The organism is Pseudomonas sp. JE3303, assembly GCF_056312565.1.
Genome location: NZ_JBWGIF010000018.1, coordinates 1 through 57,671 on the forward strand (window position 1 = coordinate 1; position 57,671 = coordinate 57,671).

General features: G+C 54.7%; 51 protein-coding genes and 4 pseudogenes (1 of these 55 running past the window's edge). 23 read left to right on the forward strand and 32 right to left on the reverse strand.

Features of this window, described 5'->3' with window-relative positions; genetic code table 11:
- Positions 1-158 precede the first annotated feature (158 nt).
- The 4 genes and pseudogenes from cdhC to AC0ZZU_RS22370 all read left to right on the forward strand — a co-directional run.
- Complete coding sequence (gene cdhC, locus AC0ZZU_RS22355; protein WP_476343453.1) at positions 159-1,043, forward strand: 3-dehydrocarnitine:acetyl-CoA trimethylamine transferase CdhC; 885 nt, start codon at positions 159-161, stop codon at positions 1,041-1,043.
- Positions 1,044-1,061: 18 nt separating this feature from the next.
- Entirely contained in the window at positions 1,062-2,027 is a 966-nt protein-coding gene (locus AC0ZZU_RS22360; RefSeq protein ID WP_476343454.1) for an L-carnitine dehydrogenase, read from the forward strand.
- Between the two features lie 11 nt (positions 2,028-2,038).
- Positions 2,039-2,512, forward strand: coding sequence for a thioesterase family protein (locus tag AC0ZZU_RS22365; protein ID WP_476343455.1), 474 nt, complete (start codon positions 2,039-2,041; stop codon positions 2,510-2,512).
- Positions 2,513-3,112: 600 nt separating this feature from the next.
- Positions 3,113-3,586, forward strand: a pseudogene (locus AC0ZZU_RS22370) (TonB-dependent receptor domain-containing protein); the annotation flags it as partial.
- Between the two features lie 76 nt (positions 3,587-3,662).
- Here the strand turns inward: AC0ZZU_RS22370 and AC0ZZU_RS22375 are convergent.
- Together AC0ZZU_RS22375 and AC0ZZU_RS22380 are read right to left on the reverse strand one after the other, a co-directional pair.
- Complete coding sequence (locus tag AC0ZZU_RS22375) at positions 3,663-5,024, reverse strand: purine-cytosine permease family protein (protein WP_476343456.1); 1,362 nt, start codon at positions 5,022-5,024, stop codon at positions 3,663-3,665.
- A 15-nt stretch (positions 5,025-5,039) separates the two neighbouring features.
- Entirely contained in the window at positions 5,040-5,714 is a 675-nt protein-coding gene (locus AC0ZZU_RS22380; protein ID WP_476343457.1) for a cysteine hydrolase family protein, read from the reverse strand.
- A gap of 765 nt (positions 5,715-6,479) precedes the next feature.
- On the opposite strand from AC0ZZU_RS22380, the pseudogene AC0ZZU_RS22385 reads away from it, so the two are divergent.
- Positions 6,480-6,743: pseudogene (locus tag AC0ZZU_RS22385) on the forward strand (DUF2846 domain-containing protein); the annotation flags it as partial.
- Between the two features lie 171 nt (positions 6,744-6,914).
- Here the strand turns inward: AC0ZZU_RS22385 and AC0ZZU_RS22390 are convergent.
- A complete protein-coding gene (locus tag AC0ZZU_RS22390) occupies positions 6,915-7,922 on the reverse strand; it encodes a helix-turn-helix transcriptional regulator (protein WP_476343458.1) in 1,008 nt (335 codons plus the stop codon).
- A 120-nt stretch (positions 7,923-8,042) separates the two neighbouring features.
- On the opposite strand from AC0ZZU_RS22390, the gene AC0ZZU_RS22395 reads away from it, so the two are divergent.
- From AC0ZZU_RS22395 to AC0ZZU_RS22405, 3 genes are all read left to right on the forward strand, one after another.
- Positions 8,043-8,993 (forward strand): hypothetical protein, encoded by a 951-nt coding sequence (locus AC0ZZU_RS22395; protein ID WP_476343459.1) that lies wholly within the window; start codon positions 8,043-8,045, stop codon positions 8,991-8,993.
- A gap of 37 nt (positions 8,994-9,030) precedes the next feature.
- Positions 9,031-9,399 carry a hypothetical protein gene (locus AC0ZZU_RS22400; RefSeq protein ID WP_476343460.1) on the forward strand — a complete coding sequence of 123 codons (369 nt, stop codon included), beginning with the start codon at positions 9,031-9,033 and terminating at the stop codon, positions 9,397-9,399.
- 481 nt (positions 9,400-9,880) lie between these two features.
- Complete coding sequence (locus tag AC0ZZU_RS22405) at positions 9,881-10,603, forward strand: hypothetical protein (RefSeq protein WP_476343461.1); 723 nt, start codon at positions 9,881-9,883, stop codon at positions 10,601-10,603.
- 102 nt (positions 10,604-10,705) lie between these two features.
- On the opposite strand, the gene AC0ZZU_RS22410 is transcribed toward AC0ZZU_RS22405, so the two are convergent.
- Positions 10,706-11,206, reverse strand: a complete 501-nt coding sequence (locus AC0ZZU_RS22410) for an HIT family protein (protein WP_476343462.1) — start codon at positions 11,204-11,206, stop codon at positions 10,706-10,708.
- A gap of 262 nt (positions 11,207-11,468) precedes the next feature.
- Here AC0ZZU_RS22410 and AC0ZZU_RS22415 point away from each other — a divergent pair, with 262 nt between their 5' ends.
- Entirely contained in the window at positions 11,469-11,810 is a 342-nt protein-coding gene (locus tag AC0ZZU_RS22415; RefSeq protein WP_476343463.1) for a ComEA family DNA-binding protein, read from the forward strand.
- Positions 11,811-11,966: 156 nt separating this feature from the next.
- Here the strand turns inward: AC0ZZU_RS22415 and arfB are convergent, their stop codons facing one another.
- Positions 11,967-12,380, reverse strand: coding sequence for an alternative ribosome rescue aminoacyl-tRNA hydrolase ArfB (gene arfB, locus AC0ZZU_RS22420; protein WP_476343464.1), 414 nt, complete (start codon positions 12,378-12,380; stop codon positions 11,967-11,969).
- A 321-nt stretch (positions 12,381-12,701) separates the two neighbouring features.
- Between arfB and AC0ZZU_RS22425 the strand changes: the two genes are divergently transcribed.
- Positions 12,702-13,820 carry a DUF3616 domain-containing protein gene (locus AC0ZZU_RS22425; protein WP_476343465.1) on the forward strand — a complete coding sequence of 373 codons (1,119 nt, stop codon included), beginning with the start codon at positions 12,702-12,704 and terminating at the stop codon, positions 13,818-13,820.
- A 97-nt stretch (positions 13,821-13,917) separates the two neighbouring features.
- On the opposite strand, the gene AC0ZZU_RS22430 is transcribed toward AC0ZZU_RS22425, so the two are convergent.
- Complete coding sequence (locus AC0ZZU_RS22430; protein WP_476343466.1) at positions 13,918-14,262, reverse strand: hypothetical protein; 345 nt, start codon at positions 14,260-14,262, stop codon at positions 13,918-13,920.
- Positions 14,263-14,357: 95 nt separating this feature from the next.
- On the opposite strand from AC0ZZU_RS22430, the gene AC0ZZU_RS22435 reads away from it, so the two are divergent.
- On the forward strand, positions 14,358-14,657 hold the full coding sequence (locus tag AC0ZZU_RS22435; RefSeq protein WP_476343467.1) for an erythromycin esterase family protein: 300 nt from the start codon (positions 14,358-14,360) through the stop codon (positions 14,655-14,657).
- Here AC0ZZU_RS22435 and AC0ZZU_RS22440 read toward each other — a convergent pair.
- Complete coding sequence (locus tag AC0ZZU_RS22440; RefSeq protein WP_476343468.1) at positions 14,625-15,269, reverse strand: LysE family translocator; 645 nt, start codon at positions 15,267-15,269, stop codon at positions 14,625-14,627. The genes AC0ZZU_RS22435 and AC0ZZU_RS22440 overlap by 33 nt on opposite strands.
- 497 nt (positions 15,270-15,766) lie before the next feature.
- On the opposite strand from AC0ZZU_RS22440, the gene AC0ZZU_RS22445 reads away from it, so the two are divergent.
- Both AC0ZZU_RS22445 and AC0ZZU_RS22450 read left to right on the forward strand, forming a co-directional pair.
- Positions 15,767-17,065: an erythromycin esterase family protein gene (locus AC0ZZU_RS22445; RefSeq protein WP_476343469.1), complete on the forward strand. Its 1,299-nt coding sequence runs from the start codon at positions 15,767-15,769 to the stop codon at positions 17,063-17,065.
- A gap of 109 nt (positions 17,066-17,174) precedes the next feature.
- Complete coding sequence (locus AC0ZZU_RS22450) at positions 17,175-17,486, forward strand: hypothetical protein (protein WP_476343470.1); 312 nt, start codon at positions 17,175-17,177, stop codon at positions 17,484-17,486.
- Between the two features lie 254 nt (positions 17,487-17,740).
- Here AC0ZZU_RS22450 and AC0ZZU_RS22455 read toward each other — a convergent pair whose 3' ends face one another.
- On the reverse strand, positions 17,741-18,361 hold the full coding sequence (locus tag AC0ZZU_RS22455) for a hypothetical protein (protein WP_476343471.1): 621 nt from the start codon (positions 18,359-18,361) through the stop codon (positions 17,741-17,743).
- A 267-nt stretch (positions 18,362-18,628) separates the two neighbouring features.
- Here AC0ZZU_RS22455 and AC0ZZU_RS22460 point away from each other — a divergent pair, with 267 nt between their 5' ends.
- The 6 genes from AC0ZZU_RS22460 (at position 18,629) to AC0ZZU_RS22485 (ending at position 23,809) form a co-directional block, all read left to right on the forward strand.
- Positions 18,629-18,751, forward strand: coding sequence for a hypothetical protein (locus AC0ZZU_RS22460; RefSeq protein WP_476343472.1), 123 nt, complete (start codon positions 18,629-18,631; stop codon positions 18,749-18,751).
- Between the two features lie 158 nt (positions 18,752-18,909).
- On the forward strand, positions 18,910-19,947 hold the full coding sequence (locus tag AC0ZZU_RS22465; protein WP_476343473.1) for a helix-turn-helix transcriptional regulator: 1,038 nt from the start codon (positions 18,910-18,912) through the stop codon (positions 19,945-19,947).
- A 28-nt stretch (positions 19,948-19,975) separates the two neighbouring features.
- Positions 19,976-21,076: a hypothetical protein gene (locus tag AC0ZZU_RS22470; protein ID WP_476343474.1), complete on the forward strand. Its 1,101-nt coding sequence runs from the start codon at positions 19,976-19,978 to the stop codon at positions 21,074-21,076.
- A gap of 66 nt (positions 21,077-21,142) precedes the next feature.
- Complete coding sequence (locus AC0ZZU_RS22475; RefSeq protein WP_476343475.1) at positions 21,143-22,765, forward strand: hypothetical protein; 1,623 nt, start codon at positions 21,143-21,145, stop codon at positions 22,763-22,765.
- On the forward strand, positions 22,762-23,034 hold the full coding sequence (locus AC0ZZU_RS22480; RefSeq protein WP_476343476.1) for a YkgJ family cysteine cluster protein: 273 nt from the start codon (positions 22,762-22,764) through the stop codon (positions 23,032-23,034). Before AC0ZZU_RS22475 ends, AC0ZZU_RS22480 begins: the two co-directional genes overlap by 4 nt.
- 100 nt (positions 23,035-23,134) lie before the next feature.
- Positions 23,135-23,809, forward strand: a complete 675-nt coding sequence (locus AC0ZZU_RS22485) for a hypothetical protein (RefSeq protein WP_476343477.1) — start codon at positions 23,135-23,137, stop codon at positions 23,807-23,809.
- Between the two features lie 42 nt (positions 23,810-23,851).
- On the opposite strand, the gene AC0ZZU_RS22490 is transcribed toward AC0ZZU_RS22485, so the two are convergent.
- The 4 genes from AC0ZZU_RS22490 to AC0ZZU_RS22505 all read right to left on the reverse strand — a co-directional run bounded on the left by AC0ZZU_RS22490 (position 23,852) and on the right by AC0ZZU_RS22505 (position 27,211).
- The gene (locus AC0ZZU_RS22490) at positions 23,852-24,823 is read right to left on the reverse strand and encodes a hypothetical protein (protein WP_476343478.1); all 972 of its coding nucleotides are present in this window, start codon (positions 24,821-24,823) and stop codon (positions 23,852-23,854) included.
- A 152-nt stretch (positions 24,824-24,975) separates the two neighbouring features.
- Entirely contained in the window at positions 24,976-25,206 is a 231-nt protein-coding gene (locus AC0ZZU_RS22495) for a DUF3077 domain-containing protein (protein ID WP_476343479.1), read from the reverse strand.
- Positions 25,207-25,282: 76 nt separating this feature from the next.
- Complete coding sequence (locus tag AC0ZZU_RS22500) at positions 25,283-25,513, reverse strand: hypothetical protein (RefSeq protein WP_476343480.1); 231 nt, start codon at positions 25,511-25,513, stop codon at positions 25,283-25,285.
- Between the two features lie 636 nt (positions 25,514-26,149).
- On the reverse strand, positions 26,150-27,211 hold the full coding sequence (locus tag AC0ZZU_RS22505; RefSeq protein WP_476343481.1) for a hypothetical protein: 1,062 nt from the start codon (positions 27,209-27,211) through the stop codon (positions 26,150-26,152).
- A 226-nt stretch (positions 27,212-27,437) separates the two neighbouring features.
- Here AC0ZZU_RS22505 and AC0ZZU_RS22510 point away from each other — a divergent pair.
- Positions 27,438-27,699, forward strand: a pseudogene (locus AC0ZZU_RS22510) (transposase); the annotation flags it as partial.
- 612 nt (positions 27,700-28,311) lie between these two features.
- Positions 28,312-28,593, forward strand: coding sequence for a hypothetical protein (locus AC0ZZU_RS22515; RefSeq protein WP_476343482.1), 282 nt, complete (start codon positions 28,312-28,314; stop codon positions 28,591-28,593).
- Between the two features lie 592 nt (positions 28,594-29,185).
- Here AC0ZZU_RS22515 and AC0ZZU_RS22520 read toward each other — a convergent pair.
- The 3 genes and pseudogenes from AC0ZZU_RS22520 to pyrF form a co-directional block, all read right to left on the reverse strand.
- Positions 29,186-30,213: pseudogene (locus AC0ZZU_RS22520) on the reverse strand (IS110 family RNA-guided transposase).
- A gap of 156 nt (positions 30,214-30,369) precedes the next feature.
- Positions 30,370-31,476, reverse strand: a complete 1,107-nt coding sequence (locus tag AC0ZZU_RS22525; RefSeq protein WP_476343483.1) for an acyltransferase family protein — start codon at positions 31,474-31,476, stop codon at positions 30,370-30,372.
- Positions 31,477-32,035: 559 nt separating this feature from the next.
- Positions 32,036-32,737, reverse strand: coding sequence for an orotidine-5'-phosphate decarboxylase (gene pyrF / locus AC0ZZU_RS22530; RefSeq protein WP_476343484.1), 702 nt, complete (start codon positions 32,735-32,737; stop codon positions 32,036-32,038).
- A 179-nt stretch (positions 32,738-32,916) separates the two neighbouring features.
- Here pyrF and AC0ZZU_RS22535 point away from each other — a divergent pair, with 179 nt between their 5' ends.
- Complete coding sequence (locus tag AC0ZZU_RS22535; protein WP_476343485.1) at positions 32,917-33,084, forward strand: DUF2897 family protein; 168 nt, start codon at positions 32,917-32,919, stop codon at positions 33,082-33,084.
- A 137-nt stretch (positions 33,085-33,221) separates the two neighbouring features.
- Here AC0ZZU_RS22535 and AC0ZZU_RS22540 read toward each other — a convergent pair whose 3' ends face one another.
- The 3 genes from AC0ZZU_RS22540 to AC0ZZU_RS22550 are packed head-to-tail and all read right to left on the reverse strand — an operon-like array spanning position 33,222 to position 37,673.
- On the reverse strand, positions 33,222-34,607 hold the full coding sequence (locus AC0ZZU_RS22540; protein WP_476343486.1) for a TolC family protein: 1,386 nt from the start codon (positions 34,605-34,607) through the stop codon (positions 33,222-33,224).
- A 2-nt stretch (positions 34,608-34,609) separates the two neighbouring features.
- Entirely contained in the window at positions 34,610-35,932 is a 1,323-nt protein-coding gene (locus AC0ZZU_RS22545) for an HlyD family type I secretion periplasmic adaptor subunit (RefSeq protein ID WP_476343487.1), read from the reverse strand.
- Between the two features lie 13 nt (positions 35,933-35,945).
- Positions 35,946-37,673, reverse strand: coding sequence for a type I secretion system permease/ATPase (locus AC0ZZU_RS22550; RefSeq protein WP_476343509.1), 1,728 nt, complete (start codon positions 37,671-37,673; stop codon positions 35,946-35,948).
- Between the two features lie 1,191 nt (positions 37,674-38,864).
- On the opposite strand from AC0ZZU_RS22550, the gene AC0ZZU_RS22555 reads away from it, so the two are divergent.
- Positions 38,865-40,634, forward strand: coding sequence for a calcium-binding protein (locus AC0ZZU_RS22555; RefSeq protein WP_476343488.1), 1,770 nt, complete (start codon positions 38,865-38,867; stop codon positions 40,632-40,634).
- Between the two features lie 53 nt (positions 40,635-40,687).
- Here AC0ZZU_RS22555 and AC0ZZU_RS22560 read toward each other — a convergent pair whose 3' ends face one another.
- The 14 genes from AC0ZZU_RS22560 to AC0ZZU_RS22625 all read right to left on the reverse strand — a co-directional run.
- Positions 40,688-40,864: a hypothetical protein gene (locus tag AC0ZZU_RS22560; protein ID WP_476343489.1), complete on the reverse strand. Its 177-nt coding sequence runs from the start codon at positions 40,862-40,864 to the stop codon at positions 40,688-40,690.
- A 102-nt stretch (positions 40,865-40,966) separates the two neighbouring features.
- Positions 40,967-42,964, reverse strand: coding sequence for a polysaccharide biosynthesis protein (locus AC0ZZU_RS22565; RefSeq protein ID WP_476343490.1), 1,998 nt, complete (start codon positions 42,962-42,964; stop codon positions 40,967-40,969).
- Between the two features lie 45 nt (positions 42,965-43,009).
- The gene (locus AC0ZZU_RS22570) at positions 43,010-44,035 is read right to left on the reverse strand and encodes an MraY family glycosyltransferase (RefSeq protein ID WP_476343491.1); all 1,026 of its coding nucleotides are present in this window, start codon (positions 44,033-44,035) and stop codon (positions 43,010-43,012) included.
- A complete protein-coding gene (locus AC0ZZU_RS22575) occupies positions 44,032-45,000 on the reverse strand; it encodes a UDP-glucose 4-epimerase family protein (protein ID WP_476343510.1) in 969 nt (322 codons plus the stop codon). The genes AC0ZZU_RS22570 and AC0ZZU_RS22575 overlap by 4 nt, the downstream gene beginning before the upstream one ends.
- Positions 45,001-45,009: 9 nt before the next feature.
- Positions 45,010-46,137 (reverse strand): non-hydrolyzing UDP-N-acetylglucosamine 2-epimerase, encoded by a 1,128-nt coding sequence (gene wecB / locus AC0ZZU_RS22580; protein ID WP_476343492.1) that lies wholly within the window; start codon positions 46,135-46,137, stop codon positions 45,010-45,012.
- A complete protein-coding gene (locus AC0ZZU_RS22585) occupies positions 46,130-47,140 on the reverse strand; it encodes a polysaccharide biosynthesis protein (RefSeq protein ID WP_476343493.1) in 1,011 nt (336 codons plus the stop codon). The genes wecB and AC0ZZU_RS22585 overlap by 8 nt, the downstream gene beginning before the upstream one ends.
- Positions 47,141-47,229: 89 nt before the next feature.
- Positions 47,230-48,087: a dTDP-4-dehydrorhamnose reductase family protein gene (locus AC0ZZU_RS22590; RefSeq protein ID WP_476343494.1), complete on the reverse strand. Its 858-nt coding sequence runs from the start codon at positions 48,085-48,087 to the stop codon at positions 47,230-47,232.
- Positions 48,088-48,089: 2 nt separating this feature from the next.
- A complete protein-coding gene (locus AC0ZZU_RS22595; protein WP_476343495.1) occupies positions 48,090-49,343 on the reverse strand; it encodes a glycosyltransferase family 4 protein in 1,254 nt (417 codons plus the stop codon).
- Positions 49,333-50,460 (reverse strand): glycosyltransferase family 4 protein, encoded by a 1,128-nt coding sequence (locus tag AC0ZZU_RS22600; RefSeq protein WP_476343496.1) that lies wholly within the window; start codon positions 50,458-50,460, stop codon positions 49,333-49,335. The genes AC0ZZU_RS22595 and AC0ZZU_RS22600 overlap by 11 nt, the downstream gene beginning before the upstream one ends.
- Positions 50,457-52,427, reverse strand: coding sequence for an asparagine synthase (glutamine-hydrolyzing) (gene asnB / locus AC0ZZU_RS22605; protein ID WP_476343497.1), 1,971 nt, complete (start codon positions 52,425-52,427; stop codon positions 50,457-50,459). The genes AC0ZZU_RS22600 and asnB overlap by 4 nt, the downstream gene beginning before the upstream one ends.
- 312 nt (positions 52,428-52,739) lie before the next feature.
- Entirely contained in the window at positions 52,740-53,768 is a 1,029-nt protein-coding gene (locus tag AC0ZZU_RS22610; RefSeq protein WP_476343498.1) for an NAD-dependent epimerase/dehydratase family protein, read from the reverse strand.
- Positions 53,769-53,825: 57 nt separating this feature from the next.
- Positions 53,826-55,103 (reverse strand): Vi polysaccharide biosynthesis UDP-N-acetylglucosamine C-6 dehydrogenase TviB, encoded by a 1,278-nt coding sequence (gene tviB, locus AC0ZZU_RS22615; protein WP_476343499.1) that lies wholly within the window; start codon positions 55,101-55,103, stop codon positions 53,826-53,828.
- A 736-nt stretch (positions 55,104-55,839) separates the two neighbouring features.
- Positions 55,840-57,105 (reverse strand): hypothetical protein, encoded by a 1,266-nt coding sequence (locus AC0ZZU_RS22620; protein WP_476343500.1) that lies wholly within the window; start codon positions 57,103-57,105, stop codon positions 55,840-55,842.
- Positions 57,106-57,152: 47 nt separating this feature from the next.
- On the reverse strand, positions 57,153-57,671 hold the 3' end of the coding sequence (locus AC0ZZU_RS22625; protein WP_476343501.1) for a hypothetical protein. The gene runs 708 nt beyond the window's last position; only the last 519 of its 1,227 coding nucleotides appear in the window; its start codon lies beyond the right edge, outside the window; it ends in the stop codon at positions 57,153-57,155.

The following is a 57,671-nucleotide window of genomic DNA, read 5'->3' on the forward strand; positions in this document are numbered from 1 at the left end:
AAGGGCCGCAAAGCGGCCCCAAACCAGGCGACCCCCATCTACCTGAAAAAACCGGGTCGCCTGGGATAGGGGCCGCTTTGCGGCCCTTTCGCGCGGTCCGGCGTCCCGACACAAGGCCGCTCCTACAAAGGCACCGCATTCCATCTCAGGAACACACCATGAACCACGACATCATCATCACCTGCGCCCTCACCGGCGCTGGCGACACCGCCAGCAAGAGCCACCTGGTCCCCGTCACCCCCCAACAGATCGCCGCCGCCGCCGTCGAGGCCGCCAAGGCCGGCGCCACCGTGGTCCACTGCCACGTCCGCGACCCGCATACCGGCCGTTTCAGCCGTGACGTCGCCCTCTACCGCGAGGTCATGGGACGCATCCGCGAAGCGGACGTGGACATCATCGTCAACCTCACCGCCGGCATGGGCGGCGACCTCGAGATCGGCCCGGGCGAAACGCCGATGGAATTCGGTCCCGGCACCGACCTGATCGGCCCGCTGGAACGCCTCGCCCACGTCGAGCAACTGCTGCCCGAGATCTGCACCCTCGACTGCGGCACCCTCAACTTCGGCGATGGAAACAGCATCTACGTGTCGACCCCGAGCCAGCTCCGGGCCGGCGCCAAGCGCATCACCGAACTGGGCGTGAAGGCCGAACTGGAAATCTTCGACACCGGGCACCTGTGGTTCGCCAAGCAGATGATCAAGGAAGGCCTGCTCCACGATCCATTGTTCCAGCTCTGCCTGGGCATTCCGTGGGGCGCACCGGCCGACACCGCCACCATGAAAGCCATGGTCGACAACCTGCCTGCCGGGGCCACCTGGGCCGGCTTCGGCATCGGCCGCATGCAGATGCCGATGGCCGCGCAGGCCGTACTGCTCGGCGGCAACGTGCGCGTAGGCCTTGAAGACAACCTCTACCTGGATCGCGGCGTGCTGGCCAGCAACGGCCAGCTGGTCGAGCGCGCGGTGGAGATCATGTCCCGCCTCGGCGCCCGCGTGCTGACCCCGGCCGAAGGCCGCGCAAAGATGAACCTCACCCGCCGCTGATACCCCCAGGAGACGCACATGCCTTTCATCACCGACATCAACACCTTCGCAGCCCTGGGCAGCGGCGTAATCGGCAGCGGCTGGGTAGCCCGCGCCCTCGCCCACGGCCTCGACGTCGTCGCCTGGGACCCGGCCCCCGGCGCCGAGCAAGCCTTGCGCCAGCGCATCGCCAACGCCTGGCCCGCCCTTGAAAAACAGGGCCTGGCGCCGGGCGCATCACAACAACGGCTGCGCTTCGTCGACACCATCGAAGACTGCGTGAGCAACGCCGACTTCATCCAGGAAAGCGCACCGGAAAGGCTGGAGCTGAAACTCGACCTGCACGCCCGCATCAGCGCCGCCGCCAAGCCCGAGGCGATCATCGCCTCCAGCACCTCCGGCCTGTTGCCAAGCGAATTCTACGAGTCGGCAAGCCACCCGGAACGCTGCGTGGTCGGCCACCCCTTCAACCCCGTCTACCTGCTGCCGCTGGTGGAGATCGTCGGAGGCAAGCGCACCGCCCCCGAGGCCATCGAAGCGGCCAAGCACATCTACACCCGACTGGGCATGCACCCCCTGCATGTGCGCAAGGAAGTCCCCGGCTTCATCGCCGACCGCCTGCTCGAAGCCCTCTGGCGCGAGGCCCTGCACCTGGTGAACGACGGCGTGGCAACGACCGGCGAGATCGACGACGCCATCCGCTTTGGTGCCGGGTTGCGCTGGTCGTTCATGGGCAGTTTCCTGACCTACACCCTCGCAGGCGGCGACGCTGGCATGCGTCACTTCATGGCCCAGTTCGGCCCCGCCTTGCAACTGCCCTGGACCTACCTGCCCGCCCCGCCGCTGACCGACAAACTGATCGACGACGTCGTCGAAGGCACCACCGAGCAACTCGGCACCCACAGCATCGCCGCGCTGGAGCGCTACCGCGATGACTGCCTGCTCGCCGTGCAGGCCGCGATCGCCGCCACCAAGGCCCGCCACGGCCTCGCCTTCGGCGACTGAGGAGCGAGACGATGCCCGCACTGATCACCTACCGCACCCCGGTCTTGCCCGACTGGGTCGACTACAACGGACACCTGCGCGATGCCTATTACCTGCTGCTCTTCAGCTACGCCACCGACGCCCTGATGGAACGCATCGGCCTCGACGCCGACGCGCGTGGGCAGAGCGGGCATTCGTTGTTCACCCTGGAGGCCCACATCAACTACCTGCACGAAGTGAAGCTCGGTACCGAAGTGTGGGTGCAGACCCAGATCATGGGCTTTGATCGCAAACGGCTGCATGTGCACCACAGCTTGCACAGGGAAGGTTTCGGGGAAGCATTGGCGGCGAGCGAGCAGATGCTGTTGCATGTGGACCTGGCAGGACCCAAGGCCGCGCCGTTTGGCGAGCGGAGTGTTGCGTGCCTGGAGGGGTTGGTGGATGAACAGCGGGATCTGCCGCCTGCCGTGTATGTTGGCCGGAGGATCGGGCTTACCCGCGACTGATCACTGAGCCCCTCCAGCCCGGCGCGCGCCCCTACCCATCGCCCGACGCGCGCCCCCCACGCCCCGCCCGACGCGTGACCCTGTAGGAGCGGCGTCGTGCCGGGACTCCGGACCGCGCGAAAGGGCCGCAAAGCGGCCCCAAAATCGCACAGACCCTGCAAGACCCAACTGAATGCATTCCGGTGACCCTGCCAGGATTGCAGAGCCTTATGGTAATGCGCCCCGGCGAGGGCTCTGCCCCCGTTTCGCGACACAAGGCCGCTCCTACAAAAAGGGGGCGCCACAGCTGCTCCATCCTCACTGTGGGTTCCCCCGCGAACACCGGCAAAGCCCCGTCCGACGCGCGTCCCCCCCTACGCCCCGCTCGAGCCGCTCGACCCGCCGCCCGACGCGCAACCCCTGTAGGAGCGGCCTCGTGTCGCGAAAGGGCCGCAAAGCGGCCCCAAGATCGCATGGACGCTACAAGACCCAACTGAATGCATTCCAGTGTCCCCTGCCAGCATTGCAGAGCTGATGGTCCGGCGTCCCGGCACAACGCCGCTCCTACAGAAGGGTGCCCAACCCGACCCACTCCTCAACCCCGTTGATGAATGCATTTGGGACCGCCAGTACGTTCGTGAGGGCGAGCAGATCAACAAAGGTCTCGAACTGAGCGTCTTCGGCGAGCCAATCGAAGGCCTGCGCCTGATGGCAGGCGGCACCCGCATGACCTCCGAGCTCAAGAACACCTCAGGCGGCACCGCCGATGGCAACCACGCGATTGGCGTGCCGACGTTCCAGCTCAATGCGAGTGTCGATTGGGATGTGCCGGGTGTGGACGCACTGGCGCTGAATGCCAGGATGCTGCGCACGGGCGGCCAGTTTGTCGACCAGGCGAACAACCTGAGCCTGCCGACGTGGAATCGATTCGATGCAGGCGCCCGGTACAAGCTCAAGGTTTCGGAGAAAGACGTCACGCTGCGGATGAATGTGGAAAACATCAGCAACAAGAACTACTGGGCCTCGGCCAACGGCGGCTATCTGACCCAGGGTGATCCGCGGCTGGTGAAGTTCTCGGGGACGATTGATTTCTAATCCCTCGAAGCCATGAGGCGCACAATCCGAAACATAAGCCGCACCGGTTCAAGGAACCGGTGCGGCAGGGAGTTACTCAGGTAATCGCGGAATCCGGGATAACGCGACGGTTCCGGCTCATCAACCAGAAGTAGGCGACCGCTGGCACAAGCAGCCCCACGATCCATGCCAGGTCAATACCATGAAGACTCGAAGCGACGGGCCCCACGTACATCGAGGTACTCATGAATGGTATTTCGATAACGATAGTTGCCAGGAAAACACCGATTGCGACCCAGTTTACCCTCCCATAAATCCCGGTCGGTTCGAAGATATCCGCAATCTGATACTCCCCCTTCCTCAGCGCGTAGTAGTCCACGAGATTGATCGCAGTCCAGGGGATCAGGAAGTAACTCATGAAGAAGATGAAATTCAGGAAAAACTGAAGGAAGTCGTCCTGAGCCAGCGTGCACAGGCCCGTGGCAGCGGCACAGATAATCAGCATGAATCCGGCGCGTACACGGGGCGTAACCTTGAGAGCTGAATAGGGTTCTACCACAGTCACTGTCGACATGAACGCCCCATACAGATTGAACACGTTGATGGCTATCTGTCCGTAAAGCACGAAGGCAAACGTCAAGAGCGTTCCGCCCCCAAGTATTCCGACCAGGCTCAAACCTACGTTGTCGGTAAAACCGGCCACGCCTTTGGCCAGAACGGCCCCGAGCATCATCATCCAGCTCCCGCCAATTACCGTCCCGAGGTAGCTATACCAGAACACCTGGCGGGTAGAGGTACTGGTTGGCAGATACCGCGAGTAGTCGGCCACGTATGGCGCATAGGAGAGCTGCCAAGTAACAGAAATGCTCACCGACGCGAGGAAGGCCACTAAATCGAATCCCTGGGGCGTCCACTCTCCTGGTGCGACAGGCAAGGCAAAGGCGAGCATGGTGGCAAATCCGAACACTGCAATGGAAACCAGAGAGAGCACTTTCTGGAAGCGGTGGATGAACTGGTAGCCGAACAAGGCCACCAGAAAACACACCATCCCGATCAGGACGATGTTCGCTCCATGGCTCAATGGACTCGCTCCAGCGACGGCCTGGGCTGCCAGGAGCGTATTGCTGACGAAGAAGCCCAGGTAAATGAGCATGACAAACAGCAGTGGAACAATCGCTCCGTACACTCCGAATTGCGCACGACTTTGAATCATCTGAGGGATGCCCAACCTCGGCCCCTGTGCCGAGTGAGAGGCCATGAAGATTGCCCCAATGATCGAACCGATCATGATCGAGAGCACGCTCCACATCAGGTTCAGGCCCAGGCTGATGGGCAGTACGCCTGCAGCGATCGTTGTTATGTTGGCGTTGGCGCCAAACCACACGAAAAACAGTGAGCGTGGTTCGCCATAACGCTCGTCCTCTGGAATGAAATCGATGCTTCTGTTTTCTACTTTCATGGTCATTCTCCCCGGTCAACGTTCATCAACAAGGCGGCCTTCGAGGCGTTGAATGGCCTCCAGGAACGCTTCAGGTCGAAATGCGAGATGGTCAGGTGCAGCGGTGTGCAACGAAGTAGCTGGCTCATTGCGCCACCGTCGTAGCAACTGCTCCGTGGAGAAAATTTCCAGCCCGTAAATCCAGTTGGAGAGAATGAACAGGGAGGAATAATGGGCTGCCATTGTGGTCGCTGTGCAGGCATCAGCAACGAGGGTGAGCTTGAAGTCGTGCTGGTAGGCATCGAACATACTGGTCATTACGCACACGTCAGTCAGCACGCCAATCACTATCAGATGCTTGATGCCCCGCCTGACGAGCTTCTGATAGAGAGTGGTCCCGTGGAACGCACTGTAGCGGCCCTTGTCGATGACCACGTCACTACAGTGTGGAGCGATCACGTCCAGGATCTCGATGGCCTCGCTAGCCTCGCGGTAGGTTGCAGGCCTGCCGCGATCATCCAGGGGTTCACCCAACATCAAATCACGGCCTTGTGCATCGTTGACGTGCCGCGTGTAGAACAAGGGAATGCCGAGTCCTCGGGCAGCTTCAATCAGCAAGGCGGCGTTTTCGACGACCTGGTCAAATCGTTCAAGGGAGAATCCATCTTCCTTCTGCAGGTCGATGACCAATAATGCGGTTTCGTTGTTCATCAGGTTCTTCCGGGTGCAGTGTTCCCGGCGAGCGCAGCTCGCCAAGGGAATTAGCGGGTCAAGACGAGCAGCGGACGGCAGTGATTACCGCTGCGCAGGTCAAGGCTCAAGATGGGAAGGAATTACCTGACTATCTGCCAGAAGCCGTTCTGTTTGGCGGCAACACAGGCGGGCAGTTGCTGAAGTGTGACGCGGGAGGATGCGACCGCTCTGCGGAGAAATCCGTACATTGCACCAGCCGGCAAGACATGAACCGAGCCACTTGTATGGAACAAGGGCCAGGTGAGTGGGTAGCCAGTGCGTTGAGTGGGAGGGAGCATCCTAATGAACTCTTGCAGGAATCCTCAGAGCTCCAGCAATAAGCAGGCCACATTGTGGAGAGTCATGGAACCACTGATTTAGAGCACCCTCGCTAAGTCAAAAATACATGGAATATGGAATACCATAATATCGTGATACCGAACGTTACACTCTGGCGCACTCACGCTTCCTTTTGAGGCACCTCTTTACTGAAGGAAGAGCGCCTGACAGGCCGTCGCTGTCTGCCACTGATGCACGGGCCGCCGGGACGTGTTTCAGCGCCAACCTCACCCACAAGTCATTTCTGCATACCTGATAACGTGGGTATTATCCCCGCCGCCAAGGAGGGTCCGGGTCGTGTAATCCGCTGCATCCGTCTATGCGCACCTCCTGGCGTACTCACCTATCGCCCGGTTCAGCAAGCAAGGAAGCCCCCAGATGTGCAAGACCTTCCGAAAGACCGCAGCCGAGTCCGAGATGGGCTCCAACCGTGTCAACCAACACATCTATTTCCATATGACCCCGGGTAGCCACGTGATCAGCTCCAAAGCTGAAAACTGGGCGGAGATGCCAGTGACAGTCAAGGCCGGCGAAGTGGTTTATCTCAAGCAGGAAGTCGGATACGGCATGATTACCGTGCGCAACAGCCTGAAGCTGCTGAACGGTGTAGAAGGCCGCTACCTGGTAAAGGCTACAGCGCTTGGAACCATCGCCAAGGAAAGCAAATAACTCGCTAAAAAGCCGTTCACGGCCCCGTGTAGGAGCGGCCTTGTGTCGCGAAAGGGCCGCGTAGCGGCCCCAAATTCATCAAAACCCTGCAAACAACGCAGAATTAGCCCGGGCCGGACGCTCGCAGTGTCAGCGATGGCCTAATCATTGCTCGGTTCATCCCGGCGGCCTTCAACTCTCGCGATCATAGAGTTCAAGCGCTTTACCCAAAGTCCGACGCACATGCACACGCAATTCAGAGGGCGCCAGCACCTCAATATCCGCAGCATTGCTAAGCAAGAACAGGCGAAGCCCTTGGGTATCCTCCAGCTGACACTCCAACACCCACCCATATGGGTCTTGGGTCATGCGTTGGTTATCACACAATGGATTCTCTGTAAGCCGATTATGAAGATTGGGGCTCAACCTCAGTCTCAAACCAACAGTCCCAGCACTGTGAATCGTCACAAGATCGCGCTGCGTTTCAAGTGACGCAGGGTCGTACCCAGCTGGCTCAGCCACTGTGACTACGGTATTTCTAACGCTGACCATACGGTGCAGCATGAGCGCGCAGAGTGTACCCGGACCATTGCTGCTGTACTTGCCGCGGACGGTGCCCGGCTCAGGCTCTTTACCTGCTGGCCACTCTTCACGGCCAACAAAAGCAGACAGGTAGATGTTCGAATCCTGGTAAGAGAGCGCCAATGGCTTCAGAAAGTAAGTGCATTGAACGTCGTCTACTTCCCGGGGACGGTAAAGCACCTCCAGGCTGGCATCTTGCCTCATGGCATTCTGTATCGTTTCGAGATGATCCGGGTTGTAGTCACCTGGGTTGAGCACCGTAAAGCGAGTCCCGGTCCTGATACGTCCCTCTGCCAATAGGTTGCGCTCAGCGCCGGCGACCGCAGACTCGGTGACATAGTCCCTTAACGTAGCCAGCTCGCCTCTTTCAACGCGGAACCCGAAGCGTTCTGCGTGCTGGAAAACTGCAAACATCGTCATGGACTCTGCAGGCGAAAGAACAAGGTCAACGCTGGTACGGTTGAGTTTCCAGTAACGCGCCCGACCATCTTCGCCCCCCTCCTTGAGTTCCGTTACCACGTTGCTCTTCAACAGGGCTTGCAGGTCATTACGGGTTGTCCGGATGGAGTACGAACCGAACCGCTTTACCACGCCCGCATGGATTTCATCGGTGGCCATGTCGCGCCCCGCTCGGCGAAGAACGTCTCTCATAGCCTTGCGCCGTGCCTCGCGATCAGGCGCTGTATATCGGGCTCCACTCAAAAAAATTTCCTCAGAGAAGTAACTACGGAAAAAAACATGTCGCACCAGCTTGTAGCATTCTCATCGCTGGCACGCAATTCCGCGCTTGGCGCCAGCCCACAGGAAGCATCGATGAAAACCAAACACGCTTACGCCTCTCTTCCTCACGTCCCTGAGTTCATCGGCTGGCTTGCTACCGAACTGGATTCCAAAACCCTGTTCAAGCATGAGTATGTTGATCGCCGCACGAATGCCAAATGGTCCTGCAATACCCTCCATGAAGCGTACCAGCTCTATTCGTGGAACCACCCTGGCAACGGCCGTCTTTCCTTTAATCCAGGAACTAGCGCGTCCAGTAACGCGAATGCGCTCGGCGCCTTGGGCCGTGATCTCCTTGCGGCCGGCAGCGATGATGACATGGTGCTGCGAGGCGCAATCGATGTGATGGCGTGGGGTGGAGTCACCGCGCACAACAAAGAGTGGCTTGAGGCAAACAAGGTTGGATTGGGGAAAATGATGCACGAGGTGAAAACCGCACTGATGGCGAAGGACCCCGATGCCCCGATCCTTCGTTCCAACACGCTGCGTTTCAACTCTGGGATGACCAAGATCTATTCGCTTGTCTGTCCGGATTTTGTGATCTATGACAGCCGCGTGGCCGCTGGCCTGGGCATGCTTGTGGTTCAGTATTGCAACGCCAAAGGGCTGACCAAGGTTCCGGCAGGACTGAACTTCCCTTGGGCGGTCGCGAAAGAAGGTGAAAACGCGTTGGCACCGAAGAACCGTAACCCAAGCACCGGAACGCTTCGGTTCAAACGTCTTCGTTCGGGCGCCCACCATGCGCGGTGGAACATGAACGCCAGTTGGGTGCTGAGCCAAGTCGCCTCTCACCCGCTAAGCGCTGAAAGTCCGTTCCGCTCCGGCGTGACGCCTGCGCAGACATTGCGCGCTCTCGAGCAAGCGCTGTTCATGGTCGGTTATGACCTGGGGCTGGTTGCAACTGCTTGATGCGCGTTTCAGCAGAGTTCGAGAGAAGAGGTGCCCGATGACTCCGTTGACCCCACTGCAGGACTTGATCCTGCACTTCGCACAAGGCGGTATTGCCAGTGAAACGCTTCGCACCTTGGCAATGCGTTCTCACCCAGCACTCACCGACGGCGAATATCTGTCAGCACTGCTCGCCCTGCAAAATGAGCAGCGCCTCATGGGAGCAGAGATAGACGGATCCTGGATCTTTCACTCGCGTTCTGAAGAGGAAATCGAAGCCGATATACCCGAGTACAGCCCGGAGTTTGCAGAGATGATCACTGCGGCAGAGTGTGGTGAATGGACCGAAATTTGCCCTGATGAACTGATCGCTATGTTGGACGAAATGTTAGCGCAGGCGCGCGCCCAGCCAAAGCGTGGGGCCTAGACGCAATACGTCCAGGCGCATGGAGACGGCTCGAGAAACAAGCTGCGATTCTCGCGCCGTCGTACTTGCGACGCGGTCAGCCCTTCTGTCTCGCGCAGAGCAGGCCGTCACCGCGGAGCGACACTCTGAGATCATCGACTGTAAGCGAGGTGAGGCAATGCCCCCTCTCCCCTCCACGCATACGATCGTGTGCGTGGCATGCGGCTGGAAAGACACACCGTTGCCTGATAACCCAACCACTCTATTCAACCAGTGCTGGAGGTGTGGAAGCCAGGATCTGCTGCGCCGCCCGGCCACCCGGAAAGAAGTATTCAAGGCGCGGCTGGAGGAATTTCTGATCGAACCAAGACAGGACGACTGCGCATGAGGCGCGTGTAGCGCGAGTTAAGGTTCGCGTACGGGTCTCCCTCTCGAACCCGGTATTCCCGGCTAAGCTGCACGCCGTGGATCATTTCTGGATGGCAAAGGGAGTCTGATACGGATGTTCAAAGATCGAGTGATAGACCGTTTCAAACAGGAAGTCGGCGATCCAGTTCGCCTCACCTATGAAAATCAAAAGATTCTAGTGGGGCCAGTGTTCGAGACAGTCCGCGGCTTACCTCCTCTGGACGGCAAACGCATCATCGAACCAGGCTCGGCGAGCGTGGTATTGGAGGGCGACACATCCGCTTCGGTGTACAGACTTTCCAGAGATAACGCCACGCACGATTTTGCAGCAAGGGCGAAGCTACTTGGTCTCCCTGGCGTGGTGCGGTTACTGGATAACTATGGTCCCATCGCATTATATGAAAATGACGGATTTGATCCTGACTACCTCTGGTTGGCGCATTTTGAGCGGTTGGAAAGCCTCGACAGATACCCCACTCAGCTTGCGGCAGTCGAGGCTCTCTTGCTACACCTGACAGAAAGCGCGGATGGCGAACTGATCGACGACGTGGAAAATCAAGAGGCGGTGCTGGCATTGCTTGAAAACATGCCAGTCGAGGCCTCCACGCGGCAGGTGGTAGAAGCGATGCGCCGGCTACTTCCCCATTATGCCGCCGAACCAGGTGTCGATCTGGACCTGAACCAGAGCAATTTCATGGTCCGCGCCAGTACTGGCGAAGTGGTACTGAGCGATCCGGTCCATGGACTCTCCAATGTCCCGGACAATCGGCGCGAGCGTCTAATGGACGGCGAGGTCATTCTAGAAATTATTCCGTGAAGCAGCCCAAGGTGAGGCTGGGAATACGCCTGGGATGCGCTCGGCGCTCACTTACTTGCTCGCTGCTTTGGAAATCAACCGTCTGTTCATGAGTGCCGCTACCTAGACAGGGCCACCTGCCATAGAGCTACATGCCCGCAACGCCGCAATGACTTGCTCAACAGACGGCCCTTCGATTTCCGGAGGGTCAGGACGTTCGCAAAACTCCCGCCACACAAATAGCATCAGTTCTGCGCCATCAGTCTTAGCCATGGCACCTCCGATCGAGCCGAAAGTTTGCAGCAACCTATACCGCTCATCTTTCCAGAACAGCGCTTCTACCCAGCCATAAACCGGTACGAAATGAAAATGAACAGAGTGACCAGCATCATGCCCAAACCGGCCGATATACAGCCGTTCGGGTTGTAAGTGATCTTCAATGGCTTGCTGGATGTGCGCCTGCAATACACCCAATTCAGCCAGCGCCTCGGTGGGTAGCGCTGCCAGTGTATTCGTCATCTCCTTCGCGCTCAGCATCAAGTAGCCCGGCAACGCACAGTCCACTCGGTGGTTGATAATCCAGTACCTGGATTCATGGATGATGAAGCGAGGCGGTATGTCCATATGGCGACCTTGAGTGAAGTCCGGCGCAGAGTATCAAGCCAGCGTGGCGATGTCCGCTTCGACCGGAAGCTGCGACGCAGCGCTGGTCCAGGCTACTTTTCCGCCCCCCCGTCTGCGAGTTGAGCCTCAAGCGTCCCAGTCCAATTTGGTAACGATTCCCGTCCCGCTTCACCTTCCCTATTACTCCCCAAGCAGCTAGTTTCTATCTCGGCATCTACGGAAGACTGCCTCGACTGACCAACCTCACAGGAGTGACAACCGCATGCGCAAAACCCTTTTGACCTCCCTCGTTCTCCCCCTGATCGCCAGCCTCTCGTTTTCCCTGAGCGCCGCCCCTTCCACTCCTCCATCACCCGCAGCCATGGCTCAGACGGTGACAGTCGACAGTCACACGTCCACGCAAGCGGCCAAGCTCAACCTCAACCAGGCCGACGCCCCGACACTGCAAATGCACCTGAGCGGGATCGGCAAGGCAAAGGCCGAGGCCATCGTCGCCTACCGCGATGCCAATGGGCCGTTTGCTTCGGTGGATGAGCTGTTGGAGATCAAGGGGATCGGGAGTGCCTTGCTGGATCGTAATCGGGATAAGTTAATGGTGGAGTAAGCCACGCAGTCGATTGCCGACCTGCAGTTGCAGGTCGGCTTTTTTTTGGTCCAGCTCCAAAGCGCTCCGGCATATCTCGCCACGCAGCACCCGAGCTCTACAAAAACCCAGCGTTGGAGGCGCGACGATTGGGTTTCTCGGGACTTCGTACAGAGCCTAGAACTCCACCTTGCCCCGCCCGGCCTTGACCGTGCCGCGCTTGGCCTTTCCTTCGAGGCGGCGGGTCTTCGAGCCGAGGGTCGGCTTGGTAGGACGGCGTTTCTTCTCGGTCTTGCCGGCAGTGATGATCAACTCGGCAAGACGCGCCAGTGCGTCAGTGCGGTTCTGCTCCTGGGTGCGGTACTGCTGGGCCTTGATGATCAACACGCCGTCGCCGGTGATGCGACTGTCACGCAGCGCCAGCAGCCGCTCCTTGTAAAACTCGGGCAGCGACGAGGCGCGAATGTCGAAGCGCAGGTGCACGGCGCTGGACACCTTGTTGACATTCTGCCCACCTGCGCCTTGCGCGCGGATGTAGGTCAGTTCGATTTCCGCATCGGGCAGATGCACGTTATTAGAGATGGTCAGCATGGCATGGCCCTTGTGATTGCCCTCTATTATCACAGCGTTCGCCGCTCGCCCACAGAACAAAACGCGTTTGACCTCATCCCCACTGATCGAGACGCCCCAGTCCGTCACTGCCAATCACGATGTATATGCACTGCAAGGGGCCAGCGTGGAACCAAGCCAGTTACCGACCTGCCCTTCGGGGGCCAGCCCCACCACTCCCCCGCCACTGTGAGCCGGGACTCAGGGAGATGGCCATGCGTGGACGGTTCTGTCACGGCACTATCTGGAGCTACAGTCAGTCAAGGTAAAGATGTCAGAGCTGACTAAACAAGGACTTTCATCATGAGCACCAAACATGTCGCACTCCTGGAATTCGATCCCGATTTAAATGAACTAGGCAACGAAAAGGCGATTCGGGATGGGCTGTCCGCCGTCTTGCAGTGCGGCAACAGTCTCTGGTTGGCAAACGATGAAACGCTTAGCCTGGAGAGGCTCACTCGCCTACCGGAAGATGGCCTCGGCACCTATCGCTACGGCCAACACAAACAATTCCTCCTCAGCGACTACCTTGCGCTGCCGGTTCCGCTCTCCGACGCTCAAGCCAAGTTGGAAGAGGTGGACATTGAAGGCCTGGCCTGCGATGGCGGCTATCTCTGGGTAGTGGGCTCGCATAGCCTGAAGCGCAAGAAACCGAAGCTCAAGGGTGGTTATGAAAAAGCCAGTAAGCAGTTGGCCAAGGTCAGCCGCGATGGCAACCGCTATCTGCTCGCCCGCATTCCAGTGCTGGACAGCGACGGGGCCTGCGCGCTGGCAAAACAGGCTACCCAGAACGGCAAAGAACTGAATGCCGCCAGGTTGCGGGGCAATCACCTCGGTAACGAGCTAACCGATGCGTTGCAGGAAGACGAGCACATTGGGCCGTTCCTCGCCATCCCGGGCAAGGACAACGGCTTCGACATTGAAGGCCTCGCCGTAGCGGGCGGCCGCATCTTTCTCGGCCTGCGCGGGCCAGTCTTGCGTGGCTGGGCAGTTGTATTGGAGCTAGAGGTAACGGAGGACGACAATCCTTCCACATTGAAGCTCAACGCCATCGGGCCGAACGGACGCCTGTACCGCAAACACTTCCTGCAGCTCGGCGGCCTGGGTGTTCGCGACCTGTGTGTGCAGGGGCGCGATCTACTGGTTCTTGCTGGGCCGACCATGGATCTCGACGGCCCCGTGACCGTCTTCCGCTGGGTGGGTGGTAGCGCACCCGCCAATGAAGTATTAGTGCCGGCCAGCGAGTTGCAGCGTGTCTTGGACGTGCCTTACGGCGAGGACACGGATCATGCCGAAGGCATAACGCTGTTCGCGCCAGACGGCGGGCAGGCGCGCTCGCTGCTGGTGGTTTACGACGCCGTAAGTGAGCATCGCAAGTCGGAGCGAAGCACGGTGACGGCGGATATTCTCGAGCTGCCTTGAGCGGCGATGAGCCGCATGCCCGATGCGCTCTTCGAACATCACCCGCCCCGCCAGTTCATGCGTGCTATGCACCACTTGCCCCGCTATCGCCGACAGCTCAGCGCAAGGCGTTGACCAAGGCCATGTCGCAGGAACCGGCTGTCATGAACAGGATGATCATCGAAACCGCACGGCCGGTGTAGATGTAGCTCCAGGGAGTCACGTGCCTGAGCTGTTCGTCGGTGAGGGACTTCAGGTAGCGGCGACGAACAATGAAAAAAATGATACTGATCAGTGGAAAGATGGGGATGCACAGCGGGAGCAGCTGGCTCCCTCCCAGAGTGCCTAGGAGCAGCGGCGTGAGGATATAGGCACTGAACACCCAGAAATCCATGTCTTTAAGGGTTGTGCTTATGGCGTGGCCTGGGTCTTCCTTGGCCTTCCTGGGTTTTTTCGTTGTCATCCTGATATCCATTGCTACCCCGCATCCTGTGTCTGAGCAATTCATCCCTCTACACCACAGCTTCGGCACCCTCCCTATGCTTGGCGAGGGTCGCCGTGGAAGCAGACTGGCCAGATGCCCGACAGATCGACCGCTTCGTTCGCGGTACGGACACCGGCGCCACGAACGAGCAAGCCTTTGACCGTTTTCCGTCCTGGATGTGGCGCAACACGGATATGGTCGATTTCAACCAATGGCTGCAACGTCACAACCAGCCGCGTGCCGATGAGGACAAGGTCGAGTTTCGAGGGCTGGATATCTACAGCCCGAGGAGTTCGAACAGCGAAGTGCTTGCCTACCTTGACCGCACCGATCCAGCAGCGTCAGGAACGAATCAGCGCAAGCCTGATGCCTAAAGCGATAAACACACCCCCCACCACACGATCCATCATTTTTTGCATCCGTCTGTTGCGAGAGATGCTACCAGCAGCACTCCCAGCCAGAATTGCGAATGTCGCGTCGGTTAAAAACGCTACCAGAGCGTAAGTTAAACCTAGCACGATGAAAGACGCAGTGTGGTGGTCGCCCCCCGGCACTACGAATTGCGGAAAAAACGAGATGAAGAACAGGAGAACCTTTGGATTCATCAGGGTAGTTATGAATCCTTTGGACAAAAGGTCAGAGAGACCTGCATCTTTTTTGATGCCAGCACTTTCACTCACCACTGCCCGCTCCGCACCAAATGTCTTTATCAATAACGTTCCACCTAAATATATCAGATATATTGCACCGACATATTTAACGAAGGTAAACATCACAGGCGACGCAGCAATCAGAGCGGTAAGCCCTACAACACTGGCTAAAGCGTGAGCGCAACTTCCCAATGCAACACCAGCAGCTGAAATAACTCCCGCGCGCCGACCGTTTGCAACACTTTGCCCGACAACGTAGGCCATGTCAGGGCCTGGCGTAACGGAAAGCAGAAGAACAGAAATAATGAACAGTGAAAGGTTATTAATATCGAACATAATAAGTCCTGATTTGGAGCATGCAACCGCGCAGAGAGCCATGGAGTTTAGCACTCAGGGGAAAGCCTTGCGCTATCGTCAGCCATTTCCACGTGCCACTTGCCCGATGAGTGTCGACCGCCGCATCCACATATAGCGGGACGTCAGGTGGACTGAATGTCGCTTCTTCTTCCCCGACCCATGCCTCCTCCCCGAGGCACGCGCTCCTCTCCGACGCATGCGTTCTTGTGTAGGAGCGGCCTGGGGCCGCTTCGCGACACAAGGCCGCTCCTACACCCACACCCACACACCCTCATTTACCAACCCTGCGAAACGAACATCACCCGCCCCGCCAGGTTAGGCGCCCTCTGCGACCCCAAGGCACCGCCAGCTGCCATCCCAGCGCCCCCCCCTACCGCCAGTCCGACCGCACCGCTTACCTCACTATTTCGATTGCCCCACCCCATCACAGCGTTATGGTTGAACATCAGTCATGGACAAGACGATGGGAGCATCAAATGAAAATCCAATCGTTGCTCAGACAGTACGCCGAGCCACTTCCGCCCTTGGACTCACCGTCATTCGCATCGCTGTTCGACCGCTATGGCGATGCCAAGGTCGTGCTGATCGGCGAGGCAAGCCATGGCACCAGTGATTTCTACAGCACCCGCGCCGCGATAACCCAGCGCCTGATCGAAGAACACGGGTTCACCATCGTCGCCGTGGAAGCAGACTGGCCAGATGCCGGACAGATCGACCGCTTCGTTCGCGGCATGGGCGCGGGCGCCCCGAACGAGCAAGCCTTTGCCCGTTTTCCGTCCTGGATGTGGCGCAACACCGATGTGGCCGATTTCAACCGATGGCTGCAGCGCCACAACCAGAACCTTGCCGATGAAGACAAGGTCGAGTTTCGAGGGCTGGATATCTACAGCCTGAGGAGTTCGATCAGCGAAGTGCTTGCCTACCTGGACCGGACCGATCCAGACCTCGCCCACGAGGCACGCAAGCGCTACGGTTGCCTGACGCCCTGGCAGGACGATCCGGCGCTGTACGGACATTTTGTCGAACGTGACGGCGTGGCACCGTGTGAAGAACAAGTCGTCGAGCAACTGCAGCGCCTGCTGACCGAGCGCCTGACCCGGTTCGCCAGCAACGAGGAAGCCTTCTTCGATGCGCTGCAGAATGCCAAGGTGATCCGCGCCGCCGAGCAGTACTACCGCGCCATGTACAAAGGCTCGGTCCAGTCCTGGAACCTGCGCGACACCCACATGTTCGAGACCCTGCAGGCCCTGATCGCGCATCGTGCGAACGATGCAAAAGCCGTGGTCTGGGCGCACAATTCGCACATCGGCGATGCCGCCGCCACGGCCATGGGCCGGCGCGGCGAGGTCAACCTGGGGCGGCTGTGCCGTGCGGCCTATGGCCGAGACGCCGTGTTGATCGGCATGAGCACCGACCGCGGCCAAGTCATGGCCGCCAGCAACTGGGACGGCGAAGGCGAAGTCATGCAGGTGCGCCCGTCACTGGCACACAGCTGGGAGCAGCAGTTTTTCCTGGCTGGGGTGCCCGCCTCGCTCACCGACTGGCGCGCCGAAGCGCGTGACGATCTGCGCGAGGCCTTGGCAACCCCGCTACTGGAACGTGCGATCGGCGTGATCTACCGGCCTGCCACAGAACGGCAAAGCCATTATTTCGAGGCCGTGCTCAGCGAGCAATTCGATGCGCTGGTATGGATCGAAGAAACCCGCGCCGTCACCCCGTTGCCGGTCTCGGGGACGCCCAGTCATGAAGCGGATACATTTCCCTTTGGCGTGTGATGCGATGAGCAAGCAGCGGTTTCGTGGGTGGCTTTCATAGGCCTGACGGCTTGACCAAGTGAGCGGGGTCCAGCCCTTATCGTGCGACGAACGCTCGAGGATTCTCAAGATGAACATCAAGACTCTGCCCGGTGCCGTGCTGGCTCTACTGCTCTGCGCCACCTGCCCCGCTATCGCCGACAGCCAAGGGCCCGAAAACACGGACATCGACCGAGCCCCGGCGGTTGAAATCGACAGCCGCACCGGCGACAAGCTTGCGCCGCTGGAAGAAGCCCAGCCGCCTGAACCTGGGAACTCACGCCCCGGCAGCATCGATGGTGCCATCGATCTGCGTGGGACGGGGAAAGCACCAGTAACCCCACCGGACAAGCCGGAGGGTGCGAGCGCGCTGCCTGGGGATAATAACGGCGGTGAACCCTAAACTGACCAAGCCAGGCTTTGAGTGAACGGCCGTTCTCGCTTGATCAGCCGCCGACAGGTGCTACAGGGCACAGCCCTCGCCTTGCCAGCTTAGCCAGCTGACTCGTTCGCGCGGCAACGCGAAGGATGAACCAGTGGAATGTGCCAGCAAGCCCTCCACCGAATATTTCAACGACAGTCCAATCACCCGCCAAAGCCTATGGTTAAGCCACTTGTCCGCCGCCGGTTACAGAAATGAATTGCTATTCGAAGAATTCAAAATTTGCTTAGTAAGCGAATGGCAACCACAGCACCTTTTCCAAGTGAAACATCTACTGCGCGCATCAAAGCCGTGACTGCCTCTGACGAAAAACCTGCGGAAATTGTGATTGATGCCAGCACCCCCATAAAATAAAGCACCCAATCTTTGCGGCTTAGGCGTTTAGTTGCCTCAGTGGCCTCGTCAAACTGCTCCTTTAAAGCTGCAAATTGCGCTGTGTTGACAAGCGCACTATCACGGACCTCAGCAAGCACCAAATCCAATCCCAGCTTAATAGCCTCGCTGTCCGCAGATGTAAACGGTGTCTGATTTTCTAGGGGTTCGAATGCGCCAAATAGGCGGGAGCCCGGCTTTACTTTCTCAACTCGAACGCTGACGCTCGAGTAGCCACCACGTGTCAGCCGCACCAGAAGGCTGCCATTGATCCCAGTCTCAATCAAAACAGATTTTCCAATGCCGAGGGTCTCTTCCCGGTCCAGCATGGAATTGCTCCCGATCACCAGGTCCGCTCTCTGCGACGTGCAATCAACTAACGTGATGATGATATCGAAGGGTTTGATCTCCTCGGCCTGTCGTAGGGGCAGGTCGTGATCGACGGGAAGGTCTGCAGCAGTCATGAGCGTCCTTGTTAATGCAGTGCTTAGCGTAGGGGACTCGTATCATAGGACGAAGAGAGGCAAATATTCAAAAAGGTCTCACCGTGTTCTTAATTCCAATCACACGCTTCAATACCCTATCCCACGACGTGATCTGTCGCCTCCCGATCGCACACTGACATCACCTCCTCCACTCCAGGTGACGTGATGCCCACTCCCGCCCCAATCCATACCTTGGTCTGCGCGACCTGCGGCTGGAAGAAAGCACAACTCCCAGATCACCCGCCCATGACCTCCACCAAATGCCTGAGCTGTGGCGGCGCGACCCTGCACCACCGCCCGGCCACGCAAAAAGAAGTCTTCAAAGCCCGACTGGAAGCCTTCATCACCGAGCTGGACCAGGAAATCTGAGCAACAAAAAAAACACCCTGAAGCCAGCCTAAAGTTCCCCGCAACCCGGCCGAAAAGATGAATTGTCACCCGCAAGATACTGGCAGAGAGCCATAAGCCCAGAGAGCCCCGGCACAAGGCCATCACTGGTTCGCCACCTGGTTTGACAAGGAAATGTCATGTCCCAATCGAAGGATACGCTGCTGCGGCTGTTCGCCCTGCTACGGTTGCTGCCCACCGAGCCTCACCGCATTGCCACTCCGACTTTACTGGAGAAGCTGCGCGATCGTGGCTTCTCGGTCACCCTGCGGTCCATCCAGCGCGACCTGAACCGCTTGTCCATCCCGTTCTCGCTGCAGTGCGACGACAGCGAGGTACCCTTTCGCTGGAGCTTCACCCGCGAAGCGCCGCTCAAGCTGGAAGAAATGGACGCTCCAACTGCGCTGGCACTCTTCCTGTCCGAGAGCCACCTCAGCGCCATCCTTCCGCAGAGCGTACTGGATCAGCTAAGCCCGCAATTTCGCCGGGCGCGCAATTTCCTGAGTAGCGTTGGTGACAACAGCCTGGCCGACTGGGCAAAGCGGGTGCGAACCCTTCCCTACGGTAAAGCGCTGCTGCCCGCCCAGGTTTGCCCACGCACCTGGGCACAGGTCTCCGCAGGGCTGCTGGAGCGCAAGCAACTTGAGGTGTCTTATCGAAGCCGCAGCAAAGGCGCACTTAAACAGTTCCGCCTGCATCCAGCCGGCCTCGTATCGCGTCACGCGGTAAGTTACCTGCTTGCCTCCGTGGACGGTTACAGCGACCTACGGCAGTTCGCCTTGCACCGGATCACCGATGTGACCGTGCTCGACCAATCAGGCCACGCGCACGAAAGCTTCGACGTAGACGCCTACATCGCCAGCGGTGTGTTCAGCCAACGTGAATCACTTGAAGAAGTAGAGCTGATCGCCGACGTGCGCCCGCAAATTGCGGCCGTGCTCAGTGAAACCCCCCTGAGCCATCAGCAAACCCTGAGCGAAGCCAGCGACAACGGCTGGCACCGCCTGCACGCAACGGTACCGCTGGATCGCGAAACACTCTGGTGGATCTTCGCCCTCAACGAAAACATTCGCCTCCATGCACCCCAAGTCTGGGTGCAGGAAATCCGTGAGCGGCTGAGTGCAATGCACGCGCTGTATCAGGACAACCGCCTCCCCTTACAACAACAACCTGCTTGAACACATCGACTGTCAAAAGGACGCAGCCATGCCACTACCTCTCATTCTCGGCGCAGCAGCGCTGGTCAGCGCAGCCTACGGAGCCAAGAAAGGCTATGACGGCTACCAGAAACATTCTGAAGCTGACGAAATCGTAGACAACGCTAAAAAACGCTACGCCGGGAAGAAAGAAAAATTCGACGTGCAGGAAAAAGCAGCGACCGAGGCACTGGAAACGCTGGGCCAGAAAGAACTGGAAATCGGCCAGCAGTTCAACGAGTTCAAAACGCTTGCCGAGGACTTGCTGAGCAAGCTCAACGCTGGCCGCCAGAACAAACTGGAAATCAACATTCCCAAGCACAAGTTGCAGCGTGTTGAGAACTACAGCTACACCGCCATCGGCGTGCTGGGCGCCGCCGCGGGTGCAGGCGCTGCAGGTGCTGCGGCTGGGTTCGCCGTGTACGGCGGCGTGATGGCATTAGGCGCGGCTTCAACCGGCACCGCCATTTCCTCACTGGCCGGCGTCGCCGCCACCAACGCCACCCTGGCTGCCATCGGCGGCGGATCGCTGGCCACTGGCGGCCTGGGCATGGCGGGTGGAACGGCAATCCTCGGCGCCGCCGTCGCCGCTCCGGTACTGGCCATCGCCGGCTGGGCCTACAACAGCCATGGCGATGAAGCCCTGAAGAATGCGCGCAAGGCGAGCCGCGAGGTCGACAGTGCCATAACCAAGCTGGAAAAAGCCCAGCAACAGCTGAGCAAGACCGAAGACTATGCATTCGACATCCTCGATGTCCTGAAGGACGGCTACGCCCAGTTCGACCAGTACTTTGCCCACCTAAAGGCCGTCGCTGGCCAGATCGATGCTGCTCGGGTACTCAAGCAGGACCCTCAAGCCGTACTGGCTCAATCGAGTGACACCATCATGCGTGTCATCAGCAATGGCTTCGCCCTGGCCGCAATCCTCGTCGACCTGATCACCACCCCTCTGTTCAAGGTCAAGAAGGTCAATGGCAATGTCGTCAAGGACGAGCACGAAGTGCCAGTGATGGACACAGATGCCGATGGCTCGATGATCCTCAACGCCGACGAACTGGATAAACAGCTGGTCAGCACCAAGGCCAACGCGGCTCGCGTAGAACCAGCCTGAACCTGCTGCGGGGCCTGATGGCCCCGCTTCTCCCTTCTACGCACCCAACTAGCCATGGACGCCACTATGCATGCCGCAGCGCAAGACTACCCGTGGGCCGAAGAGCTCGAGAAAACCGTCGTCAACAGCCTGGTCACCAGCTTCGGCCTGGACTTTCTGCTGTTCAAGGACCAGACCGGCGGCAATGTAGATACGATCAACAATGCGCGTAACGGCGTCTGGGCAACCGCCGCCGAACGACAGCAATACGAACAGCGGGGCGAGTACAACAGTACCCCCTACCACCAGCACGCCAACTACATCGCCACCGGCCAACGCGACAAGGCCCAGCAAGCCGCAGGTACTCTTCACGATCCATACCGCAATACCGTGATGGGCGCGCACGAGCAACGCAACCTTGACCACGTGATCAGCGCCAAAGAGATCCATGACGACGCAGGGCGAGTGCTGGCCGGACTGAGCGGCGTGGACTTGGCCAATCAAAGCAGCAACTTGCAAACCACACATGAAACGGTCAACAAATCGAAAAAGCAGACACCTATCGTTGAGTACCTGCAAAAGCTGCCCGGTTTGATTTCCACACATCAAACTACGCTGGCCAAAGACCGTGAGCGACTGACCCTCCTGCCGCGTGAAACCCCCCAGCAGCAACACAAGGCCCGCGAGCTTGAAGACAAGATTCGCAAGACCGAAAGCAAGATCAATGAACTCAAGGCGATTGATCCCGAGGCCATGAGCAAGCGCGATGCCGAAGCACGTGCCCCCTATGAACAGCAGATCAATCACACGTACTACACCAGCAGCAAATTCCTCCACCAGACCGCCAGCGCCGCCGGCACGGCCGGCCTCGCCATGGGCACTCGACAGATGCTCGGCATGGTCATGGCTGAAGTATGGTTTGAACTGCGCGCGCAGCTCCCTGCCCTCCTGGCCAAGCTCAAGCACAAATTCAGTTTCGAGGCATTCGTAGACAGCATCAGCGCGTCGCTCAAAGGCATCTGGGAACGGGTTCAAGCACGCTTCAGCGCATTCTTGATGGCCTTCAAAGATGGAGTGTTCGCAGGCGTACTGGGCAGCCTCACCACCACCGTTTTCAACATCCTCGCTACGACTCAGCTAATGGCGATCAAGATCATTCGCGAAATCTGGGGGCAATTGGTCAAGGCTATCAAATTGATGGTCTTCAACCCGGACCAGCTCAGCTTCGTAGAGTTGTGCCAAGCGGTCACTTCCTTGTTGTCCGTGGGTGCCGCCACCGTGGTAGGCACTATCGCCTACGCCCAGTTGCTTCCTGTGTGCAGTTTTCCGTTTGGCGCTGAATTGGCCGCCTTCGCCAGTGCCCTGGTGACCGGCGTGGTTACTCTCGGGCTGAACTACTTCCTGTTGCACAGCGGCGTGGCGCGTCAGCTGTGGGCGTTCATCGAATCCCTGCCGCCGCATGCAGGCACGGTGAAGCAGTTTCAGGCGATCAATGCCGAGCTCGATCGCTATCTGGCCGAACTGAGCCAGCTGGAGTTCAACCTCGACGTTGACGAACTGCAGGCCTTCACCCTTGAGCTGCAAGGCTGCAACGATGAGTTTGAGCGAAGCGTGGTTCTGAAAGAGCAAGTGAAGGCTCGTGGCATCGAATTACCGTTCGAGGTGGGCAACGCCGCCAGCACCCGCAGTTGGCTGGCCTCGCTGGTATGACGTCCAAAGCGTTTCCCTGCACGCAGTGTGGGCAATGCTGCCGCAATGTGCACCTGGCAGACGAGACGCGTGCGCTTGACCGAGGCGATGGGGCTTGTCGGCATTACAGCGACGCCGACAAGCGCTGCCTGATTTATGAGGCCCGGCCGGATATCTGCAGGGTGGATAGGCAGTACGAGATGCACTATGCGGCGCAGTACAGCTGGGAAGCGTTTGTAGAGGCGAATGTGGAGGTTTGTAGGGTGCTGCAGAGCTTGCCGGTAGAGTAAGGGGTTTGGGGTGCCGTAAACACACCCTTTGATTCAAGGCCAAGGCGTGAATCAACGCACTACTCAAGAGAAACCATCTACACAAGGAAGAGAGTTCAAGATGGAACTTACCGAAGAAAAAGAAGCATTGGGATTTCAGGAGGGTCGGCCTCAAACCAAGTCAAGGCCAAAGTCGACGTGTGAACTTATCAAGGAAGACTGGCTAACCATGCCGGTCTTCATTGTCTGGTCGGCCATCATCAGTGTCTTCATTGAGAAGTCGACCAACGCGAATATCAATGACTTCTTTGTCAATGTGCTTGGAGAGGGTATCGCCCTCAAGAGCATCCCCACGCTATTCGTGATCGCCTTGCTTCCTGCAGGCTACGCGCTAGCGCGGCCACCAGCGCCCGGAAGACCGTGGGAGCAGATTTTGTGCGCCCCCGCTCGGCTCGGCCGAGGAATGAGCATCACAACCCTGGCTTTCATTGTGGGTACGCTGCCGGCCTATTCCTACTTCTCAGGGTTTGACGCCGCCATCAGTGGCCTGGCAATTCCGATACTAGGCTCGCTGTTCATGTGGAGTGTCATGTTTGGGCAACATTACCTGATCGTCAACGCGGGCAAGCTGAGGAATGGCAATCATGCAACATTCTTCAAGACGCTTAGCTATCTGATGATCGTCGGATGTTTCGCAGGCTCGGTCGTCTTGTACTTCCAGATACTCAGGGGGGAGTACAAGACCCCGCCTACCCCCGTCGAAACCCCCACCGTGACGACCCCACCTGCAGCCTAAGCGCCCAGCATGCCAGTGCAGGCCTTGCCCGTGAGCCTGGATTCAGGACTCGAGCAAGGCAAGCTGTCGGGCGTCGCATTCGCTCAGGTCGTTATGGGCCTTGTTCAGCCAAACCTGTCTGCACATGCCCTCGTATCGGCATGCGCTGGCCTGCTTGCCCAGAAGATAATAATGACCGGCTTTTTTGAACTCGCGCTTCAGTCGCATCAGCCGCCATTTGATCCTTAGCTTGGTGATCAAGCCGATGCTCGGCAAGCGCACTGGAACCTCAGCGCTGAGCGCCGGCAGCCCGTCATGAAACTCCATGCCGTGCCGGCTGAAAAACAGCTGATGCATCGCATGAAAATATGGCTTCTTCGAAAAGTAGTGCTCAACGCAATCCTTCGCCTCAGACACATGCTTGCCAGCCAGCACAAACGAAACAGCGATCTGCTCCATCGTGTGGAGCTGCTTATGGTGGTGAGCCCATTGATCGATTTGCGAGATCACGTCGTCCATCAGTCCAACGTCATCGAACGTCATGCCGCAGATGCCGCTATTGAAAAGGCGCAGATCCGATGACGGCGAAGCACCCTCGCTCTTCAACTGCGCAATCAGGCCAGCGTATTCGCGGCGCTTGGCAGCCTCCGCCCACTTGAACTCGAGCTGATCCATCAGGTAGCAACCTGCGGACACCCGCTCAAAAAGCAAGGCGGGATCCTTCAGGAACACCGTATCCGTATCGACGAAGATGGTCTTGCGGGCGTATCTCAACCCTTCGCGAATCGCACAAGCCTTGCGCCTGTGGACGTAATCCCCCTCCCCCATCCATGAAGCCAGGGTGGCTCCTTCGAGCGGATAGATCTCAACCGGCCAGCCCTGAAAAAGCTCCGGCCGATCCGTCATCACCGCGATGGAGAATCTAGCAGGCTCCACCCGTTGATTCAGCGCTGACAAAATGCTGAATTTCGCCTCAACCAAATATTCGTGCTTACCGCCGTACATCAAGTACAGCAACTGATTGTCTTTGAGCAAAGCGTGAAGCTCACTGTCCAGGCTAATTGGGGGCCGGGATTTTTGCATACCAGAATGTTGCCGCCAACGCTTATGCTCCGGTTGATGACGGACGGAGCTTTACTCAAGCGGCGATGGGGGTGCGACGCACCCCTGAAAACACCGAGTATCAGCTAAAGACTCGGATCACAGTCGTCGACGATCGCTTTTGCTAACCCGCTTAGATAATGCGCGGCCCAGACCATCTCATATTCCTCTTCAAGCGCACCTATCAGCGTTAGCTTGCGTACACAGCCCAACATCACCGAAGCCTGTTCGCGAGCGAAGTCGGCCGGCACGCCCTTGACCACTCTGAACAGAGGCTGATGGCTGCCGGCACCAAGGGGAAAATGACGCAATACCACGCGTCGTGGCGACGTTTGCAGGGTTTGAATCCAGATCCTTGGTCATTGCTTAGTCCTCGATAAACGTGTCGGCCGCTCAGTGCTTGAGCTGCACCTTGCTCAATGCCAGTTCGACCATGCTCCGCGCCGCGTCGATTTCGTGCATCACGGTCATGGTCATCACCTGCTCGTTCGACATGGGATGTAGCAGCACGGTTTGTTGCGCCACGGTGAGGGCGCAGACCAGATACTCCGAGGTCTGAAGCAGGATTTCTTCGAGGGAATGGTCTTTCGGGTTCAATGGGGGGTCGGGAACAATCTTCAGCATGGGTACCTCCTCGCTCGGAATGGAGCTACCTCCGCTCTGCTGTCAAACAGAAGGTGGCAGCTATACGCGGGTTGACAGACCGGTGAGCGAGCAAACCCGGCGCACACGAGGTGCCCCACGTACAGCCGCCATAAAAGCGTGCACATGCGATTAGCTGCTCAGCGTCGGTCTGTCAAAACCGGTCGTTGAACTCAACGACTCGTCGAGACTAGGACGGTAGGATCAACATCGCAAGGGCAAAAAGGCTGTAGAAGTATCTTTGGGAAAAGGACTACAAGCAATCGGGAAAATCTGAAGTTAAACATGAAGATTACACCAAACCCATAGATGTAGGAACAAGCCGACACGTCGTGAAGGCGTCCAGAGCAAATCGACCGACTCATCACACTCGGCACACTCGAATCTAACCTTCAACGCCCTAAGCGACCAGGTACGTAGCTCTCATCGCTCGAACCCCTGGCAGCATTACCATGATGCGGTTTTCGCTAAACGAGACAGGTGCCTCCGAAATATACGACAGCCTTCGCCGTCTTGAAGATGCAATCACACTCGAAACCACGGGTGTGATTCATCGTCGAGCCTGATGGCCAGAGCCAGATCAGGGAACCTAAAGTCAGCGCCTACGCCGTGTTATAACTATAATTGCTCCTGTCTAGCGATCATACGAAGTACCTCAGATGGATCATAGTCGTGATTCGATGATGCCCTCACTACAAAGTCAACACTTAAGCGCTCTTGATCAAGATCGCGCCTAAATAAATTCGCAGACTTTCCACTGAAACAGCACGGATCGTTATCATTATAAACAAGATGAAGAGACGTGCGCGACCTGGCAACTTCAGAGACAATACCTGACACGCTATGCTTTTTGTAAAAACTTGAAGTTATCTGCTCAGAGTCACCGAAGTTGCTCTTCATAAATCTGTACCGCAAGGGCATTACCCCAGCAACCAGTACGCAATTATCCAATACATCTCTCAAAAGATTGCATGCATATAGACCGGTCGTAGCGCCCCCCGACAAACCTAAAAAATTTATACTACTATAATTATCTTTAAGCGCCATAACATTCAACACCGCACTATCAACAAAGAACCTCATATAGTGAGAAACTCCGGTGTCGAACATTTCAAAAACCCCATGCCAAGCAGCGAACGAGCCTGCAAGCTCTTTGAATTCGTAATCCGCTTCACCATCCCAAGTCTTCACTTTGATCAACTCAGCCTGTTTGTCGACGCCCAAGAAAGGCATACTGACTAACAGAACGTCGTCTCCTGCCTCTAAGACCCGAGAAACAAGCTCATAGGCAAATTTTTCGCGCTCTAACGGTAGGCCATCGTGCCCATGGTTGTATACCAATAGAGAAGGTTTTATCTGATCATAGCGCTTAGCACCTTTCAGCAAAACCGCATGCGTTATATAACCTGTAACCTCATAACTTATCGACGTGCATGACTGTTGATAACGGGTAAATTTTTGAATGAACTCTTCTCGCAGTGCAGCACAGCCTGCGGCAGCGACGTCATATGGCCCGAAAAATTCGAGATCGCTATATAGGTATTTCAAACTGCTACCGGCTGGCAAGTCCGCATATACCGACTCACGCGAGGAGGTTTTTGAGAATGGATCAATCTCCATTAAGCCAAACACAGTACAGGTCAGGACCAATAGGCCTACTAACCATTTTGAAAACGACATACCTCATCCCTTTTTTTAACAACATCACATCTTTGTGAAACCAAGATACCGTAAATCATCCCGCCCAACATCTCTGGACCGCAATTAATGAGTGGCCAAAGCGCTTACTCGGTCGGCGTCATGCCCGATCCTTAGGCTCTGTATGAAAACCTTTGTAACGTCGCTGGCGCCTCTGGAGGCCTGATTTCCCGTAGAGTTCTCGCTTTTTTAGGCGAAGGAGTCTGCCATGCTCAAGCGATACGAACTCTCCTACGCAGACTGGGAAGTAGTCGCCGATCTTATCACTGCTCATCGGGGCACGGCCCCCCAAGAGCGGATGACCGCCTGATGCCCCATGGCGTGCTGTGGGTACTTTCCTCCGGCGCACCGTGGCAAGGCATGCCTCAGCGCCTCGGCGTTGGTTCACGGCCTATCAGCACTTCCGCGATTGGCGAAACCAAGGGGCCTTCAACAAGATGCTTAAGGGTCTACATATGCTATCTAATGCTGGAGCAACCTGCGAACAGGTAGTTGCCTACGTAACTGCCCCCCCTGCGCTCGGCGGCACTCATCTTTCCCCGCATCAAAAAATGCTGTATCCAGTTCAAATTTTGTCGACATAGTTGGTGCGGAAGAGAAGCGAGGTGCGCTGACAAGACAGATTCTACGAATAAATGGGCTGTAGGAGCATCTTTGGGGAATGGACACAAGCAATCGGGAGAATCTGAAGTTATATATTTTTTACCCCGTAAAGATCTTTGCGGGACTCGATTAGGATCAGACCTACCATCGCGCATGTTCCAAGGGATGCAGCCTGACCTAAAATCGGTGGACTGGGAGGACGAGCATCGCCTGCACCATGAGCCAGTCGCGTCACAGGTCCATCATCACCATGCCACCTGCCCCGCTCACGCGCTCGGCGGACAATAGTCATGATTTCGACGCAAGGACCGCAAGTCATATCGACAGCCGGTGGACTGAACCGGCCTACTGCGTGAACTGCCCTACGCTCATGACATTCGAGCCATTTACTTGACGACTCATGCACGTAAGAGATATCAAGAGAGGCAACACCCACGACTACATTCAGAGCTCAAGCTGAAAATGCATGAAGGACAGGAATGAAACGAACTTTGCTCATCCTAACCATACTGGTCACTGTAGGATGCACTGCAACTGCTAAGCCCCTTGTGCAGCAGGGCAAGAAGGGACTGCACATCGACTGTTCTGGGCTCGCATCCTCATGGGAAAAGTGCGAAGCAAAAGCAGCCATTTTCTGCGGCGGCCAGGGTTACAAGGTTGTCGCCCAGGCTGACGGCAACGAGGCGGAACCCGGTGATTATCTATTCGGCATCAATCCGGGCGGGTATTCCAGCCGGAACATGATCGTTATTTGCAAGTGACAATGCTGATGGGCACTCCCTAGTGCCCCCTCATTATCTGCATCAATTGCTAAGGCCGACCCTAATCGCATCCGTGGTGGGGCATAATTCGGCCTGACACGGTAAATTTTACCTACAGGCTTGAAGAGCGATCATCAACGGTAGCCTTGACTAGCCCGCTAAGATCATAAGCCGGCCAGTTTATGGCCTAGGCCTCATCCAACACAAAAAGCAATGTCGGTCATCGCACTCACCTCACCGTTAAGGCTTGCTCCCGAGCAACTTGAGGAGGCAGTTCTTGCACTACCTATAACTATGGCTCCCTGTATGGGGCGCTTGGCGAAAGGCTTGAAAACAGTAAGCGCTCCATAAATCTGTGGTTACCCCCCGTTTTTTTGCGGTACTGATTAGTGAGTGAAGTGGTTGGCTTGCTTAAATGTATCCGGCATCTAGTTGGGACATGCCCCACGCCACGATGAGAATCCCGCCTGACGATCCTAAAAATCCTGCGGCTTCATGCAGCCGGTTTATGGATCAAGGCCGTTCACGTTATCCACTGTTCAGCTATCGCAAAACCTGGAAGGTACATCGTGGTACTGCAACAACGGCAGGGTCAGGCAGCCATGCCGTCTGACTCCGCTCCAAACTCGGTATTGAGCGCCGCTATCGCCCAGGCGATCCTCGCTAGCTTGTTGACCAAGGCGCAGGGCACCACGTTGGAGTGCGATTGCATCAGCGGTGAGCGCCCCCGATCGGCTAGAGTCCCTTTCTGGTGCTCCACACCGTTGCAGGTAGCCCATGGCGCACTGAATCAGTAGTCGCCTGAGGTTGATGTCCCCCGCGCTTCTAATACCAAGAAGGTTGGCCTTGCCGTCAGCGCTGTACTACCTGGGCACCAGGCCGACAGATGCGGCAAACTCACGACTGCATCGGTGCTGCTGGCCATCGCCCATCTCCACAGCCAGCAGGCTTGCGGTGATCGGCCCGATCCACTGCACACCCAGCAGACGACTGCCCAGATCATCGTCGGCCAGTTGGCCAGCCGACTCTATTATCCAGTTCCTTGATCTGCTCATCTAGGTGGACAAAGTGGTCGTGCAGGCGTTGCAGCAGCACCGTCAGCCGAACGGGTAACTCATGTTCGACCAGGAGACTGAACAGGCGTTTCATGATGGCTAGCCCTCTTGGAAGGCTGATCCCAAACTACAGCAGGAAGCCATGCATCAGATTGCCGGTTTTGGTGCGGTCGCGCACCTGTGATTCGCGCATACGGTGCAGCACTGAAAGCGTTTGCTGAGCCTATGTCTTGAGCGTAACAAAGCACATCGGCGGACATGTGGTGGCTTCGCAGATCGCCTCGTCATCCACAAAATCGCTCTTGTTGCTTATGACAAAAGGTCGAATGAACGGCGAGGAAATCAGCTTGGCTTGAAGCCTCATGATCACCAGTTGGCGCGCGACGAAATGCACGCCGGCACAGGCATCCATCGCCACGGCGCAGGCGGGAAGGTTGCCAAAGAGCCTCATCATCTGCTGACGAGAGAGCTTCTTGCCAAACAGCTATCGACCCGATTCATCTTGGCGGTGAAGGTGGAATGTATGCTTTCCGAGATCGATACCGACCAGTGCCAAATCGCTCATGATGATGGCCTCCGAAAATAAATGACCCTGCGAAAGCGCAGCCCTTGCAGGGTGTGAGTCTGACCCTCTCATTACTCCACCTACTTCGGGTAACAGAAGCTACTCACGTGGCTGGAGCAGCCGCATAGAACGACTCACCAACTGTAGCTTCCCCGCCTATTTTAATGGAACGAGCCTTTTATCTTTATGCCCCGCCGATAGCGGTGCTGTCTGTATCGTCACACCCGCACTCTCTCGATGGGAAATTTCGTGACGGTTGCCCTCAGATACCCTCCTGATGACCTTTCTCGCAGGTTCTTCGACCACATGATATAAGAACATGGAGAACACGAGCACTATTGGGACCTCATACTTCAGATCCAAAATCCCAAACATTTGGCGCTCTACAAACATAACCATGACATGACACATGTAGAGACTGAAGCTTATTTTTCCAAGATAAATTGATAGTGGATTCGAGTAAAACCAGATCGGGCCAGCGCGAAATAGACTAGCGATCATAATTATGACCATGAATGGAAACGTGATATCGAATATCCCGCGCAAGCTTGGTGCCCAGAGCATTGATAGAATTACCAAAGGCATAGCTATGCCTACGAGTCGCCACAGACCAGAGTTAGGCAAATCGCGGCAGGTTTGATAAGCGCAATATCCGGCTATAAAGTATACGATGCACTTAATCGTCCACACACCATTTGAAAGCATATTTGGTTGGAGGTATGGTGCGTAAAGGGATAAACCAATTAGGAGCAATGCAAAGGAGACACTCCCCCACTTCCTAGTCACATATGAAATCAACGGAAACATTAGATAAGCCGCCCACTCGCAGCTAATGGACCAGGACGGCTGATTAAACGTCAGGCTATCAGTTACGCCCCATGCGTGGATGAGTAAAAGATTTGCGTAGAAAGTCTGAGCGCTATCCACTGGCGACCATTCGTATAGCTTGTGCATTGGAAGAATAAATGCAGTCATAAACAACATGAAAACATGAACTGGGTATATCCGCGCCAGCCTCGCAATCCAAAATTTACAGATCTCTGCGAAATTAATATTTCCGCTAAAATCTTTACCATGAACATACGCTAAAATAAAACCGGACAGCATAAAAAAAATATCTACGCCCAGGCCACGAGTTTTAAAAATAAAAGAAAATGGCTCATAGGCGTCTGCAAGGGCGCCGTATCGAATGTGTAAAAGAAGGACGGACAAAGCCGCAAAACCTCGAAGTCCTGTGAGGTTTTTGATATGAGCAGTGCGCATGAGCACCCCGTTTTGAGACAGATGGGAACAAATTCATTGTCAGCATTGACCGCGCGCGATTACAGCACATTACCGACAAAAATGGTACTCATCTCGCTTTTACCCGCCAAGTGGCTATATCCGCCCATCATAAACCGGGATTATGGGCTTAGGATTTACAGAATGGGTGGCATAGGCTTGCCACAAACGACTACGGTAGAGATGCGGGGTGTCCAAGCTCTTGAACTCTGTACAGGCGTATGCAGCGCGCCGATCACACTACTGAGAGATAAGCTCAGTTGGACTGAGCATTAAAACCGATTAGACGACTTATCAGAGTCTTTAAAAATCAACAATATAACCACGCAAGAACGATGCAGATGCTCACAGCCTCATATAGGAGGTTGAACTTGATGCATCCGGTGACCAAGCAACCAAAGTATACTGATTATATTAATTCGCCGGTATTGGGCCTTCTGTTATCTTTATCTCAGAAGGGACCAATACCCAGACTTAGCTTCAGAATTTTGAACTCGTAAAACGCAAGAGGCTGCCGAATCGGCAGCGCCCTCCCCTGTTTTCAGTTCTGTATCTGAGCCACTACTGCTGCAAGAGCCTGACGTGGATCAAGCGCTTGACTTATCGGGCGCCCAATCACGAGATAATCTGAGCCCGCATTCAACGCTTGGCGCGGCGTCAGAATGCGACGTTGATCATCCTGCGCGCTTCCGGCAGGACGAATGCCTGGCGTCACCAGTTGTAAGGATGGATGTGCCGCTTTCAACGCGGGCGCCTCTAGTGCCGAGCACACTAGACCGTCCATGCCTGCCTTTTCAGCCAGAGCTGCTAACCGCAACACCTGCTCTTGCGGCTCGATATCTAAACCAATGCCAGCGAGATCTTCACGCTCCATGCTGGTCAAGACAGTTACGCCGATCAGAAGCGGCTGCGCGCCGCTGCGCTTGGCCAGCTCCTCTCGGCAAGCTGCCATCATGCGTAAGCCCCCGGAGCAATGCACGTTGACCATCCACACACCCATCTCGGCCGCAGCCTTCACCGCCATTGCGGTGGTGTTCGGGATATCGTGGAACTTGAGATCTAGGAAGACCTCAAAACCCTTCTCGCAAAGCGTCTCGACGATGCCCGAGGCGCTGCTGGTAAAGAGCTCCTTGCCTACCTTCACCCGACAAAGCGCAGGGTCTAGTTGGTCGGCCAGCTTAAGCGCGGCCTCTCGAGTGGGGAAATCTAGGGCAACGATGAGGGGCGTCTGGCAGGCGGACATGGCAGGGTCTCTTGGCAAGTCGAAAACGGCGCGCATTGTAAACGATGTGGCGCGCGCCGTGGGAGCCGCGAATCGCCCGGATTGGCCGCAAGGGGGCGCAACCCTATAATGGAACCAATGAATTCGAGCTCCGCTCGAAAGCACAGTAGCGACGCTTACAGTCGCTTAGGGAGAATACGATGCCCTGGTATGCCTGGTTGATACTGCTTGTGGCCCTCGGCTCCATCGTGGGCGGATTACTGCTGTTACGGGATACGGCGAAGGAGGTGCCGTTGACGGAGGATGAGAAGAAAAAAATACGCGAAAGGAATGTGGAAATGGACGCCAAAGAGGCGAAGGATCGTTGATCGCTGGTTGAAAGTGGCCGACCCGCTCTTGCGTGTCGGCCACTATTTTATTGGCACTTTACCATCAACGCCTATGGTAACGCCGTAGCATCGAATGCCCTATGCTTATATCGTTAACGATTTTAGCCGATCATCAATCATTTTGTTGGGCTGGCCGGTACAGTTTTATTTACATCGCCGCTCAACCAGAAATTAACGCTTTCGACACTTTCCTCCGACACCCTACCTGCCCAACGGTTAAGTATAAAGAGATTGGTAATGAAGTCATATTGCGTCTTGAGGAGGTCACGACGTGCCTCAAACTCATTCTCAACAGCAGTCAGTACATCTACGGCGTTGACTAAGCCGTACGTAAACGCCTTTTCTGCAGCGATTCGTGATTGTTCGGTAGAAGCTAGCGCATTGCGATTAGCGCGGATTTTCTCCACGCTTGAATAGGCGGTCAAGTATGCGTTCGTCGTCTCCTTAACGACTTGGCGACGGGTAGCGATTGATTGCTGTTCGGCTGTAATCTGATCCTGATGCAGTTGTCGAATCCGCGCAGAAGTCGAACCTCCGCTGTAAATAGGAATCTGGACTCCTAATCCGGCCACGTAACTATCGGTGCGAGGAGCCAAGGAGTTGTTGTAGCCTTCATTGGTCTGTTGCGCGCTCAGGTTCAGGTTGATAGTCGGGTAATGCCCGCCCTTCCCAGCGCGCAGAGCAGCCTCGGCGGCATCTTGAGCGCTTTCACCAGCCTTGATGGCTGGATTTTCAGTTAGAGCCAAATTTACCCAGTTTTCAAGGCTGTCGGTCGACACATTCAACTCCACATCATTGCGTACGCGACTCAGCTTCTCTTTGACCGGCCGCCCGACGATTTCCGACAGCGCAACTCGGCTCAAGCGGGATTGATTGTTAGCATCAACCTCCTGCGCCGCGAGCAAATCGACCCTCGATTTGAGATCAAGTAAATCAGTAATCACTGCCAACTGCTTGCTGTACAACGCACTGACCCTATCGAGGTTTTTCTGGGTAGCACGGCGCTCGGCTTGCACTAACACTAGCTCATCATCGGCAGCCAAAGCAGCGAAATAACGTTGTGCAAGATCAACAGTCGCCTCTGCCTGTGCTTCTTGAGACTCGAAACTCGCTTGCTTTGACAAGCTTCTATATTGCTGGTAGTTCTCCCAAGCAGCCTTGTTATACAATGGCTGGCTCAGTCCTACTGTATAACTGCGGCTATTATACGCTTCGTCGAGCTGAGTATTGATCTGTTTAATACGATTAAAGTTCGCATTCGCGGTCACTGAGGGGAGTAAGCTGCCAAATGCTTGCTTTTCCTGCTCGACACCGGATTGCGCTTTTGAATATGCCGCAATCACCCGAGGATCCTCGAGACGCGACTCGCGGTACAGCTGCATCAGATCGATTGAGTAGTCTCGCTTGCTCACACTGGTCGTGGAAGGCTGTACAATCACGGGTTCAGCGGCCTGAACAGACAAAGCCAATGAGCCCAGAACAAGATAGGCAAACAGACGCACGGTCACTCCTCGATCATTGATTGAGCGATAACATTACGCGCTGGCTGCATTAGATACTCCAGCATGGTTCGCTTACCCGTGTTGATCAGAACATCAGCTGGCATTCCTGATAAGAGCTTGCGCTTACCCAACTTATGCGCACCAGCATGAGTCACATTGATTCTAGCCAGATAATAGGGCGTGTTGTTTTTTTCATTGATGAGACGATCCGCAGAAATACTCGCCACGCGCCCTTCTATAACCGGAGTCGTGGCACTGTTGAAGGCACTGAAACGAATGTCTGCCAACTTACCGATAGCAATCCGATCGATGTCATTTGGCGAAACCTGCGCCTCGATGACTAAGTCGGAAACGGACGGCACGATATCCAACAACGGCGTCGCCCCACGCACAACGCCGCCAATGGTATGCACCGTCATTCCAATCACCATTCCGTCGTCCGGGGCTCGAATAACCACTCGGATCAGACGGTCTCCCAGCGCCGAGAGCTTTGCCTGCAGGTCGTAGGCTTTTGACTGTGTCTCTGCCAACTGCTTTGTGACTTCCGCACTGAAATCCTTGTCGATTTGCAGAATCTGCAATTGGGTTTCATTGATTTGCAACTTAGTTTTGGTGTTCGTCGAGTGATGATCAGCCATCTCTGACTTTAGTAAATCCAGCTTGCGCGCCTGTTCCAGCATACGCTGTTTATCAACAAAGCCCTGGCTCAGCAGTTCTTTTAATTCAGCGATTTCACCACTGTAGGATTCTTGCAAATTGCTCTTGGTTTCGATCATGGCGCTGGTGCCTTTGATCTGCTGGTTTAGCTGGCTAATACGCTCACGCAGGACCGCGATTTGCCCAAGGCGAGAACTCCGCCGTGCATTGAATACCTGAGTTTCTCCGTAGCGCGCTTCAGCGCTACGTTGACCCTGGAAATCAGTTGAGTCCGAGAATACTATAACCGGTAAACTATCCCGCTCGGCGAGCAATCGGGCCTCCATAGCCTTGGCGGAAATCAATTGGCTGCGAGTTATCTCGTATTCCGACCGCAACTGAGCGTCATCCAGCAAGATGATTGGGTCACCTTTGCTCACAACATCGCCATCACGGGCGAACAGCTCTTTCACGATGCCGCCTTCGAGGTGCTGAACCGTCTTGCGATACGTCTGTACGGTCACTACACCCGGCGCGTACGCAGCGCCGTCGAGTGGCGCAAACGCTGCCCAACCGCCGAAAAGGACAAACGTCACGAATACGATAAAAATACCTGCGCGACGTATAGCATGATCAGACACGGGTAGATCAGCGAATGCATCAGGCGAGGGATTGAGCATGCGAGTCATTGATAGCTTCCTGTCAATCGCCAGCTGAATTGACGTCTATACCGGCTTGGATACCAGATTTCCGTTGAGCGGCCATTTCCGCCAGAACCTGATCTCGCGTTCCGTACAAGCTAATCGTGCCAGCGTTCATCACCAGCAGACGATCGAGTTGCGCCAAAATCGAGGTGCGATGAGCGATGACAAAAACCGCCGCCCCCGTCGCTTTCAAGTGCCGCAACGCCAACGCCAACGCGCGCTCGCCAACTTCATCGAGGTTGGAATTTGGCTCATCCAGGACGATGAGCCTCGGACTGCCATAAAGGGCCCTTGCCAAGCCGATGCGCTGCCTTTGACCGCCTGACAGGTTGATGCCGCCATCCCCTATGACCGTATCGTAGCCATCAGGGAGCATCAAAATCATTTCGTGAACACTCGCAGCCTTCGCTGCTAATACTACCTGATGCGAATCAACAGCACCGAAACGCGCAATATTATCACTTATGCTACCTTCAAATAATTCAATGTCTTGAGGTAGATAACCCAGGTGCTGGCCTAACTCACGTTTATCCCAGTTAGTAATATCAGCACCATCCAGACGAACCACACCCTGCCGTGGTCTCCAAACGCCCATTAACGCCTTGGCAAGCGTTGACTTACCCGACGCGCTAGGACCGACGATACCGATTATAGTACCTGCCGGTGCGCTAAAACTTATGCCCTTGATAATCGAGGTGTTGGAACCCGGTGCACCTAGCGTAAGGTTCTCAACAGTCACATCTCCTAAGGGGATGGGCAGTCGCATTCGTTCTGGCTCACCATTCTGCTTGTCAAGAATGCTGTTGAGACGTGCATATTGCGAGCGGGCGGCGATGAACCCTTTCCAACTGCCAATCATTAAATCTAACGGTGCCAATGCACGACCCAATAGCACGGAACCTGCGATTACAAGTCCGGGACTGATCTCATGAGTAACCGCTAAATAGGCGCCCAACCCTAGAATCAGCGACTGCACTAGCAGACGAAAGCTTTTTGAGATTGAAGTAATAATACCACTGCGGTCGCTGGCGAGGGATTGCAACAACAACACACTCCTCTGCCGCCGACTCCAGCGCGATATAAAAGACTCAAGCATGCCCATAGACTCGATGACCTCGGCATTACGCAGATTCTTCGCGTTACTAAGCGTTGCACCGATGCTCTCTCTATTGGCCTCCGAGAGAAGCTTGCCCGTAGACCTCTCATTGATATATGCCAGCAATAACAAAATAATCGCACAGCCTATGGACGCCCAACCATACCAAGGATGGAACAGGAATAGAACCGAGATATAAATAGGCAACCATGGCGCATCAAAAAAAGCAAATAAGCCGTTACCTGCCATGAATTGGCGCAGCCCCGTTAGATCGGCCAGCGGCTGGGCCGAGGCGTCCATCCCCCCGCTTTCTAGAGCCCGTTTGAAACTGGCTTTATAGACGTTATGGCTCAAAAGCGCATCCAGTCGAGTGCTGACGCGTACCATGATCCGCGAGCGCACCCACTCAAGCAGCCCCATCGTTATAAGCAGCGCGGACATGATAAGTGTCAGCATGGCTAAAGTCGTCAGACTCCCGCCCGTGACCACTCGTCCATAAACCTGCAACATGTAGAATGTCGGGACCAACATCAGTGCATTAATGAAGAGGCTGAAAAAACCTACCGCCATGAAACTGCTCCGGCATGCCCTCAAGGCCACCTGCAGGTCGTTTTCGGATGTGCTGTGAATCATCTGGGAATTGCCAATGTGTGGTGTTGATGGAGCTGCACGAAGCGCGGGAGTGTACCACCCGAGGGCTGCCTGCCGAGTAAATTCACCCGTCCCAAGCCCGATAGGTCAGGAATTTCGTCGGATTTCGCCCGTCTTTGCATAAAAACCACTGCGCCAGGCTCGATGCTGCTGCTAGCGCCTCGTTGAAAGCAATATTTACATAAACGCCTAGGAGCCGAGTCAGCAGTGATTGTTGGCTTGACTCTTGGTTTACCCCTTCAGAAATATTATGGGATGCTGTTTAATACAGGCACCACCCTAGAGCCTGAGTGCGACAACCTGTCACTGGCGCAACGGTGCGATGAGCTAACATGGCATATCGATATCGCTTTACAGTGGCTCTTGCTTGCGCGCGCAAATATTTTGAAGTTTGAGACGGACCTAACGTCTTTCAAACCCGATGTAGGGATGAGTCATTCATCTTCGATAATCTCGAGTAACCATTGCTGCGTCCTGCAGGCATTCAGACCGCATAGTCGCCAAACCACCAGAAATTTTCCAACTTCGGTGAGCTGGCATAAATGGTGAACAGATAAGTCTCAAGGGTCTATGGCCAGCGTAATCAATGCTCAAAAATCAAAAGCGCCCGCAGGTTTATCCGCGAGCAGATCATCAGCCCACCGCAAGATCCACCCACCTACAGTCCGCAGATAGCTGCTTAGAGACCGCATGGATCAGGATAGGTCCATCGCATAGGACATGCATATTACGTAGCCTGTCGGAATTTTCGATCAAGAAAAAATCCTCTCAACGGTTAAACGACCGTCCGGAACAGTGGGCTCTCGGAAGCTTAGTTGCATACCGACCCACAAGCTTCACTGCAACCAGACGTTGCTGATAAGCCGGGATCGCCGGATGTCGGCGGGCCCACCCCGGGCTGCACCGGTGTCCACGGCAATGAACGGCAGATGCGTTCACGCACCCTAGTCGTCAGTGCTCAGTCGCAAGCTTTGCCGGCGGTCAAGCTCCTGTGATGCGCTTTTCATTGCTCAGTTCTTGTTAAAAAATTGAAACACGGTATGGCTAGCCAGTTTATTGCGCTCAGCATTTTGCCGCAATCGCCTAAAAGAGGTAATATACGGCAACAACAGCAGTATCGTCCTTGGATGGACTTTACATGGAACAGCCACTAACCTTGCGAAACTAACCGTGACTAATTATTTTGCTCTACTCGCAGATATTGTCCGAGAAGAATCGGCCGCAACCGGCTTGTTACTTCAAGACGTCGCCCGCGAATTGCTAGCGACCAATACCATACACTCTGATGGTGAGTGGTGGGCCGCTCATGCCAACGACCCGTATTATACAGCCGAGCAAATCTACAAGACAGTAATGGGTGACCCTACTGCCGAAGGCGTTGAGCTGCTATGCGGAAACATGGTCAACGTGTTCAGCGGCCTGTGCGCGGAGCTAGGCCTGCAGAAGCGCACTATTTGGACGTATTCAGACACTCAGGGTTTTTTTCAGGGCCATACATACATAGAGATCTTCAATACCACTACTAACAAGTGGGAAATACAAGACGCCGATTACAACGTTTACTATACCGATGTTCGTACAGGCGAACGCATCGGCGTCATTGATATGATGAATTCAAGTGATGTCGAATACTTCATTCCTCATAACTCAGAAGAAAGCGGGTGGGCCGAAACCGGGGCAGACGCACTGCGCCAGGCCAACCTTTATGCAGCGCAGATGATCACTTCGGAGCATAAGCTCTATGCAAGCACAGACAGCTTGAGCGATACCTTACTTGAAAGTATCGCCAATTCGCTAAATGGTGTATTTGAGTATACCGTGGTCAATTCTGCGGGAGACCCTAACGTCACCAGATTTACAGACAGCAACGCCATTACTAATAACGGAAGAGCCACTATAACCGGAACATCGGGAGCGGATTTTATTTCGTATGATGGTAGCACCAAGGTTCCGATTCTCGCCACGCTCATAGGCGGAGCGGGTAATGACACCCTCGCTCTGCGTCTTTCCGCCGGCCAGCTCTACGGTAATGAGGGCAATGATGTATTGATCGGAGGTCAGTATAGTGATCTCTTGGCGGGGGGAAAAGGTGATGATTACTTGTCCGGTGGAGGCGGGGCGGACGAATACGTCTTTTCTAAAGGGGATGGCTTTAACGACATCATCGATAGTTTTGGCGTAGGTGCTGATAAGCTTATTTTCCTTGGTGTCACCGGTACCGGCGGCACAGGGCGCACACAGCTTTCACAAAAAGAGTTTGATTATAGAATCGATCAGCAATTGACTTCGGATGGTGTCTATTTCCGCTATGACACTGATGGGGATAGCCGTTTTGATGGTGGGATGTTGATAGAAGGCCGTACGTCCTTGCTCACGTCCGCCGACACTGCTTTCGTGTTCAGCGCGGACCCGCTCAAAGGCTTCAATACGACGGCCATCGCTGGCAATTCTGGATCTGGATACTCGGAAAAGATCACTGGCAGCACCGTAGCAGACAAGATCACTTACATAGGCACTCTAGGAGCTGAACTCTCCGGCAGTGTTAGCGGAAAAAACAGCGGCAACGACATTATTCAGTCTCATTCTGATGCAAGCTGCTCACTTTATGGTCACGACGGCGATGATGTGCTAGCGGGTGGTGGCGGCAACGATTTCATCGTTGGCGGCTCGGGCAACGATCTTTTAACCGGCGGCAAAGGGCGGGACTTCTTCGTATTTACTGCGGGTAGTGGTACCGACACGATTCAGGACTTCACGCAAGGTGAAGACACTCTGTACATATATGGCTGGACAACTGCGGCTGCAGGGATTACTCAGACTCTACAAGCGGACGGACTGGTAGTGACGTTTGACACTGCCGGCGATGGCGCACACGGCGGCAATATCACACTTCTCGGCCAGACCACATTATTGAACAATGCGGACCTCTACTTTGGCTAAGCCCTAGACACTAGACAGAGTCACATGGGTGGTAGACGGACGCACCACCCGCTTCAAAACTTGGAGACATTGTCGATTATTAATCGCAAGGCTGCACACTTACGTGGAACAGCCTTGTGGCCAATTTGATTTTTTTCGGGGGCGTCCCTGCAGCCCGCGACCCCATTGGCCTTGCCCTTTGCCGTGAGGAACACATGGTTCAATGAAGCCCCCACGCGCTTGATGTTCATGAAGCGAAACAAATCCTGTTGTCACAAATGGGCGCCCCTTTGATCTCGCGACGAACCACGCTACAGACACAGAAGTTTAACGAGTGGCACCGACCGAGGAAGTCATGGCTCCAGACGACGTTGCTGATAGATCCAGTCAACAATTTCGCCTTCAGGCGCATAGCCTACAACCGTTTCACGCAGTAACTGCCGTACTCTTACGAAATCATCGCCGGATGCCGCCTCTAGCAAGTGACCCAGCGCATCTTTAAGCATATCCCAAGGCAAGAAGTCTTCGTTTGCGCTCATAATCATAGGATGACCTGTTGCAAGGACGTTATCCCCGATAAGTAACTCCTCATACAGCTTTTCACCTGGCCGCAAACCTGTGAACTCGATAGCAATATCACCCGAGGGATTACGCTCGGAACGGACACTGCAGCCGGAGAGGTGGATCATTTTTTCGGCCAACTCGACAATGCGCACCGGCTCCCCCATGTCGAGGACAAAGACATCCCCGCCTTTACCCATTGACCCGGCCTGAATTACTAGCTGCGCCGCCTCTGGAATGGTCATGAAGTAACGCGTGATCTTGGGGTGAGTGACAGTCAGCGGGCCACCAGCTTTGATCTGCTTGTGGAAGAGTGGAATCACCGAACCGGAGGAGCCGAGGACATTACCGAAGCGGACCATTGTGAAGCGGGTCTTATTCACCTGTGAAACATTACCTGCTTCACCGAATAGTACTGGCGCCAACTCTTGACTCAGGGCCTGCAACGTCATTTCAGCGAGACGCTTGGTACTGCCCATGACATTAGTAGGTCGTACCGCCTTGTCCGTTGAAATCAGTACAAAGTTTGCAACACCGGCTTGCAGAGCGGCCTGGGCAGTATGTAGCGTGCCGATCACATTATTCAGCAACCCTTCGGTGATGTTGTGCTCCACCATCGGCACATGCTTGTATGCAGCAGCGTGATACACAGTATCGACGCGCCAAGTTTTCATGATGTCGAGCAGCTGAGATTGGTTGCGAACAGACCCCAATATTGGGATCAGACACACGGGAAGCGACTCGCGGGCCACTCGTTGCTCCAACTCCGAAAGAATGCTGTAGAGGTTGAACTCGCTGTGGTCGAACAGCAGTAAGGTCTTGGGTTCCTGCCCCAGGATCTGTCTACACAATTCTGACCCGATTGATCCACCGGCGCCGGTGACTAAAACGGTCTGATTAACAATGCAGCGTTCAAGCAGGTCATTTTGTGCTGGCACCGCATCTCGTCCGAGAAGGTCGGCGATGTCGACTTCCTGGATATCATCCACCTTCACCTTGCCGCTCGCCAGATCCATGAATCCGGGCACACTGCGTACATGCAGCGGGAATCCTTCTAGATAATTTAGGATTTCGCGGCGTCGGGTGCGTGTGGAAGAAGGAATCGCCAGAAGAATTTCTTGAGCGCCGGTGACGTCTATCATACGTTGCAGGTTCTCAGGGTGATAGACCTGTAACCCGGCAATGACACGGTCGGTGATGCTTGAGTCATCGTCAATAAATGCAACCGGGCGCATGGCCTTGTCCATCCTCAACGCCGCCACGAGCTGATTACCAGCCGCGCCAGCACCGTAAACCGCCACTTTAGGTAAGCCATTGTCCCGACTGGCAAAAGGAACGTGTTGAACTGCAGCAGTGAACCAGTCCCCCAGAAAGTATTGACGCATGCCTAGGCGCAAGCCGCCAATCATGATTAGGCTAAGCCACCAGTAGTTGAAGGTGATCGAGCGCGGCACGACATTCTGATGGTTGCTAGCCCAGTAGATGATGAAACCGAGAATCAGCGCGGAAAGCGTGACTGCCTTGATGATTGCTATCAACGCATCATTGCCAAAATAGCGCATCACTGCTCGGTAAAGACCGAAGCGAATGAACAACGGAATTGATACAAGTGGCGCACAAACAAAGAGCCAAGTGTGGTCTATGACTGGGTTAGCCATCTCGTCGATGCCCAGGCGAACCGCAAACGCCAGCCACAAGGCCCCCCATACCAGCACGATATCGGTCATGACCTGCAGCAGTCGCTTATGACGCCGTGGCAGAGCTAGCAGTTTTGTACGCACTTTTTCCATAACTCCTCAAGGCTTCCTGGTGTCTCTAGCGGCACAGCGCCCAATTTAACTTTTGTGGCCATCTTCCAAGCCGCCCGCTCGATAACGAACAGCCAACGCCACCAATGGAGTGTAGGCAATAACTACACCCACTACTCCATCCAAGCCAAGCTCAACGACGCATAACGCGATTGGCAGCAGCCATCCCAGATTGAGAGCAGCGACGGCCAATGTGACGGGTAAATGCTTACCATGCTCGCGAGAAGCGAACTGGTAGCCGTGACTGCGGTGGGCCTCATAGACCTTGTCCCCACGCAGCAATCTCCTCACCAGAGTGTATGTAGCATCGACTATGAAGACTCCTAGCAATATCAACCAGCACCAGAACATCGGCGGCGAGGTCCAAGCCGCCTGCAGCGATAAACCGCCCAGGATAATACCGATGAATCCGCTGCCAGCATCCCCCATGAAGATCTTCGCAGGGGGAAAGTTCCAAACTAGAAAGCCCGCGACAGCAGCGGCCAATACCAGTGGCAAGAGGGCTGTCTGATCGTAGCCCGAGAGCCAGTAGAGGAAGGCCGCCCCGAGGCACGCGGTTATCGCTTCGACACTCGCAATGCCATCAATGCCATCCATAAAGTTGTACAAGTTGAGCAACCAGACCAGATAGACGGCAGCAAGCAGACCGCCCAGCCAGCCCAAATCCAAATCCCATCCAAAGATGGATAGTGGAGGCAGCCCTCCCATCCAAGCGAGGATCCAGAACGCAGCAACAAAGTGACCGAGCAACCGCCAACGGGCTGCGATATGCCCGTGATCATCCATGAAACCGATGATAGCGATCAAAGCCCCTCCACCACCAAGAGCTACAAGTGTAGTGCTGCTCTCGGCGCCCGATAGCGCCAGTGCCACGATGGCAAGTAAAAACGTGAGAACGATAGCAACGCCTCCGCCGCGCGGTGTTGGGACGGTATGGGAGCTGCGTGCATTTGGTATATCCATGACACTGCGTGCCAGTGCGTAACGACGCAAGGCTGCCGTCATTATCAAGGACATGACCAACACTGCAGAAAGAGACCACAAAAGCATCATTTTTTGTTGTTCTCCTGATAGGACCTAGCAGTGGTCAGTAATGCCGAATCGACTTTGACGGGAGGCGTCCAATCGAGCATTTCACGCGTTTTTTGAATGTCAACCTGCAACGATCCGCACAACCGCTGGGACAGTGCCCCCTTGCCTAGGGCCCTAGCACCAGTACTGAGCATCCAGGCGGGAATCGGAAGCAGACGCGCTGTCTTGCCTAGCGCGTACGCCATCCTGCGAAGCAGGGCAGTGGTCGACAAATCCTCGTCGTCACTGACCAAGAAGGTCTGATTGGCTGCTGCAGGGTGTGTCATACATAGGCACACTAAGTCCACGAGGTTATCTAGGGCCACCAGGCTGCGGCGATTGTCGATTGCCCCGAACGGTAAAGGCAGATCTTTGTCTAGCCAGCGCATCATGACTTGGAAGTTGGCTTTAACGCCGGGGCCGTAAACTAGCACAGGACGAATAATTACCACCTCCAGACCAGTTTGTGCAGCCAGCTGACGCAGACATTCCTCGGCCTCCATTTTCGACACCCCGTAAGGATCAGCTGGAGCCGGCGTGTCGTCAGCTCGATATGGGTGCCCTGGTACTGTCCCCTCACCATTGACCTTGATCGAACTGATAAAGACGAAGCGGCGCACGCCAGCTGCTGCAGCCTGACGGGCGAGATTGAGAGTCCCCTCTACATTGACCTTACGGAAAGCCACTAGGGGATCGGACTCCTTGTCATTCATCACATGCACACGCGCGGCCGAGTGAATGACGACGTCAACGCCGCTCAGCGCACGCTCCCATCCATCATTGACCCCAAAATCTCGGCAAATCACTGCGCGGGCGGTTGATGGCAGCTTAGCGGACTCGCTACGCGCCGCGCAGATCAATGATTCACAACCATCTCTCGCCAGGCGTTTGGCTATCGCAGAGCCAACGAAGCCGGTCGCGCCCGTGAGAAAGACACTCCTTGTCATGACGTCCACTTAGGATTTCCGCCACACAGTACGATTGATGTAATCGGTGTAACTCAACACAACGCGGACGACTTGCTGAGATACGGGACCGCCCTCGTAATCGGGGACGATCGGGAATACACGCCGGTCAGCCTTGTGTTGGGTCGTGATTACCTTGACCGCAGCGAGTACGGACTCCGCCTTAAGGCCACTCATGATCAGAGTGCCCTCATCCATGCCTTCGGGTCGCTCATGGGCGTTGCGCAAGGTGACAGCGGGCAGGTTGAGTAACGACGCTTCCTCAGTGATAGTCCCGCTGTCCGATAGTACGCAGAAAGCGGACATCTGCAGGCTGATGTAGTCGAGCAACCCGAAAGGTTTTACGAAACGAATCAGAGGATCATCAAGATTTTCGCCTAAATCCTCAAGCCGTTTGCGGGTACGTGGATGAGTGGAGATGATTACCGGATAGCCATACTCACATACTAGCGCACGCAAAGTAGCTAGCAAATCCCTCAAGTTTTCCGGGCTGTCGACATTTTCCTCGCGATGCGTGCTGACTATGAAAAACTTTCCAGCTTCAAGGCCGCTCCGTGCGAGCACATCGGAACTTTTGATCTTCGGCATGTAGTGCTCGAGCACTTCATGCATGTGCGAGCCTGTTTTGATAATAGTCTCGGGACGGATACCCTCTGCGATCAGATACCGTCGAGCATGCTCAGTCAACACCATATTGATGTCGGACAGATGATCGAGCACTTTACGGTTGAGTTCCTCAGGCACCCGCTGATCGAAGCATCGATTTCCCGCTTCCATATGGAAGACAGGAATTTTACGGCGCTTCGCTGCGATCACGGCGAGGCAGGTGTTGGTATCACCATAGAGCAGCAACGCATCCGGTTTCTCCAGATCGAATACCTGGTCCGCTTTAGCGATAACTTCGGCGATGGTCTGTGCAGCGGTCTCACCGGCGGCGCCGAGGAAATGATCGGGCTTGCGGATTTCCAAGTCATCGAAGAACACCTGGTTCAACTCGAAGTCGTAGTTTTGACCAGAATGGACCAATACGTGATTAACTTGGCGGTCGAGTTCAGCGATCACACGGCTCATCTTGATAAGCTCAGGGCGGGTGCCGACCAGCGTCATTACCTTAAGCATTCAGCTGCTCCTTGATGTAGTCGAGCTTCATGAGCAACTGTTTGACACCCTCAACATCCAACCGGTCAGTATTATGTGAGGTATAGTCGTCTAGCTCGGAGATTTTCTCTTCACCCTCAACAAAGTATTTCTTATAGTTGAGATCGCGGTTATCAGCCGGCACCCGGTAGTATCGCCCCATATCTTCCGCCTTGGCCATCTCTTCCCGTGAGACCAGCGACTCATAGAGCTTTTCACCGTGACGAGTACCGATGACGCGAACTTGATTATTAGGTGCGAAGAGTTCGATGAGCGCCTGAGCCAACACGCCAACAGTAGATGCCGGGGCCTTCTGAACGAAGAGATCTCCTTGCTTGCCATGCTCGAAAGCATGCAATACCAAGTCCACGGAATCCTCCAACGACATCAGGAAGCGAGTCATATTAGGGTCTGTCAGCGTAAGTGGTTCACCGGTCCGCATCTGCTCGATAAAGAGGGGAATTACCGAACCACGTGAAGCCATGACATTTCCATAGCGAGTAGCACAGACAACGGTGCCACCAGCTGGAATCATTCGCGACTTAGCGACCATGAGCTTTTCTGACATGGCCTTGGAAATGCCCATTGCATTGATTGGGTAAACAGCTTTATCGGTAGATAGTACAACTACGCGCTCGACACCGCTGGCGATGGCGGCATTTAGCACATTCTCCGTACCGTATACATTGGTGCGGACCGCTTCCATCGGGTAAAACTCGCAAGACGGAACCTGCTTGAGCGCTGCCGCATGGAAAATATAATCGACACCCACCATTGCTTGTTTGAGACTGTCATAGTCACGGACGTCACCAATGTAAAACTTAAGCTTTTCATTAGCAGCCGCGATGCGCATGTCTTCCTGCTTTTTCTCATCGCGACTAAAAATCCGAATTTCTCGAACATTGGTGTCGAGAAAACGTTTTAGCACTGCGTTTCCGAATGAGCCGGTACCGCCAGTAATCATCAATACTTTGTTATCAAACATATATGAATCTTCCAGTTAACGAGAGCCCCAACACAGAATTCAGTCATTCTGGGGAGGTAGCATTCACGTAAATACGTCAGAGCAGCGACTTATCGCCCTGCCCACATGATCCGAATCAGCTCGGGCCATGCCGGAGCTTCATAGCCTGTTGCTTCAGAGAACCGCTTGCCGTTAAGCGATCGATCAATGACCAGGTTGTCGTCTGGAGTGATTACGATCTCTTTGCCATATTGCGTCGCTAACAGATTCAACAAGTCCAGTTTTGAAATCGGTTGCGCTGCTACATGGTACAACCCGCTCAGCGAAGGTCGGGGCAGTACGTAATCCTTCATGACACGCGCCAATTCAACCGTCGGCAAACCTGAGAACACTGCCTTGGAGAAACCTCTTACAGCACCCTCTTGGGACAAGAACCAATCAACCAGGGACTGACTTGAGTTCAGCTCATGACCAATGATCGAAGTTCGCAAGGTAATTGCATGCGGCTCATCATTAAGTTCACCGATGAACTTCGACTTTCCATAGAGATCTTCGGCGTCTGATATGTCGCTTTCCAAATAACCACCCTGCCGCCCGGAGAACACGCAGTCAGTGCTGACATGGATAAGGCGAGCATTGGAAAGCGAACACAACCGGGCGAGCTGATGCGGCAGCATGGAGTTGATAGGTAGAGCCGTTAGCGGGTCTTTAGCATCTGCCAACTGCTTAATCAGACCAACGCAGTTGATGACTACCTCAGGCCGAACTTTTTCGAACACGCTGATCAAAGCCTGGACGTCGAGTACGTCGATTCCCGTAATCAGACGGTCATGGTTGTGCTGCGGGAAGTTTCTAAGACTCGAGCCACCGCGCAGCGTTCCCCACACCTCGTGGCTATCATCGCCGTCGAAAACCTTGAATACCGCATTGCCCAGCATACCGGTCACACCGAGAACCAGAATCCGCATAACTACTCCTTTTTACCGGACATCTTAAGCATTTCCACCAAAGACTCAACTTGATGACGCATGTCGAAATGAGCATCGAAGAAGGCTCGACCGTTAGCGCCCATTTGCTCACGCTCCTCTTTGCCAATTGACCTCATTTTTTGAATAGTCTTCACCAGTGGCCCAGCTTGCTCGGCAGGGGTACTCATCCCCGCCCCGGCCTCTTCCACAACCCGGGCCCCCTCACCGTCCAGGCAAGCAACAATGGGCCGACCCGACGCCAGATAAGCCTGGACCTTGCTAGGAATCGTCTGCGTGAAAATCTCATCGGCGTTCAGAGTAACAAGCAACGCGCCTGCGCGCTCGAAAACCTGCGGCATCGTGTCCATCGGAAAACGACCAGGCAAAATCAGATTATCCAGACTATGGAGGGCCTTCTGCTCCTTTAGCCAATTGAACCTGCTGCCGCTACCCACTATCACCAGCCGGATTTCGGGGTCGTCGCGCAAGCTGATAGCGGCCTCTACAATGGTATCCAGAGCCTGAGCCGTGCCAAGGTTGCCGGCGAAAACCACGCAAAAATAATCATCAAGGGTCTGTATCAAATCCTTGGGGACAGTTGCTGTGGGCTCTACCGTGGTCGCATCAATGCTGTTTGGATACCAAACAATTTTCTCCCGCCTCGCGTAGCGCGCCACCGGATCGAAAAATGCCTTGGACTGGACGAAGAGCTTGTCGCAAAAAGCGTAGATACCCTTAACAAAGCAGCCTGCTAACCGCAGCGCCAAGGGGCTTTTAATATAACCCGTAGCAGCTAGGCTTTCAGGCCACAAATCCTGAACCCATACCGTCAACGATGCCCGCTTGATATACTTTAAGGCAATAGCCGGAATCACCTGGGTCAAGGGCGAAGGCGCAAAAACGAAAATTGCATCAAACTTGCGCTTGCGCAGCAGGAACGGGAATGCAAACAAGCCAAAAAAGGCAAACGATAAATAGTTGAGGACCAGCTTTTTAGCCCCGCCCGCGCCTCGCTCGCACAACGGCACTCGGAAAACATCGACTTTTCCTAGATAGCGTTCATGCTGAACACCCCAAAATCGGTAACCTGGAAAGAAGTTCCCTTCTGGATAGTTAGGCTTACCCGTAGCAACTACTACCTCATGGCCCTGCTCGTGAAGTAGTCTAACCACATCATTGATGATGAATGACTCAGGCCAGAAGTACTGGCTAAGCACCAAAACTTTCAATGGCTCAGATGGTTGACTATTTTGCATGTGCCACCAACTTGGAAATTGCTGCCCACGTCGATTTTGCAGTGCTAGACCAATTGAACTTCTGACACTGTGATGCGGCTGCGTCGGCGAGGTCTTGAGAGTAATGCGAACTCGACAGCACAGCAGTCATCGCCCTAGCGATGTCATCCGCGTCGAACGGCGAGAAATAAGCAGCCGCTTCCGCGCCAAACTCAGGCATCGGCATGATATTCGAAGACAACACCGGCCTACCCGCACCAAGCGCCTCAAGCAGAATATTTGGGCAGTTTTCACACGAGGAGGCGAATAATGTCAACTCTGCATGGTGATAATACGTAGGGAGCTCAGCATACGGTACCGAGCCCAATATGATGACGCGCTCGCTGATCCCTAAGGAATGGATCAGGGCGTGCACTCGCTCGGCACCCGGCATATTGGACTCGCCAATCAACACCAAACGAAAGCGATCTCGGTACTCTCTCGGCAAGTTAGAGTAGGCGCTAACGACCTCATAATGGTGTTTGTACACATCGAAACGGGATACATACAACAAGTACGAGTCGGTCGGCAGCCGACTGGGACGAGGCAGTTGTTTATCAAAGGTCCTGAACGCCTCTCCAATACCATGAGGAATGGTCACGGCGTTCGGTATGGTCGTCAGCTTCTCTATGACGCTGCGCGCATAATCAGAAATGAAGATCGTGAGATCTGCACCCGACATGCTCCGTAACATCGTGTGATACAGCAGCCAGCTACGAATTCGCTGCAAACCGAAGGGAAGGTAGCCTAGGACTCGCTTGTCGAACGGGATCATGTTTCTGAACATAGTAACGACTTTGCAGCCATCAGGAGCTTTAGTTGCGACGACGCCGCCAGGGCAAAACAGCACATCGGCCCGGACCTTGCGTAAATAGCGAGGCAGCACAAGCTTTTCCCATAAGGTTCTCACCAATGGGTTGTTCAGTGAATAGTTTGGAGTATACCGGCTGATAGCCGGATGCTCCGGCAGCTTGAGATCAGCAGGCGCCAACACGATGATACTCAAGCCTTCTATAACAGGCACATGCTTGAGTAAATTGATCAGATAGGTCTGACCACCACCAAGTCTTGCGGAAAAGGCATTGATAACAATTTTCAATGGAATACCTCCCGACCAATGCCGGCTTTGCTAGGCTGCGGGGGCAAATGTACCTCTCTCAGCCAAGCCTGGAACATGAGCACATTCCAGATATTTACGCTGCGGTCAAATTTTCCCAGCAGGTGCTCAGTCCACATTCTGCCAACCAGATCAGCGTCCAGATATCCTTCGCTGCTTAGCCGCGAGGGCGCGAGCAGGTCTTCCGCCCATGCTCGAAGCGGGCCGCGCAACCATTCACCAAGCGGAATGGAGAAGCCAGCCTTCGGCCTTTCTATCAGCTGCCTAGGTACGTAGCGATCGAGGACCCTTCGTAATGCCCACTTGCCAACACCATCACGCACCAGAAAGCGCTCCGGCAGCGAGAAAGCAAGCTCCGCCACGCGGTGATCAAGCAACGGCGCCCTCGATTCAAGGCTCGAATTCATCGTGGCACGGTCAACCTTGACTAGTAGGTCGTCCGGGAGATACTGGCTCACATCCCAATGTCTCATCGCGGAAATACTGCCGCTATCTTGAGCAGGAAAACTATCAAACCCGCTACATCTACCACCGATCACAATGTGGTCTTCAGGCTGCCAATGCGACATGAGGCGGATATACATTTCGCCTAGACTTTGAGACTTCATCAATTGGCCAAGGCGATTAACTCGTCGCCCGTTGATCGTACGCTGATAGCGCGCAGGAAGTCTGTCCGTGATCTTATCCCAATCCGACGCGGATGGTTTGGTCAACACAGCCGCGACAGCGCTACGCAAAGGCATGGGTACCTTGCGCACCTTATTCCATAGGCCAGCAGTGATCGGATACCGCGGGTAACCTGCAAACAGCTCATCGCCACCATCGCCTGTCAAGGCAACAGTTACATGCTCGCGGGTTAGCTTTGACACCAGCGTAGTAGGTATCTGAGAGGAATCGGCGAATGGTTCATCGTAAATTTTGGGTAGCAGGGGGATCAGTGCAGCAGCATCAAGTGCTTTGACATACATTTCGGTATGGTCCGTACCCAGATGCTCAGCGACTTCACGCGCATATGGCGCCTCGTTGAAAGCCTCTTCTTCAAAACCGATGGTAAAGGTTCGCACTCGGCTTGAGCTCTGAGCCTGCATCAGCGAAACTACCAAACTGGAATCGACACCACCCGAGAGGAATGCACCGACGGGAACATCGGAGAAAGACTGCAAACCCACCGAAGCGAAAAGCTGATCATGGACAAGGTTAAGCACTTCATCGTCACTGGCCTGCTCGAGGTCCTTTCTAGCATCAATTGAAGTACTCCCATCAAGTCTCCAGAATGCTCGCGACTCCCCAGCTACACCTTGCGCGGTAACTTCAATCAAGTGCCCAGGCTGTAGCTTGTATATGTTCTGATAGATAGAATTTGGAGCTGGAATATAACCGAAGCGCATGTACTCGGCGAGGACGTTGCGATCAATATCAAGATGTTCCGCGCATTGAGTCCTGATCGCTTTCAACTCAGATGCAAAATAAAACTCGTTGTTCACCCTGCCGAAATAGAGAGGTTTTTCCCCCATTCTATCTCGGGCCAACGTCAGTACTTGAGTCCGGGTGTCCCATACTGCAATGGCAAACATGCCGACGGCTCTGCTAAGTGCCCCCTCAATGCCCCACATCTCAAATGCGGCTAGCAAAACCTCGGTGTCTGAATGACCGCGCCAATTGGCCCCTTCGACCTCCGAGTCAATCTCCTTCCGTAAAGCCGCAAAATTGTAGATTTCACCATTGAAAATGACGACGTAACGCCCGGAAGCGGAATGCATCGGCTGGTGACCGTGTGCAGACAGGTCGAGAATCGCTAGACGGCGGTGGCCGAGGCCCAGACCGATGGAGGCATCAGTCCAAGTACCCTGGTCATCAGGCCCACGATGAAAAAGCGGCGTAAGCATATCCTCTACGCGCGCGACCAACATCTCCGCGCTTGGCGTTATCAACCCCGCGAAACCACACATGATATCTACGACCTCTCAAGAAACCAGCTGCGGCGCCCTGCTCCGCTGGACACCGCTGCCTTTATTTTTTTAAAACCACCGCTCACATGAGCGCAGGAGGCTTGCGCCAGAATCGAAATTAACTCTACTCCCCGCCTACGAAGTATCGCAGAAGAGCTATCAGCCGAAGCGGATCAACCGACGAACAACCCACTGGGGGTACGCCCGCGCTGTCGCCAGCAATGAGCATTCCAATTCTATTTTGATGCTACATGATCGCCGCTCAAGCACAACTTTACACAACTAGCATGAACAGGCGCCGAAAACCACCTATCAACTACTAAAATAAGAGACATACCAAGGCATCGCTTTAGCAATTCCTTCATCTATATCGTACTGTGGGATATAGCCTAAAAGCTTACAGGCTTTGGAAACGTCCGCTTGAGAGTGGCGTACGTCGCCAGCACGAAAATCCCTGTAAACAGGCTCTTTAGTGTAAACGACACCATTACCTGCGAGATTCACCTTGATAGCCTCGTAAAGCTGATTCAAATCAGTACGACCACTTACAGCAACGTTGTAAATTTGATTACGAGCCGCCTCATCCGTTGCTACCGCCGCCAGCAGATTAGCCTGAACAACGTTCTCAATGAAACAAAAGTCTCGACTGGTTTTTCCATCACCATTTACGAAAACGTCATCACCATTGATCATTGCCGCTGTCCATTTAGGTATGACTGCAGCATATGCACCATCGGGATCTTGCCGCTTGCCAAAAACGTTAAAGTAGCGCAATCCGACAGTAGTAAACCCGTACGTCCGCGCGAAAACCTCAGCGTACAACTCGTTCACATATTTCGTAACCGCATAGGGGGACAGGGGCTTACCAATCACGTCCTCTACTTTCGGCAGTCCAGGGTGATCACCATACGTCGAGCTACTGGCCGCATAGGTAAAGCTTTGGACGCCGGCGTCACGCGCCGCAACCAGCATGTTGAGAAAACCATCGATATTTGCCATATTCGTAGTAATAGGATCAGCTATCGAACGAGGAACCGACCCTAAAGCTGCTTGGTGAAGAACATAATCTGCGCCAGCGCACGCTAAATGACAATCTTCTACTTTACGGATATCTCCATGAATGAAAGTGAAGCGGGCCCACTGCTCTGGCGATACCGCACCCTGCACCTCATCCAGATTACGCTGATGCCCAGTAGCAAAGTTATCAAGACCTACTACTTCTTGATTCAGCTTCAGTAACACTTCAAGCAAGTTTGACCCAATGAATCCCGCCACCCCCGTGACAAGCCACTTTTTAGGGGCACGCTGCAGCTCCTGGATTGCGACATCGTATCTATTCATAGTGCCTGCCATGGAAGGGGGATATCCTGAATGGTTATTTAAAAGGTAAATATTATCTTACAAACGAAGATCAGATTCATCTGAAGCAAGCAAATATTTTAGATCATAGAGAACGTGTTCGGCTTTTCCGTACGCCCTAATATGCTCGGCACCCATCGCTTTGAATTGATCATGTGCCACGGCAAGAATTACACCGTCATACGCCCCTTTTTCGGGCGAAACAACAGGGGAAATTCCATATTCATGCTCTGCTTCAGAAGCACTCACCCACGGATCATAGACATCAGCAATGATATTGTAATCTGCCAGCTCTTTAACAATATCAACTACCTTCGTATTGCGAAGGTCTGGACAATTCTCTTTAAATGTCAGGCCCATTATCAATACCCTGGAGCCATCCACATGTATCCGGCGCTTGAGCATAGCTTTGACCAGCTGCGAAACTACGTAAGCCCCCATACTGTCATTCAATCGGCGGCCCGCCAGAATGATCTCAGGGTGGTAACCTATGCTCTGGGCCTTGTGAGTAAGATAGTACGGGTCTACGCCGATGCAATGGCCACCTACCAATCCTGGGCGGAATGGCAGAAAATTCCACTTCGTACCAGCTGCCTGCAATACCGCTTCAGTGTCTATCCCCATTTTATTGAAGATCAAGGCAAGCTCGTTTATCAACGCGATGTTCAAGTCACGCTGGGTATTTTCAATCACCTTGGCAGCCTCAGCCACTTTGATGGTGCTGGCCTTATGAGTGCCCGCGACTATTATCTCACGATACAGTGAGTCAACCAGCTCTGCCGTCTCGGGCGTAGATCCAGCCGTTACCTTCTTGATCGTAGTGACACGATGCTCTTTATCGCCGGGGTTGATTCGCTCCGGACTGTAGCCAGCAAAAAAATCTTCGTTGAACTTTAGACCCGAAAAATGTTCCAACACGGGCACACAGTCTTCTTCCGTTGCACCCGGATAGACGGTGGATTCATAGATGACGATGTCGCCTTTACTAAGAACCTTACCAATCACTTCCGAAGCTTTTATTAGCGGCGTCAAGTCTGGCCGCTTGTACTCATCGATTGGCGTCGGCACAGTTACGATGTACACATTGCATGGCTGCAGATCAGAAGCATCCGCAGTATATGAAATATGCACAGAACTTTTCAGCTCCGCATCGTCGACCTCTAGGGTTGAGTCATGACCCGCCCTCAAAGCTTCGATTCGTGGAAGATTGATGTCGTACCCTACAACGCTCCGACGCTTCCCAAATTCTACAGCTAGTGGCAGACCGACATAACCTAGACCGATCACAGCGAGCTTGACATTCTTCAGTTCGAGCATTTTTATATCCAGATGTTAATAACGTACACTCATCTTTGGTACGAGCCACAAAAACAAGCCACTCAGTCCATCGAAATCCACTACTGAAAGCTCACCTTCACCGCTTGGGAAACCGACGAATTTACTACACTTAAGCCACTCACCGCACAGGATACATCGTGTAGGTGTCTGCACCGAGGCTCCCAGCTGATTGGAAACGCGCCCAACCCTACACAGAAACTGCCTTTCTCGCTACCACACTCTTCAAGGGAGCGGGCTCTAGACAGGCCGATAGGTGCACAAACCATCCACGGATTGTCGCACCCCAAGACCTCCAGGAAAACCTTGAAATCTAGACAAGCCCTTGCCGATTCAGCTCGATTCTGTGGGAATTCCTCAAACTGCCAGAGGATGGTACGCACCCAAGCGTAACGAACTTTCCTACGCGGACGGAGGATTAAGTCACAGATCATCCGTAGCGTCCCTCTTCAAATCCACAACCGCTGATGCTCGACCACTGAAAAAACCACTTGGGCCCAACACAGAACAGCCGCATTTCCTTAGCGAAATGACATGGGGTACCCGCGGTCAGCCAGGCACCGGGAGATGACGGCCCAAGGAGGCAAGCGCACAACACATCGTCAAGCCCTGCGGGAGTCGTAGAGACGGTGCGGCTCCGCAGGTCCGCGACTCGCGTAACGCCTCTGAGACCTCACTCTACCTCGGCGCTCGATCCTTACGGGATCAGCTCTTTGGCTCACCTTCCAAAATATTGACCTGCTCTGAAGGAGACTGCCGTACGCCCCCCCCTCAAGAGGGCACGCCCAACTAGACTAACGCCCAACACGAGCGTTACCAAAACAGAGAAAAACATTAACATGTTCAACATGTACATCGCACCGTACCACAACCAATGCATTACCGACGCACTCAAAAGCATAAACAATAGGTATCGGAAGTAGGCGCGATCCTCGCTATGTCTATCTACCAAAAAAAGAAAACTCATACTGACTAAGACATCCAGCGTCACACCGGCCAAACCGAAATTTTCGAATCCGACTCCCGCCGCGTGCATACCACCTAACCCATAGATGTAGTACCAATCTGCTGGATTATCAAGTGTAATAGGCTTAATGGCACCAAAATAACTGTAAAAAGGCGACGGAGCTATGGACGCAAGCATATCGAAATATGTTTTTCCAAACTTCAAATGATCTCCGTACCAATGATTAGAAAGCTGATCGACCATCGGCAAAACAATTGCATTCCACGAGTTAAAAAGTAAATACTGAGAAATATTCTCCTCAGTGAGCGGAACCTCCATTCTGACCATGGATACGTACACACCACTCATAAGCACGGCGCCAGCAAACACACCAATTAACATAAGAAGCTTAAACGAGATGTGCTTACTCCAGTAAAAAATTGCTCCCAGTATCATAGCAATGAACAGCACTACAAAATCACGATCCCCCGTCCTTGTATTGGCATAGGCATAACCAAACGCGAGGCCCATTGAGACCGCCAGAGGCCAAAACCGAGCCGAAAGCAATGCATATGTAAAAAACACCAAAATGGCACATACCGCGAAAGATTCGATGCCCGTAAACACAGCAAACACCTGCTCAGGCATCAAAATACGAGCCACTATGTAAACCACCGCTATACCACAAAACCCCCAAGCCCACAGGCGCACTGCGTCCAGACTAACGGAGGGTAGCTTAGGCGCTTTAATATTTAAGCGATTAGTGACGCGAAATAAGAACAGGGCCGCGAGGGCTCCCGCTAAGCCAAACCCCCAAACACATGTCAAACGAAAAACAATGGGAGCAGTTACCTCAAATGTATAATTTCCAATCGGCCACAATACTACTTGATCGGCCCACATGCCCCTCACTAGCGCCAGGAATGGCACTGAGTAACATAGTGAATAGAGGGATGCCAAATAACGCTTTGTAAAAACGCAATATGACAGCAACCCTATCCAAGTCAAAAAACAACCAAAAATTCCTATTTCGATCACTGTCTACCTCCATCCATTATCTAGGCATTGACGTCCGCGCCTAGGAACTATCCCTGGTTTGTCACGATGCTAGAATGAAAAAAACGCCGCCATGCCAAGACTAATACCTGCGCCATCAAGGCGCCTGTAAAAGCAATAAACTGTTCATTCGCTGTCATAGAGCCCCGTACCGCATACGCCGTTACAGAAGAAAAATACACTAGCGCATACAGCACTCCTGCCAACACGACCCATCTACTCTGGTGTTCGCTATGCAGCACCTGCACCAACTGCGTTACTATCAGGCCGAGCCCGCCAGCAACCAATGCTAGCGGCAACAGATCAGCACGAGCACAAATGTGCTCTCCAAACCAGCACAACCAGATGTTTTTAGTGAGATAAAGCCCTACCGGAAGTACAACAGCAGCTAGAGCCCCAACCATCAGGTAACTCGAAGATTTTCCCAATCCATTTCCCATTAGCCTCACGATCAAGTATGGACTCAGGGATGCCGGTACTACGGTCACCAGCACATAGAATAAGAAATAAAGATTAAAGTAGCCCACCTCGTCTGAGACCGCGACTGA

Excerpts from the sequence above, each read along its gene's own strand:
- cdhC (WP_476343453.1), top strand. The coding sequence starts at position 159 with ATGAACCACGACATCATCATCACCTGCGCCCTCACCGGCGCTGGCGAC.
- AC0ZZU_RS22360 (WP_476343454.1), top strand. The coding sequence starts at position 1,062 with ATGCCTTTCATCACCGACATCAACACCTTCGCAGCCCTGGGCAGCGGC.
- AC0ZZU_RS22365 (WP_476343455.1), top strand. The coding sequence starts at position 2,039 with ATGCCCGCACTGATCACCTACCGCACCCCGGTCTTGCCCGACTGGGTC.
- AC0ZZU_RS22375 (WP_476343456.1), bottom strand. The coding sequence starts at position 5,024 with ATGAAAGTAGAAAACAGAAGCATCGATTTCATTCCAGAGGACGAGCGT.
- AC0ZZU_RS22380 (WP_476343457.1), bottom strand. The coding sequence starts at position 5,714 with ATGAACAACGAAACCGCATTATTGGTCATCGACCTGCAGAAGGAAGAT.
- AC0ZZU_RS22390 (WP_476343458.1), bottom strand. The coding sequence starts at position 7,922 with ATGGCCACCGATGAAATCCATGCGGGCGTGGTAAAGCGGTTCGGTTCG.
- AC0ZZU_RS22395 (WP_476343459.1), top strand. The coding sequence starts at position 8,043 with ATGTCGCACCAGCTTGTAGCATTCTCATCGCTGGCACGCAATTCCGCG.
- AC0ZZU_RS22400 (WP_476343460.1), top strand. The coding sequence starts at position 9,031 with ATGACTCCGTTGACCCCACTGCAGGACTTGATCCTGCACTTCGCACAA.
- AC0ZZU_RS22405 (WP_476343461.1), top strand. The coding sequence starts at position 9,881 with ATGTTCAAAGATCGAGTGATAGACCGTTTCAAACAGGAAGTCGGCGAT.
- AC0ZZU_RS22410 (WP_476343462.1), bottom strand. The coding sequence starts at position 11,206 with ATGGACATACCGCCTCGCTTCATCATCCATGAATCCAGGTACTGGATT.
- AC0ZZU_RS22415 (WP_476343463.1), top strand. The coding sequence starts at position 11,469 with ATGCGCAAAACCCTTTTGACCTCCCTCGTTCTCCCCCTGATCGCCAGC.
- arfB (WP_476343464.1), bottom strand. The coding sequence starts at position 12,380 with ATGCTGACCATCTCTAATAACGTGCATCTGCCCGATGCGGAAATCGAA.
- AC0ZZU_RS22425 (WP_476343465.1), top strand. The coding sequence starts at position 12,702 with ATGAGCACCAAACATGTCGCACTCCTGGAATTCGATCCCGATTTAAAT.
- AC0ZZU_RS22430 (WP_476343466.1), bottom strand. The coding sequence starts at position 14,262 with ATGACAACGAAAAAACCCAGGAAGGCCAAGGAAGACCCAGGCCACGCC.
- AC0ZZU_RS22440 (WP_476343468.1), bottom strand. The coding sequence starts at position 15,269 with ATGTTCGATATTAATAACCTTTCACTGTTCATTATTTCTGTTCTTCTG.
- AC0ZZU_RS22445 (WP_476343469.1), top strand. The coding sequence starts at position 15,767 with ATGAAAATCCAATCGTTGCTCAGACAGTACGCCGAGCCACTTCCGCCC.
- AC0ZZU_RS22450 (WP_476343470.1), top strand. The coding sequence starts at position 17,175 with ATGAACATCAAGACTCTGCCCGGTGCCGTGCTGGCTCTACTGCTCTGC.
- AC0ZZU_RS22455 (WP_476343471.1), bottom strand. The coding sequence starts at position 18,361 with ATGACTGCTGCAGACCTTCCCGTCGATCACGACCTGCCCCTACGACAG.
- AC0ZZU_RS22460 (WP_476343472.1), top strand. The coding sequence starts at position 18,629 with ATGACCTCCACCAAATGCCTGAGCTGTGGCGGCGCGACCCTGCACCAC.
- AC0ZZU_RS22465 (WP_476343473.1), top strand. The coding sequence starts at position 18,910 with ATGTCCCAATCGAAGGATACGCTGCTGCGGCTGTTCGCCCTGCTACGG.
- AC0ZZU_RS22470 (WP_476343474.1), top strand. The coding sequence starts at position 19,976 with ATGCCACTACCTCTCATTCTCGGCGCAGCAGCGCTGGTCAGCGCAGCC.
- AC0ZZU_RS22475 (WP_476343475.1), top strand. The coding sequence starts at position 21,143 with ATGCATGCCGCAGCGCAAGACTACCCGTGGGCCGAAGAGCTCGAGAAA.
- AC0ZZU_RS22480 (WP_476343476.1), top strand. The coding sequence starts at position 22,762 with ATGACGTCCAAAGCGTTTCCCTGCACGCAGTGTGGGCAATGCTGCCGC.
- AC0ZZU_RS22485 (WP_476343477.1), top strand. The coding sequence starts at position 23,135 with ATGGAACTTACCGAAGAAAAAGAAGCATTGGGATTTCAGGAGGGTCGG.
- AC0ZZU_RS22500 (WP_476343480.1), bottom strand. The coding sequence starts at position 25,513 with ATGCTGAAGATTGTTCCCGACCCCCCATTGAACCCGAAAGACCATTCC.
- AC0ZZU_RS22505 (WP_476343481.1), bottom strand. The coding sequence starts at position 27,211 with ATGTCGTTTTCAAAATGGTTAGTAGGCCTATTGGTCCTGACCTGTACT.
- AC0ZZU_RS22515 (WP_476343482.1), top strand. The coding sequence starts at position 28,312 with ATGAAACGAACTTTGCTCATCCTAACCATACTGGTCACTGTAGGATGC.
- AC0ZZU_RS22525 (WP_476343483.1), bottom strand. The coding sequence starts at position 31,476 with ATGCGCACTGCTCATATCAAAAACCTCACAGGACTTCGAGGTTTTGCG.
- pyrF (WP_476343484.1), bottom strand. The coding sequence starts at position 32,737 with ATGTCCGCCTGCCAGACGCCCCTCATCGTTGCCCTAGATTTCCCCACT.
- AC0ZZU_RS22535 (WP_476343485.1), top strand. The coding sequence starts at position 32,917 with ATGCCCTGGTATGCCTGGTTGATACTGCTTGTGGCCCTCGGCTCCATC.
- AC0ZZU_RS22545 (WP_476343487.1), bottom strand. The coding sequence starts at position 35,932 with ATGACTCGCATGCTCAATCCCTCGCCTGATGCATTCGCTGATCTACCC.
- AC0ZZU_RS22560 (WP_476343489.1), bottom strand. The coding sequence starts at position 40,864 with ATGAACATCAAGCGCGTGGGGGCTTCATTGAACCATGTGTTCCTCACG.
- AC0ZZU_RS22565 (WP_476343490.1), bottom strand. The coding sequence starts at position 42,964 with ATGGAAAAAGTGCGTACAAAACTGCTAGCTCTGCCACGGCGTCATAAG.
- AC0ZZU_RS22570 (WP_476343491.1), bottom strand. The coding sequence starts at position 44,035 with ATGATGCTTTTGTGGTCTCTTTCTGCAGTGTTGGTCATGTCCTTGATA.
- AC0ZZU_RS22575 (WP_476343510.1), bottom strand. The coding sequence starts at position 45,000 with ATGACAAGGAGTGTCTTTCTCACGGGCGCGACCGGCTTCGTTGGCTCT.
- wecB (WP_476343492.1), bottom strand. The coding sequence starts at position 46,137 with ATGCTTAAGGTAATGACGCTGGTCGGCACCCGCCCTGAGCTTATCAAG.
- AC0ZZU_RS22585 (WP_476343493.1), bottom strand. The coding sequence starts at position 47,140 with ATGTTTGATAACAAAGTATTGATGATTACTGGCGGTACCGGCTCATTC.
- AC0ZZU_RS22590 (WP_476343494.1), bottom strand. The coding sequence starts at position 48,087 with ATGCGGATTCTGGTTCTCGGTGTGACCGGTATGCTGGGCAATGCGGTA.
- AC0ZZU_RS22595 (WP_476343495.1), bottom strand. The coding sequence starts at position 49,343 with ATGCAAAATAGTCAACCATCTGAGCCATTGAAAGTTTTGGTGCTTAGC.
- asnB (WP_476343497.1), bottom strand. The coding sequence starts at position 52,427 with ATGTGTGGTTTCGCGGGGTTGATAACGCCAAGCGCGGAGATGTTGGTC.
- AC0ZZU_RS22610 (WP_476343498.1), bottom strand. The coding sequence starts at position 53,768 with ATGAATAGATACGATGTCGCAATCCAGGAGCTGCAGCGTGCCCCTAAA.
- tviB (WP_476343499.1), bottom strand. The coding sequence starts at position 55,103 with ATGCTCGAACTGAAGAATGTCAAGCTCGCTGTGATCGGTCTAGGTTAT.